Origin of the sequence: Luteimonas sp. TWI382 (genome assembly GCF_039674545.1) — a bacterium.
GTDB lineage: Bacteria > Pseudomonadota > Gammaproteobacteria > Xanthomonadales > Xanthomonadaceae > Luteimonas.
On sequence record NZ_JBDJNS010000031.1, the window covers coordinates 1 to 43,266 of the forward strand.

At 68.6% G+C, this 43,266-nt stretch carries 34 protein-coding genes; 18 read left to right on the forward strand and 16 right to left on the reverse strand.

Annotated features, from left to right (window positions below):
• Nucleotides 1-118 precede the first annotated feature (118 nt).
• Nucleotides 119-763 (reverse strand): OmpW family outer membrane protein, encoded by a 645-nt coding sequence (locus ABE505_RS15240; RefSeq protein WP_346445384.1) that lies wholly within the window; start codon nt 761-763, stop codon nt 119-121.
• A gap of 401 nt (nt 764-1,164) precedes the next feature.
• Between ABE505_RS15240 and ABE505_RS15245 the strand changes: the two genes are divergently transcribed.
• From ABE505_RS15245 to ABE505_RS15275, 7 genes are all read left to right on the forward strand, one after another.
• Complete coding sequence (locus tag ABE505_RS15245) at nt 1,165-2,970, forward strand: dihydrolipoyllysine-residue acetyltransferase (protein ID WP_346445385.1); 1,806 nt, start codon at nt 1,165-1,167, stop codon at nt 2,968-2,970.
• A 163-nt stretch (nt 2,971-3,133) separates the two neighbouring features.
• Complete coding sequence (locus ABE505_RS15250) at nt 3,134-4,750, forward strand: GNAT family N-acetyltransferase (protein ID WP_346445386.1); 1,617 nt, start codon at nt 3,134-3,136, stop codon at nt 4,748-4,750.
• Nucleotides 4,750-6,594 (forward strand): dihydrolipoyl dehydrogenase, encoded by a 1,845-nt coding sequence (lpdA, locus tag ABE505_RS15255; RefSeq protein ID WP_346445387.1) that lies wholly within the window; start codon nt 4,750-4,752, stop codon nt 6,592-6,594. The genes ABE505_RS15250 and lpdA overlap by 1 nt, the downstream gene beginning before the upstream one ends.
• Before the next feature lie 750 nt (nt 6,595-7,344).
• Nucleotides 7,345-10,488: a TonB-dependent receptor gene (locus ABE505_RS15260; RefSeq protein WP_346445388.1), complete on the forward strand. Its 3,144-nt coding sequence runs from the start codon at nt 7,345-7,347 to the stop codon at nt 10,486-10,488.
• A gap of 129 nt (nt 10,489-10,617) precedes the next feature.
• A complete protein-coding gene (locus tag ABE505_RS15265; protein ID WP_346445389.1) occupies nt 10,618-11,373 on the forward strand; it encodes a SapC family protein in 756 nt (251 codons plus the stop codon).
• Between the two features lie 5 nt (nt 11,374-11,378).
• Nucleotides 11,379-12,392 (forward strand): cupin-like domain-containing protein, encoded by a 1,014-nt coding sequence (locus ABE505_RS15270; RefSeq protein ID WP_346445390.1) that lies wholly within the window; start codon nt 11,379-11,381, stop codon nt 12,390-12,392.
• 20 nt (nt 12,393-12,412) lie between these two features.
• Entirely contained in the window at nt 12,413-13,942 is a 1,530-nt protein-coding gene (locus ABE505_RS15275; protein WP_346445391.1) for a tryptophan halogenase family protein, read from the forward strand.
• 77 nt (nt 13,943-14,019) lie between these two features.
• Here ABE505_RS15275 and ABE505_RS15280 read toward each other — a convergent pair whose 3' ends face one another.
• Nucleotides 14,020-14,940, reverse strand: a complete 921-nt coding sequence (locus ABE505_RS15280; protein ID WP_346445392.1) for a hypothetical protein — start codon at nt 14,938-14,940, stop codon at nt 14,020-14,022.
• 642 nt (nt 14,941-15,582) lie between these two features.
• Between ABE505_RS15280 and ABE505_RS15285 the strand changes: the two genes are divergently transcribed.
• The 9 genes from ABE505_RS15285 to ABE505_RS15325 all read left to right on the forward strand — a co-directional run bounded on the left by ABE505_RS15285 (nt 15,583) and on the right by ABE505_RS15325 (nt 22,990).
• Nucleotides 15,583-15,960, forward strand: a complete 378-nt coding sequence (locus ABE505_RS15285; protein ID WP_346445393.1) for a hypothetical protein — start codon at nt 15,583-15,585, stop codon at nt 15,958-15,960.
• Between the two features lie 43 nt (nt 15,961-16,003).
• Nucleotides 16,004-16,801 (forward strand): F0F1 ATP synthase subunit A, encoded by a 798-nt coding sequence (gene atpB / locus ABE505_RS15290; RefSeq protein ID WP_183427995.1) that lies wholly within the window; start codon nt 16,004-16,006, stop codon nt 16,799-16,801.
• Between the two features lie 84 nt (nt 16,802-16,885).
• Entirely contained in the window at nt 16,886-17,176 is a 291-nt protein-coding gene (gene atpE, locus ABE505_RS15295; RefSeq protein WP_183427994.1) for a F0F1 ATP synthase subunit C, read from the forward strand.
• A 107-nt stretch (nt 17,177-17,283) separates the two neighbouring features.
• Complete coding sequence (locus ABE505_RS15300; RefSeq protein WP_346445394.1) at nt 17,284-17,754, forward strand: F0F1 ATP synthase subunit B; 471 nt, start codon at nt 17,284-17,286, stop codon at nt 17,752-17,754.
• A gap of 10 nt (nt 17,755-17,764) precedes the next feature.
• On the forward strand, nt 17,765-18,286 hold the full coding sequence (locus tag ABE505_RS15305) for a F0F1 ATP synthase subunit delta (protein ID WP_346445395.1): 522 nt from the start codon (nt 17,765-17,767) through the stop codon (nt 18,284-18,286).
• Nucleotides 18,287-18,428: 142 nt separating this feature from the next.
• Nucleotides 18,429-19,979 carry a F0F1 ATP synthase subunit alpha gene (gene atpA, locus ABE505_RS15310; RefSeq protein WP_346445396.1) on the forward strand — a complete coding sequence of 517 codons (1,551 nt, stop codon included), beginning with the start codon at nt 18,429-18,431 and terminating at the stop codon, nt 19,977-19,979.
• A gap of 123 nt (nt 19,980-20,102) precedes the next feature.
• The gene (gene atpG, locus ABE505_RS15315) at nt 20,103-20,963 is read left to right on the forward strand and encodes a F0F1 ATP synthase subunit gamma (RefSeq protein ID WP_183427990.1); all 861 of its coding nucleotides are present in this window, start codon (nt 20,103-20,105) and stop codon (nt 20,961-20,963) included.
• Between the two features lie 99 nt (nt 20,964-21,062).
• Entirely contained in the window at nt 21,063-22,463 is a 1,401-nt protein-coding gene (gene atpD / locus ABE505_RS15320; RefSeq protein WP_346445397.1) for a F0F1 ATP synthase subunit beta, read from the forward strand.
• A 104-nt stretch (nt 22,464-22,567) separates the two neighbouring features.
• Nucleotides 22,568-22,990 carry a F0F1 ATP synthase subunit epsilon gene (locus ABE505_RS15325; RefSeq protein ID WP_047137719.1) on the forward strand — a complete coding sequence of 141 codons (423 nt, stop codon included), beginning with the start codon at nt 22,568-22,570 and terminating at the stop codon, nt 22,988-22,990.
• 82 nt (nt 22,991-23,072) lie between these two features.
• Here the strand turns inward: ABE505_RS15325 and ABE505_RS15330 are convergent, their stop codons facing one another.
• Together ABE505_RS15330 and ABE505_RS15335 are read right to left on the reverse strand one after the other, a co-directional pair.
• Entirely contained in the window at nt 23,073-23,456 is a 384-nt protein-coding gene (locus ABE505_RS15330) for a GtrA family protein (RefSeq protein WP_346445398.1), read from the reverse strand.
• Nucleotides 23,457-23,463: 7 nt separating this feature from the next.
• A complete protein-coding gene (locus ABE505_RS15335) occupies nt 23,464-25,476 on the reverse strand; it encodes a hypothetical protein (protein ID WP_346445399.1) in 2,013 nt (670 codons plus the stop codon).
• A 60-nt stretch (nt 25,477-25,536) separates the two neighbouring features.
• On the opposite strand from ABE505_RS15335, the gene glmU reads away from it, so the two are divergent.
• Entirely contained in the window at nt 25,537-26,907 is a 1,371-nt protein-coding gene (glmU, locus tag ABE505_RS15340; RefSeq protein WP_346445400.1) for a bifunctional UDP-N-acetylglucosamine diphosphorylase/glucosamine-1-phosphate N-acetyltransferase GlmU, read from the forward strand.
• 76 nt (nt 26,908-26,983) lie between these two features.
• Here glmU and ABE505_RS15345 read toward each other — a convergent pair whose 3' ends face one another.
• The 12 genes from ABE505_RS15345 to ABE505_RS15400 all read right to left on the reverse strand — a co-directional run bounded on the left by ABE505_RS15345 (nt 26,984) and on the right by ABE505_RS15400 (nt 42,115).
• Complete coding sequence (locus tag ABE505_RS15345) at nt 26,984-28,288, reverse strand: HAMP domain-containing sensor histidine kinase (protein WP_346445401.1); 1,305 nt, start codon at nt 28,286-28,288, stop codon at nt 26,984-26,986.
• On the reverse strand, nt 28,288-29,622 hold the full coding sequence (locus tag ABE505_RS15350) for a sigma-54 dependent transcriptional regulator (RefSeq protein ID WP_346445402.1): 1,335 nt from the start codon (nt 29,620-29,622) through the stop codon (nt 28,288-28,290). Before ABE505_RS15350 ends, ABE505_RS15345 begins: the two co-directional genes overlap by 1 nt.
• 93 nt (nt 29,623-29,715) lie before the next feature.
• A complete protein-coding gene (locus ABE505_RS15355) occupies nt 29,716-30,972 on the reverse strand; it encodes an FtsX-like permease family protein (RefSeq protein ID WP_346445403.1) in 1,257 nt (418 codons plus the stop codon).
• Nucleotides 30,973-30,983: 11 nt separating this feature from the next.
• A complete protein-coding gene (locus tag ABE505_RS15360; protein WP_346445404.1) occupies nt 30,984-32,312 on the reverse strand; it encodes an ABC transporter permease in 1,329 nt (442 codons plus the stop codon).
• A 20-nt stretch (nt 32,313-32,332) separates the two neighbouring features.
• Nucleotides 32,333-33,556, reverse strand: a complete 1,224-nt coding sequence (locus ABE505_RS15365) for an FtsX-like permease family protein (RefSeq protein ID WP_346445405.1) — start codon at nt 33,554-33,556, stop codon at nt 32,333-32,335.
• Nucleotides 33,557-33,582: 26 nt separating this feature from the next.
• Entirely contained in the window at nt 33,583-34,881 is a 1,299-nt protein-coding gene (locus tag ABE505_RS15370) for an ABC transporter permease (RefSeq protein WP_346445406.1), read from the reverse strand.
• Between the two features lie 11 nt (nt 34,882-34,892).
• Nucleotides 34,893-36,119, reverse strand: coding sequence for an FtsX-like permease family protein (locus tag ABE505_RS15375; protein WP_346445407.1), 1,227 nt, complete (start codon nt 36,117-36,119; stop codon nt 34,893-34,895).
• Between the two features lie 47 nt (nt 36,120-36,166).
• Nucleotides 36,167-37,471 (reverse strand): ABC transporter permease, encoded by a 1,305-nt coding sequence (locus ABE505_RS15380; protein WP_346445408.1) that lies wholly within the window; start codon nt 37,469-37,471, stop codon nt 36,167-36,169.
• A gap of 19 nt (nt 37,472-37,490) precedes the next feature.
• Nucleotides 37,491-38,708, reverse strand: a complete 1,218-nt coding sequence (locus ABE505_RS15385; protein ID WP_346445409.1) for an FtsX-like permease family protein — start codon at nt 38,706-38,708, stop codon at nt 37,491-37,493.
• Between the two features lie 11 nt (nt 38,709-38,719).
• On the reverse strand, nt 38,720-40,042 hold the full coding sequence (locus ABE505_RS15390) for an ABC transporter permease (RefSeq protein ID WP_346445410.1): 1,323 nt from the start codon (nt 40,040-40,042) through the stop codon (nt 38,720-38,722).
• A 20-nt stretch (nt 40,043-40,062) separates the two neighbouring features.
• Nucleotides 40,063-40,755 (reverse strand): ABC transporter ATP-binding protein, encoded by a 693-nt coding sequence (locus ABE505_RS15395; protein WP_346445411.1) that lies wholly within the window; start codon nt 40,753-40,755, stop codon nt 40,063-40,065.
• Between the two features lie 58 nt (nt 40,756-40,813).
• Nucleotides 40,814-42,115 carry an efflux RND transporter periplasmic adaptor subunit gene (locus ABE505_RS15400; protein ID WP_346445412.1) on the reverse strand — a complete coding sequence of 434 codons (1,302 nt, stop codon included), beginning with the start codon at nt 42,113-42,115 and terminating at the stop codon, nt 40,814-40,816.
• A 313-nt stretch (nt 42,116-42,428) separates the two neighbouring features.
• Here ABE505_RS15400 and ABE505_RS15405 point away from each other — a divergent pair, with 313 nt between their 5' ends.
• Nucleotides 42,429-43,079 carry a TonB family protein gene (locus ABE505_RS15405; protein ID WP_346445413.1) on the forward strand — a complete coding sequence of 217 codons (651 nt, stop codon included), beginning with the start codon at nt 42,429-42,431 and terminating at the stop codon, nt 43,077-43,079.
• Nucleotides 43,080-43,266: the final 187 nt, after the last annotated feature.

Here is a 43,266-nt window from a genome sequence, read left to right on the forward strand (position 1 = left end):
TCCGGGGTTTTTTTGTTATTTCGCCCCCCCCTATTTCCCCCTCCCCCCCCGGTTCTAGGCGCAAAAAAACGGCCCCGCACAAGGCGGGGCCGCTGGGCACGCTCTGGGAGAGAGAGGATCAGAAGCGTGCGCCGATACCCACACCCACGGTCCACGGGTCGAGCTTGAGGTCGCGCTGCACCGTCTGGCCGGCCTGCTTGACGTCCGCACGGCTGCGCAGGTAGCGCGCATCGGCACGGGCGAACCAGGTGGAGTTGATGTTCATATCGACACCGACCGTGCCGATCGCGCCCTTGGGCGTGGTCAGGCTGACATGGTCACCACCGCCGCCGAGGTCTTCCTTGCTGATGTTGGACTGGTGGTAGCCCAAACCGACGAACGGACGGAAGGTGTTGTCGACGTCACCGAAGTGGTACTGGCCGCTCAGCGCGATGGGCTGCTGCTCGACGGTGCCGATCTTGCCGCCGTCCTGCTTGACGCGATGATCGAACGAATCGAGCGCGCCCCACAGCTCGGCGCTGATGTTGTCGGTGAAGTTGTACGACACCGAGGCGGTCGGCGCCGGGCCGCCATCGACCTTCAGCCCGTTGTTCCGCTCGCTGTCGTTGGTCGGCTGCAGCAGCGTGACGCCGCCGACGACCGAGAAACGCTTGCCGGCCGCGGTGTCGGTGTCCTGGGCGAAGGCCGCGGACGAGACCGCGAGCGAGGCCAGGGTGGCGAGGATGAGGCTGCGCTTGTTGAGGATGGACGCGTTCGGCTTCATGGGGGAGTTCTCCTTATGCTTGTTGCCTTTGGCGCCGGCAGCGCGAACGCGCCGGCGGGATTCTCGCGGTCGGGACCGGAAGTCCTGTCGCGACCCTCCTCTTCGGGAAGGCGCGGCCATGCTGTCTGGGTCATCCTGAATCGGCGATTTGCGCTATCTGAAGCGTTCCTGACGCTTCACGCCGGCTTCGGAAATCTGCGCAGCGCGTTCATCGCAAGGCCCGTTGCCAAGCGGGTTCGTTGGGCGCGGGCCACAACCACCGTGGCTGTACCCCAGACGAACGCCATGGACGCGACGCAACGTTCCGCGATCGACTTGGGTGCCTGATGCGGCATCACGGCAGTTGGCGCCGGACCTGCGGGGCGCCACAATAGTGGGTCACGAGATGCCCGGAGGGCCGCATGGCCGACCTGAAAGAAGCGCGCGTTCCCGACATTGGCGGGTATGACGATGTCCCGGTGATCGAGGTGCTGGTCGCCGTCGGCGATACGGTGTCGGTCGACCAGGGCCTGGTCACGCTGGAATCGGACAAGGCCACGATGGAAGTGCCCTCGACCGTCGCCGGTGTGGTCCGGGAACTGAAGGTCAAGGTCGGCGACAGCCTGTCGGAAGGCAGCGTGGTCGCGCTCATCGAGGCCCAGGGTGACGCGGCTGATGCATCTCCCCCGCAAGCGGAGGAGGTCGACGCGCGCAGCGCGTCGGGTGGGGGCACGGCGCAGGACAAAGGCGGTACGGCACCTGCCCCAGCCTCCGCTGCCAGCGGGACCGCGCGTGAAGAAGCGCCCCAGGCGCCGGCCGGCGGCGGTGGCACGCAGGAATCGAAGGTGCCCGACATCGGTGGCTACGACGACGTGCCGGTGATCGAGGTGCTGGTCGCCGTCGGCGACACCGTGGCCAAGGACCAGGGCCTGGTCACGCTGGAATCGGACAAGGCCACGATGGAAGTGCCGGCCGCGGTCGCCGGCGTGATCAAGGAGTTGAAGATCAAGGTCGGCGACACCCTGTCGGAAGGCAGCGTGGTCGCGGTCATCGAGGCCCAGGGCGATACGGCGCAGGAGCGCGCGGCCGATTCACCTCCCCCGCGAGCGGGGGAGGTCGATGCACGGAGCGCGTCGGGTGGGGGCGGGGCCGGCGCGCCCGCCAAGTCCAAGGACGACAGCGCGGTCGAGCCGGTCGCGCCGCAGGCCAAGGCCGATCCGATCGCGCAGGCCTCGATGGACCATCGGCCGGCCGGCAGCGGCCAACCGCCGGTCCGTTTCGATGCCGAGGCGATCCTGCCGGGCAACGTGCCCTACGCCAGCCCCGCGGTGCGGCTGTTCGCACGCGAGCTCGGCGTCGATCTGGCCCAGGTGCGCGGGACTGCACGCGCCGGGCGCATCACGCGCGAGGACGTGCAGCAGTTCGTCAAGGGCGTGCTGGCCGGCGGTGGCGCCTCGAAGGCCGGTGCACCGGCCGCGGCCGGCGGCGGCCTGAACCTGCTGCCGTGGCCGAAGGTCGACTTCGCCAAGTTCGGCGAGGTCGAGGTCCAGGAACTGGGCCGCATCCAGAAGATCTCGGCCGCCAACCTCGCGCGCAACTGGGCGATGATCCCGCACGTCACGCAGCACGACGATGCCGACATCACCGATCTGGAAGCGCTGCGCGTGCAGCTCAACAAGGAGAATGAGAAGGCCGGCATCAAGCTGACCATGCTCGCGTTCCTGATCAAGGCTTCGGTCGCGGTGCTCAAGCAGTACCCGCGCTTCAACAGCTCGCTCGACGCGGCCGGCGAGACGCTGACGCTCAAGAAGTACTTCCATATCGGCTTCGCCGCCGACACGCCCAACGGGCTGGTCGTGCCGGTGATCCGCGACGCCGACAAGAAGGGTGTGCTGGAGATCTCCCAGGAGATGTCGGCGCTGGCCAAGAAGGCGCGCGACGGCAAGCTCGGCCCGGCGGACATGCAGGGCGGGTGTTTTTCGATCAGTTCGCTGGGCGGCATCGGCGGCACCAGCTTCACCCCGATCGTCAACGCGCCGGAAGTGGCGATCCTGGGCGTGTCGAAGTCGGCGATCAAGCCGGTCTGGGACGGCAAGCAGTTCCAGCCGCGCCTGATCCTGCCGCTGTCGCTGTCCTACGATCACCGGGTCATCGACGGCGCCGCGGCCGCGCGCTTCACCGCGACGCTGGCGCAGTTGCTCGGCGATATGCGCCGGGTGCTGCTGTAAGAACCCGCTCAATGTCCTGCTGCGCTTGCCATCCGACGCGCGTGCGGTGCTCGGCATGCTCACGTACCCCACGTACGCTGCGCTTCCTGCCCGCCGCCACGCGCCACTTGGCGGCGCTCGCGACGGACCTTGACCGGGTGCAACGCAAGCACTGGTTGCCGGCATGAGCGATCCGTCCACGCGCGAGCGGGCGCGATTGACGTTGCGCCATGCCGGCATCGCCGATATTCCGGCGATCGTCGCACTGAGCGAGCGCGTCTACGGACGCGACAACGGCTACACGGCCGAGATGCTCAACGGCCAGATCGCACAGTTTCCGCAGGGCGTGTTCGTGGCGTTCTACGACGGCGTTGCGGTCGGCTACTGCGGCACGTTCCGCATCGACGAGCGCACCGCGATGGCGCCGCACCGCTGGCTGGAGATTTCCGGCGGCGGCTATGCCTCGCGGCATCTGTCGACCGGCGACTGGCTCTACGGCATGGAGGTCTGCGTCGACCCCGACCATCGCGGGTTGCGCATCGGCCGCCGGCTCTACGAGCTGCGCAAGCGGCTGTGCCAGGAGCTGCGGCTCAAAGGCATCGTGTTCGGCGGACGGCTGCCGGGCTTTTCGCGCCGCGCCCGTACCTATCGCGGCGACGTGCGCGCGTATGTCGCCGACGTGTGCGCCGGGCGCATCCGCGACCGCGCGCTGAGCTTCCAGCTGCGCAACGGCTTCGAGCTGATCGGCGTGTTGCCCGGCTACCTGCCGCAGGACACCGAATCGGCCGGCTACGCCGCGCACCTGGTCTGGCGCAATCCCAAGATCGACCCGGACGCCGACCCGCGCGGCACCGCGCGCCCGTTGCCCGATTCGGTCCGCGTGGCGACCGTGCAGTACCAGCAGCGCCGCGTGGCATCGTTCGAAGAGTTCGCCACCCAGGTCGAGTATTTCGTCGACATCGCGGCCGACTACCGCGCCGACTTCGTGGTCTTCCCCGAGCTGTTCACGCTGCAGCTGCTGTCGGTGGAGAACAAGCCGCTGTCGCCGGTCGACTCGCTGCTGGCGCTGACCGGTTACACCGAGCGTTTCGCCCAACTGCTGTGCGAGTTGGCGGTTCGCCACAACATCAACATCATCGGCGGCTCGCATCCGACCCGGACCAGCGACGACGACGACGGCAAGGTGCGCAACATCTGCTACGTCGCGCTGCGCGACGGCTCGCTGCATACCCGCGACAAGCTGCACCCCACGCCCAACGAGCGCACCTGGTGGGGGATCGGCGGCGGCGACAGCGCCCAGGCGATCATGACCGACTGCGGCCCGATCGGAGTGATGATCTGCTACGACAGCGAATTCCCCGAGCTTGGCCGGCACCTGGTCGACCAGGGCGCGATGATCCTGTTCGTGCCGTTCTGCACCGACACCCGCGAAGGCTACCTGCGGGTGCGCTACTGCTCGCAGGCGCGCGCGGTGGAGAACCAGTGCTACGTGGTGCTGTCGGGCAACGTCGGCAACCTGCCGGGCGTGAACAACTTCGATATCCAGTACGCGCAGAGCTGCATCCTCACACCCTGCGATTTCCCGTTCGCGCGCGACGGCGTCGCCGCCGACACCACGCCCAATGTCGAGCAGGTGGCGTTCGCCGACCTGCGCCTCAACGATCTGACGGTTGCGCGCAACGACGGCACCGTGCAGAACCTCAACGACCGCCGCCATGACCTGTATACGCTGAGCTGGGCCCGGCGCCCGGCATCGCGCGTGGCGGTGCCAGAACAGACGCAACCCCCGGAGAACGCGTGATGGCCAAGACCCTCGAAGTGACAGTCCCCGACATCGGCGGCTACGACGACGTGCCGGTGATCGAGGTGCTGGTCGCCGTCGGCGACACCGTCGCCAAGGACCAGGGCCTGGTCACGCTGGAATCGGACAAGGCGACGATGGAAGTGCCGTCCTCGCACGCGGGCGTGATCAAGGCGCTGAAGGTCAAGGTCGGCGACACGTTGTCGGAAGGCAGCGTGGTTGCGGTGATTGAAGCCGAGGGCGACACCGACGGCGACGCCAAGCCGGCTGCGGGATCTGCCAGCAAGGCGCCGCCACCCCAGCCCGCCCCCGCGAACGGGGGCGGCAGCAAGCGCGAGGCACCTGGCAGCCATCCGCCGGTCGCGCGCTCGCATCGCGCGCCGGCCGAGCCAGACGCGGTGAAGGCCGCCCCGTCGTCGGGCCGCAAGGCTGACGTGGAGTGCCGCATCGTCGTGCTCGGCTCCGGCCCCGGCGGCTATACCGCCGCGTTCCGCGCCGCCGATCTCGACCTGGACACTGTGCTGATCGAGCGTTACGACACGCTCGGCGGTGTCTGCCTCAACGTCGGCTGCATCCCCTCGAAGGCCCTGCTGCACGCGGCCGACGTCATCGACCAGGCACAGCACGCCAGCGACTACGGCGTGGCGTTCGGTGCCCCGGAGATCTCGCTCGACAAGCTGCGCAGCTACAAGGACAAGGTCGTCGGCCAGCTGACCAAGGGCCTGGCCGGGATGGCCAAGCAGCGCAAGGTACGGGTGGTCGCCGGCACCGGCACCTTCGTGTCGCCGAACGAAATCGAGGTGGTCGCCCAGGACGGCAAGACCACGCTGGTGCGATTCGAGCAGTGCATCATCGCCGCCGGCTCGCAGGCGCTCAAACTCCCGGGCTTTCCCTGGGACGACCCGCGCGTGATGGATTCGACCGATGCGTTGGAGCTGGCCGAGGTGCCCAAGCAGTTGCTGGTCGTGGGCGGCGGCATCATCGGTCTGGAGATGGCCACCGTGTACCGCGCGCTCGGCGCGCAGGTCACCGTGGTCGAACTCGCCGACCAGCTGATGCCCGGCGCCGACAAGGATCTGGTCAAGCCGTTGGCCGACCGGCTCAAGAAGCAGGGCGTATCGGTGCACTTGAAGACCAAGGTCGTCGAGGCCAAGCCGGAGAAAACCGGCATCGTCGTCGCGTTCGATGGCGAGAGCATTCCCGACACGACGCTGTACGACCGCGTGCTGGTCGCCGTCGGCCGCTCGCCCAACGGCGCCAAGATCGGCGCCGACAAGGCCGGCGTGCGGGTGGGCGAACGCGGCTTCATCCAGGTCGACGCGCAGATGCGCACCAACGTGCCGCACATCTTCGCGATCGGCGATCTGGTCGGCCAGCCGATGCTCGCCCACAAGGCCACGCACGAGGGCAAGCTCGCGGCCGAGGTCGCGGCGGGCGAAAAGAAGGAATGGGTCGCGCGGGTGATTCCGTCGGTGGCCTACACCGACCCGGAGATCGCCTGGGTCGGCATCACCGAGACCGAAGCCAAGGCCAAGGGGCTCAAGGTGGGCGTGGGCAAGTTCCCGTGGGCGGCCAGCGGCCGTGCGATCGGCCTGGGTCGCACCGAGGGTTTCACCAAGCTGGTGTTCGACGAGGCCACGCATCGGATCGTCGGTGCCGGCATCGTCGGCGTGCATGCCGGCGATCTGATCGCCGAAGCTGCGCTGGCGATCGAAATGGGGGCCGAAGTCGCCGACATCGGCCACACGATCCATCCCCATCCCACGCTCAGCGAATCGGTGGCGATGGCCGCCGAGGTCTACGACGGCACGATCACCGATCTCTACCTGCCCAAGCGCAAGTAGTCCTCCAGCGCGGCGGATGCCGCGCATGCCGGTGCGTGCGTGCCGATGAACCGGGCAAGCCGCCGGCGCCATCGATCGACGGTGCCGCGCGGCCGGAGCGGGGCCTGTGTACGGCGTGCACGGGCCAGTGGCGGCGTCGACGCGATGCGTGCGGACAGCGCGCAGATCCGGCTTGCGGGCAAGTGCCCGACAGGCCGTGGAAGCGCGGAACCGAAAGACGCCTGTCAGGACACGAGTGCCGGCCGGGATGTTTGAATTGCTGTGCGATCGGCGCCGGCATCTCCAGGCCCGGTCGCGACAGGAACAAGCTCGCAGTCGCGCTCGCATGCCCGCAACTGTTCCGGCCGCGCGCGGCCAACGGGCGATACGCGACGGCGCCGTTTTGTTGCAGTGCATGGTGACAACGCCGTCCGTCCGCTATACACCTGCGTCCGAATGGTAGCGCTATCAGTCGGCTGCCTTTCGTGACACGTGGGTGAGCTGGGGGGCAGTGCGCCAGGCAGGGGGCCTGGATGCGGTGCGGGGTGACGAAGGCTGTTTCGCCAGGATCGTTTGCACGACACAGCAAACGGGTGCTGCCGTGTTGGGGCGCCCGTTGCGGTGGGAAACGGACGCTTCGTCGAGCCCGAGCGCGCACGCGAGGTACAGAGGTCGGTAGTGCCGGATCCGCTGCCTGCGGAGACGGATCGTGACGTACGCCGGGAGCCGCCAGCTCGCGGTTGTTTCCATTCCGATGCTGAGGACCCGTCAATGAGCATGAAGTTCAGGCGTTTGAAGTCGACGGCAATGTTCACCTTCGTGGGGGGTGTGCTGATCATCAACCCCGCGTTCGCACAACAACCGCCGACGCCGCCCAATCCGAGTGCGGACACACGTGCCGCCTCCGAGCCGCAGGACGCCACGACGCTCGATGCGGTCGTGGTCAGTGGCATCCGCAACAGTCTCAGCCAGGCGATGGACACCAAGCGCGACGCGGCGGGCGTGATCGATGTGATCAGTGCCGAGGACATCGGCAAGTTCCCCGACACCAATCTCGCCGAGTCGCTGCAGCGCATCACCGGCATCTCGATCGAGCGCCGTGACGGCGAAGGCGCGCAGGTCACGGCCCGCGGCTTCGGGCCGCAGTTCAACATGGTCACCCTCAACGGTCGCCAGGTGCCCGGCGCGGACGCCTTCGGCGCCGCCGGTCAGGTGGCGATCGGTGGCGTGGACGGCGGGACGCGCGCCTTCAACTTCGCGCAGTTGGCGGCCGAATCGATCAGCGGCATCGAGGTGTACAAGACCAGCCAGGCGCACGTGCCGAGCGGCGGCATGGGCGCGACCATCAACATCCTCACCGACAGGCCCTTCAACCACACGGGCATCGTCGCCAGCGCAGGGGCCAAGGCGGTATCGGATCGCAGCCAACTGTTCGACGACGACTTGACCCCCGAACTGTCGGGGATCTTCAGCTACACCAACGCCGACCGGACCTTCGGCGTGGGCTTGAGCGGCAGCTACCAGAAGCGCAAGGGCGGCTCGGTGCAGGCCACCGAGAACTATTGGAACGTCCAGCCGTGGACGGGCACGATGCCGGGCAATCCGCAGGTGACCAACGCGCCGGGCGTCGGCGACCTCTACGCGCGCCCCAACGACCTGCGCTACGCGTTTTCCGAGTTCGACCGCGAGCGCATCAACGGTCAGGCGGTGCTGCAGTTCGCGCCTACCGACAGCCTGACCCTGACCCTCGACTACACCTACTCCACCAACGAGATCACCGAAAATCGCGGCGAGCAGGGCATGTGGCTGCAGAACAGCGACTACACCCATGTCGAGTTCGACACCTCCGGTGCGGTGGCCACGCCGATCTACATCCGCGAGATCGCCGGCACCAAGGATTTCGGCCTCGAGCAACAGCGCAGCATGCAGAAGTATCGGCTGGGCTCGCTGGGCTTCAACGCGGTCTGGGACGTCAACAGTGATTTCCGGCTGAGCTTCGACGCGCACAACTCCAAGACCGAGAGCCTGCCCAACGATCCGCTCACCGGTGGCGGCTCGATCTTCATGAGCGTGGCGGGCACCAACAACTGCACAACCGGGCCCCATTGCGGCGGCTCGTGGGTGCAGGAGTTGGTCTTCAACAACGGCCTGCCGGTCGGCACCCAGACCTGGTATCCCACCACAGCCGACGCGATCGCCGGAACCAACGGGGTCGTCAATCCCGGCTTTGTCGCTGGCGAGATCGGCTCCCAGGTGCTGCGCGTCAATGCGCAGACCCAGGTCAGCGAGATCGAGCAGGCCCGACTCGATGGCGAATGGGTGTTCGATCAGGGCCGCTTCCAGTTCGGCGTGGATTCCAGCACCGCGAAGACCCATCGCCTGCAGGCGGCGGAGGCGTATTCGACGCTGGGCGACTGGGGCGTGGCCAACGTCGATGGGGATGTGGCAGGCGGCTTGATGGATCTGCTGCAGCCGCTCGACCTGGTGGGCCTGTTCCACGGGCGCAGCATCAGCAGTTGGCCGGCCTGGCGGGGCGATGCCGGTGCGCTGGCCCAATGGGCACGGGGGCAGTACGGCGTCGGCCTGGGCGTGAGCCCGCAGAATGCGGCGGACAACCGGGTGGAGGAGAAGACCCGCTCGGCCTACATGCAGGTCTCGCTGGACGGCGAACTGGGCGGCTTCACCACCAATACCCGCATCGGTGTGCGCTACGAGACCACCGATGTCGTCTCCACGTCGGTCATCGCCACCCCCGAGGCGATCGAGTGGCAATCCAACAACGATTTCCGCATCGTGCTGTCCGATCAACTCGAACCCTTCAGCGAGTCGAGCAGTTACAGCTACATCCTGCCGAACCTGGATTTCAGCATCGACTTCACCGACCAGCTCAAGGGCCGGGCCTCGTTCGGCAAGAGCATCGCGCGCGCGCCCTACGGCAATCTCTATGCAGGCCCCGGCGCGCAGCAGCCCTTCGGCTCGGTCCTGCTGGACCCGTCAAGCCGGGCCAGCGGCAACGCGCAGAATCCTTCGCTCAAGCCGCTGGAGTCGGACAACCTCGACTTCGCGCTGGAATGGTACTTCGCCGAATCGAGCTACGTCTCGCTGACCTACTGGAACAAGTCGGTCAGCAACTTCGTCGGCAATACCGTGAGCCAGGAGTCCCTTTACGGCTTGACCGACCCGACCTCCGGGCCCGACGCCCAGGCCGCGCTGGCGTTCTTGCAGAGCGCGCAGTGCCGCGAGCAGGTGGGGCCGGCCAACGCGGCGGCGTGCTCGGGCAATGACACCTCGCTGTTCACCGCGCTGGCGCTGCTGCGCAACGATCCCGCGGGTCTGGGCGCGTTCAACGGCACCGGTGCCCAGGCGCTGGCGACCGAGGCCGCCTACGACCTGTACGGCACGCCGGACGATCCGCTGTACCTGTTCAACGTCAACCGGCCGATCAACCAGAACCAGTCCAAGCTGCACGGATGGGAGCTTGGAGGCCAGTACTTCTTCGGCGACAGCGGGTTCGGGATCCTGGCCAACTACACCATCGTGCAGGGCGATGTGGGCTACGACGATGGCGGCGATCCGGGCATCGACCAGTTCTCGCTCACCGGGCTGAGCGATACCGCCAACGTCATGTTCATGTACGAGAAGTACGGCTGGTCGGTCCGCCTGGCGTGGAACTGGCGCGATGAGTACCTGATCCTCGCCAACCAGGGCGCCAGCCGGAATCCCTATTACGTGGAGGCCTACCAGCAGTGGGATCTGAGCGTGAACTACGCGCTCGATGCGCACTGGTCGTTCGGGCTGGAAGCGATCAACCTGACCAGTGAGGAGGTGCGTTGGCACGCGCGTACCGATCAGCAGATCATGAAGCTGGCCGATCAGCGTCCGCGCTACATGCTGGGAGTCCGCTACAAGTTCTAGAGAGGGGGGCGCGCGGGCCGCCGGCCCCGTCGCTGGACTCGGCGTCGGTCGTAGACCGGCCGATCCGGCGGCGGGGGCCGCTGTGGATGGCCGGCGTCACAGGTGGGAAACCGGCACGACGGAGAGGTGATGGCGCGTTACGAACTGCTCAACAACGTGGCGCACAAGGACTTGCGCGTCGCGACCGGCTTCGGCGCGCAGTTCGGCGACGACGTGGGCATGGTGCCGGCGTTCCCCAGCGAGTACGCCGAACTGCAGCGCGAGTACCCGATCTTCTTCCGGAAGGACTCGGACGGTCAGTGGGGCTCGGTGGCGTTGCTGGGATTCGAACAACGGGAAAACCTGTACCTGCGCGACGGCCGCTGGAATGCCGCCTACCTGCCCGGTGCCGCGGCGAAGGGGCCGTTCCTCATCGGCTTCCAGGAGCAGCGCATCGATGGCGAGCTCCGCCGCGAGCCGGTGATCCATGTCGATCTCGATCACCCGCGGGTCCGCACGGACGAGGGCGAGCCGGTGTTTCTGCCGCAGGGCGGCAACAGCCCGTACCTCGATCATGTCGCCGGCGTGCTGCGCGGTATCCGCGACGGCGTCGAGTTCGGCGCAGCCATGCTCGCGGCCTTCGATGCCCTGGGGCTGATCCAGCCGGTCACGCTGGCGGTGGACCTGGACGATCGCCATCGGGTGGATGTCGGGGGGCTGCACAGCATCGACCGCGAGGCCTTGGCAGCGCTGGACGGACCGGCGCTGGCGCGGTTGAACCGGGCGGGTTACCTGGAAGGGGCGTACCTGGTGCTGGCCTCGCTGCACAACGTGCGTCGGCTGATGGCCGAGAAGCAGCGCCGCCTGCGCGAGCAGGACGCGGCGACGCCGCTCCCGGACGCCTGAGCGCCATGCCGGCGGTCATGCGCTCGATCGAGGTCCGCGACGCGGACGCACTGCCGCTCGATGCACTGGTGTCCGAGGGGCAGCCGGTGCTGCTCAAAGGCGTGGCGCGCGACTGGGGACTGGTACATGCGGGGCAGGTCTCCACCGCCTCGGCCATGGCGTATCTGCGCGGCTTCGACACCGGCCGGCCGGTCACCTATTCGTTTGGCGATCCCGCGATCCAGGGACGCCCGTTCTACAACGAGGATTTCACCGCTCTGAATGTCGAGGTCCGTCGCGGCGGGCTCGGCGAGGTCCTGGATGCGATCGCAGCCCATCTCGACGACGCCCAGCCGCCGACCTACTACGTCGCCTCGCTGCCGGTGGCGGGCGCCTTGCCGGGGTTCGGCCAGGAGAACGACTTGCGCCTGGCCGACCGTGGCGTCCCTGCGGTGCCGGGTATCTGGATCGGCAACCGGGTCGTGGCCTCCTGCCATTACGACGTGCCCGACAACCTGGCCGTCTGCGCGGTGGGGCAACGGGCGTTCACCGTGTTCCCGCCCGAGCAGATCGACAACCTCTACCCGGGGCCGCTCGATCCCACGCCTGGCGGGCAAGTCGTGAGCCTGGTCGACTTCGACCGGCCCGACCCTGCGCGCCATCCGCGCTTTCACAAGGCGCTGGCCCATGCGCAGACCGCGCTGCTGGCGCCGGGCGATGCCATCTTCATTCCCGGCATGTGGTGGCATCACGTGCGCAGCCTCGCGCCGTTCAACGTGCTGGTCAATTACTGGTGGCGCAACGCGCCGGCATTCCTGCCATCGCCGGTGTCGGCGCTCCACCACGCGCTGTGGGCGATCCGCGACCTGCCCGAGCGGGACAAGGCGGCCTGGCGGCACGTCTTCGACTACTACGTGTTCGGGCCGAGCGCGCGCGCGGGCGAGCACATCCCCGAGCAGGCGCGCGATGTGCTGGGCACGATCGACGAGACCCGGGCGCGACGCATCCGCGCCCTGCTGCTGGGCCAATTGAACCGGTGAACGGACACGGAGGCGAGGCGATGGACGAGCACCAGGCAGCGCCTGGCCGGATACGCAAGGTGGTGATCGCCGGCGGCGGCACGGCGGGCTGGCTGGCCGCGTGCGCGCTCGCCCACCAGTTCCGCGATCGGCTGGACATCACGCTGGTGGAGTCGGAACAGATCGGTACGGTGGGCGTGGGGGAATCCACCGTGCCGCCGATCCGGACCTTCCACCGCTTCGTCCAGATCGACGAGCAGGCGTTTCTGCGCGCGGTGTCCGGTACATTCAAGCTCTCGATTTCGTTCGAGCACTGGCGGCGCCCCGGCGATCGCTACATCCACCCGTTCGGGGTCACCGGACAGGGGACGCGGGCGGCGGCCTTCCATCATTTCTGGCTCGACAGCCAACGACGCGGCATGCCGTCGGCGCTGGGCGACTTCTGCCTGGAGACGCTCGCCTCGCGCGCCGACCGGTTCTCGCTCGACACCGACCCGCAGGTCAACTACGCCTATCATCTCGACGCCGGCCTCTATGCGAAGTTCCTGCGCGCGCAGGCCGAGCGCCATGGCCTGGTACGGGTCGAGGGCCGGATCGAAACGGTCGTGCGCCATGCGATCAGCGGCCATGTCGAGGCCCTGGTGCTGGATGGCGAGCGGCGGATCGACGGCGACCTGTTCATCGATTGCACCGGCTTTCGCGGTCTGCTGATCGAGCAGACCCTGCAGACCGGGTACGAGGACTGGAGCCAGTGGCTGCCCTGCGACCGGGCGGTCGCGGTCCAGACCGAGCCGGTGGGTCCGCCAGTGCCGTACACGCGCGCGATCGCACACGAGGCGGGCTGGCGCTGGCACATCCCGCTGCAGCATCGGGTCGGCTGCGGCCTGGTGTTCTCCAGCCGGTATATGTCCGACGATCAGGCCCGGGCCAAATTGCTGCGCGATGTCGGCGCGCGGCCGCTGCGCGATCCCTGGGTGGTGCCGTTCCGCACTGGCCGCAGGCGCAAGGCGTGGAACGGCAACGTGGTCTCGCTGGGCCTGGCCAGCGGCTTCATCGAACCCCTGGAATCGACCAGCTTGCACTTGACCATCAGTGCCGTCATGCGGCTGATCCAGCTGTTCCCGTTCGAAGGCATCTCGCCGACGCTGGTGGATCTGTTCAACACGGTCAGCCGCGCGGAGATGGAGCACGTGCGGGATTTCATCATCCTGCATTACCACGCCACCCACCGCGACGAGCCGATGTGGGCGGCGTGCCGGGACATGGCGCTGCCGCCGTCGCTGGAGCTCCGCCTGCGGGCCTGGCGCGAGCGCGCCCATGCCTGGCAGGGCGCCGATGAACTCTTCCGGGTCGATTCGTGGACACATGTGCTGCTGGGGCAGGGCATCGTGCCCCGGCAGCATCACCCCCTGGCGCGCGCGCTGCGCGACGAGGATCTGGGTCATCTGCTGCGTGCGCTCCGCGAGCCGGTCGAACGCGCACTCGAGCAGATGCCCTCCCAGCAGGCCTTCATCGATCGCTACTGCAAGGCGGATGCCGCGATCTGGGGTGCGCGGTCCGCTGCGCAGTAGCCGGCTCGCCCGCAAAAAAGAGCGAAGCCGCGGCTCGGGCCGCGGCTTCGTCGTCCACTCGTTGCCGGCAGATCGGCTTAGAAGCGGAAGGTCACACCCGCCATCGGGCCGTGCACCTTCAGGTCGCCGGTCAGCTTGCCGCCGTAGGGGTAAGGGCCGGCGTCGATGCCCTCGGGCGCGCGCGCGGTGCCCTTGTAATCATCGGAGAGCTTGAGGCGGAACCAGTCGTAGCCGGCGTGGATGCCGAAGCGCTCGCTGACCATGTACTCGACGATCAGGCCACCGCGTTCGAAGTGACCCCGCTCGTCGAGGAAGTCGCCCCAGCGGGTGTCGAGGTACTGGGCTTCCAGGCCGACGGTCCAGCGTTCGGCGGGCGTCCAGGTCAGGCGGGTATGCAGGCCCGGCGAAAAACCGTCGCGCTTCCAGCGGACAGTTTCGAACTGCGGATCGACCAGGTCGGTGCCTTCGGAAGCGCCGTTGGCGAATGCCTCCAGTTCTGCATAGGTCACGCCCAGGCCCAGGCCCCACTGGAAGCTGTCGCTCTTCATCACGCTGTACTCGTAGTTGAGGCTGGCGAGGCTGAAGGACAGGCGGCCGTCGATGCGGGCAGCGGGGATGTCGATCGGCTCACCGCTGCCGCCGATCGTGCCGGTATCGAGCACGGTGCCGCCATAGTTCCAGGTCTCGTCGCGGCGGTAGTCGTAGTAATTGCCGACCAGGGCCTGGCGGTCGCTGATGCGGAAGCCGAACGCGCCGCGCGGACGCCACTCGCGGCCGGTGTCGAAGCTCTCGTTGAAACCGAACGTCGCCTCGTCAGTGCCGTCGGTGACGGTGCCGTTGCCCGAGAACCCCAACTCGGCCTCGGGATTGAAGGCGCTCAGGCGCAGGACGAAGCGATCGTCGCGGCTCTGGGCGTGGGCCGGCATCGCGAGCGTGGCCAGGACCAATGCGACCGGGAGGGCGGCCAGGGCGAGGGAGCGGAAGGGGGTCGAGGACATCGGCGTGCCAGAGTCGTGGGAGAGGAGGCGATGGTCGGTAAGTGAAGGTCTTGCTCGCGTGAAGTGATGGCGCGGATAACGAATGGCCTACTCACTGATGTCCCGGCCGGGCGGGGGATCTGGCGGTGGACGGGCGATCGGCGCGCCGTGCCGGACCGGACCGATTCGTGCATCGGAAGCGGGCAAGCGCCCCAGTCGAGGCGGGGTGAGCCTGGGTGGCCTGCGCGGCAGTGGCGCGCATCCACGCGAGCGCCACGCGTGCTTCGCGTGGTCGGACCGCGTCGCGGCCTTGCCGAGGGAAGAGCGACGACCGGGCGGCAGGCCGCTGCCCCTTCGGGGCAGAGGCAGAGCCAAAAAAGAGCCCCGGCGGCGGGCCAGGGCTCGGGTGACGATCTGCGGACACGACCGACGAGGAAAGTACGGCAGATCGGGCACGGTAGATCGGACCCTGCCGATGGGCACAAGTTCCGCATTGCACCGAAGAAAATTATGAATGGGGCGCGCGTTTTGCCCGTACCGGTGCCCGGCGCGGTAACGGGACCTTCGCCGGTTGTGGGTCAAATGGCTCCGCTGCTATACTTTTGCGGCTCGACGGGGCCGTTTCGACGCGTTCCGTGTCCCTCAGATGCCCAGGATCCTGATGTGTTGACATCCGTCGCTGTCGGTCGGCGGCTGGCACAGCGCGCACTCGTCTGGCAGGCGGTGGCGATCGCGGTGACGGCCCTGGCCTTCCTTGCAAAGGATGGCGCCTGGGCGCTGGCGGCCGTACTCGGCGGCGCGGCGATCGCGATCGGCGGCTGGCTGTCGAGCGCGATTGCGCTGGGGGGCGGGGTCAATCCTTCGGCAGGCGCGCTTGCGCGGCTGCTGGCGGGAATGGCGCTGAAGTGGGTCGTGGTGGTGGCCGTGTTGCTGCTGGGCACAGGGATGGCGGGCTTACCGCCGGTTCCGATGCTCGCCGGGGTCATCGTCGCGCTCTTCGCGCAGTTGCTTGCGATGGCCAGGCCTCCGGCCGGCTCCTGACACTTCGGCACTGAATTTCAAACACAGGCAGGTCTTCGATCTTATGGCGGCTGATTCGGAACTGACCCCAACCAGCTACATCCAGCATCACCTGCAGAACCTCACGGTTTCGACCGGTGAGGGCGGTTTCTGGACGTTGCACCTGGACACGCTGATCACCGCGCTGCTGATGGGCGGGCTGATGGTGCTGATGTTCTGGATGGCGACGCGCAAGGCCACGTCCGGTGTGCCGGGCAAGTGGCAGGCGTTCGTCGAGATCTGCCTGGAGTTCGTCGACAAGCAGGCGCGCGATACGTATCACGGCACCAGCAAGCTGGTGACGCCGATCGCGATCACGCTGTTCTTCTGGATCCTGCTGATGAACCTGCTGAAGATGATTCCGGCAGACTTCATCGCCAAGCCGCTCGAACTGGCCGGCGTGCATTATTGGAAGCCGGTGCCGACCGCCGACGTCAATGCGACGCTGGGCCTGTCGATCAGCGTGTTCTTCCTGACGGTCTTCTTTGCGCTGCGGTCCAAGGGCCTGGGCGGGTTGACCAAGGAATTTCTGACCGCGCCGTTCGGCAAGTGGATGGTGCCGTTCAACCTGATCCTCAACATCGTCGAGTGGCTGAGCAAGCCGATCTCGCTGGCGATGCGACTGTTCGGCAACATGTTCGGCGGCGAAATCGTGTTCCTGCTGATCTGGGTGCTGGGCGGTGCCGGCCTGCTGGGCATGCTCGGCGGCGGCGTGCTGGGCCTGGGCTGGATGCTGTTCCACCTGCTGGTCATCCCGCTGCAGGCCTTCATCTTCATGATGCTGTCGATCGTCTACCTCAGCCTCGCCGAGGACAGCCACTGATCGGCGGGCGGCACCCGGTTTCGTTCCACCTTTTGTCTCAATCCCAGTTCCACCCTTAACAAGCAATCCGTTCCGGAGAAAACAATGGAAATCGCACTGACCTCGTTCGCCCAGATCCAGGCTTCGACCGTTCTGGCCGTCGGCATCATGATCGGCCTGGCCGCGCTGGGCGCAGGTCTGGGCCTGGCCATCATGGCCGGCAAGTTCCTCGAGTCGGCCGCGCGTCAGCCTGAGCTGATCCCGGTGCTGCAGGTCCGCATGTTCATCACCGCCGGCCTGATCGACGCCGCGTTCATCATCTCGGTCGCCGTCGGCCTGCTGTTCGCGTTCGCTTCGCCGTTCGTCGGCCCGATCGCCGCCCAGATCGCCGGCTGATCCAGACGAGCGCAGGCGCTTCCGATGCGGCCGGCCTACGGCCGCATCGGCGGTGACAGCGGGCATGTACACATGCCCGGCCCTTCACGACAGGCAGCCACAAGCCCATGAATATCGGTCTGACCCTAATTGCACAGGCGATTGCGTTCGCCGCCCTGATCTGGCTCATCGCGACCAAGATCTGGCCGCCGTTGCTCAATGCCATCGAAGAGCGCCAGAAGAAGATCGCCGAAGGCCTGGCCGCCGCCGACAACAGCCAGCGCGCGCTCGCGCAGGCGCAGGAAACCGCCAACGAGGAACTCAAGGCCGCGCGTGCGAAGGCCAATGAGATCATCGAGCAGGCGCACCAGCGCGCCAACCAGATCGTCGATGCCGCCAAGACGGAGGCGGTGACCGAGGGCCTGCGCCAGAAGGCGCTGTTCGACGCCGAACTCCAGGCGTCGGCCACGCGGGCCCGCGAGGATCTGCGTCGCCAGGTCTCGCTGCTGGCGGTGACCGGCGCCGAGCGTCTGCTCAAGCGCGAGATCGACGCCGACGCCCACAAGGCGCTGCTCGACGAACTCGCTGCCGAGATCTGAGGCCGACACGATGACGCTGACGATCGCCCGTCCCTATGCCCGCGCCGCGTTCGCGATTGCGCGCGATGCCGGCCGGTTCGCGCCGTGGTCGGACGCGCTGGCGTTCTCGGCGCGCGTCGCCGCCGATCCGCAGGCCGCCCCGGTGCTGGGGCATCCGGCGCTGGCGCATGCCGATGCCGTCGCGCTGCTCGCTCCCGAGGGCGCGGACGAGGCGTTTGCCTCGTTCCTGGCGTTGCTGGCCGAGAACGGCCGGCTGCCGCAGCTGCCCGAGATCGCCGGACTCTACGAGCAGCTGCGCGCCGAGGCCGAACACGTGGTGCTGGCCAAGATCACCTCGGCCACCGCGTTGCCCGACACCGAGGTCGAGCAGATCCGGGCTGCGCTCAAGCGCCGTTTCGGTCGCGAGGTCCAGGTGGAGACCGCGGTCGACGACACACTGATCGGCGGCGCGGTGATCGCGGCGGGCGACGTGGTGATCGACGGCTCGCTGAAGGGCAAGCTGGCGCGCCTGCAGTCCGCGCTGGCGCATTGAAGCGGTGATGCATGATGGGGCGTTCGTGATTCGAAACAGCAGGCGCTGAGCCGCTCTTCCAATCGCCCATCACGAATCACCCGTCACGAACATACAGAAATCCGAATGCCGCACGTCGCGGCATGCGACCAGGAAACCAGACATGGCTACCACGCACCTCAATCCCTCCGAGATCAGCGAGCTGATCAAGTCCCGCATCGAGAAGGTCAAGCTGTCCGCCGAGTCGCGCAACGAAGGCACGGTCACCAGCGTGTCCGACGGTATCGTGCGTCTGCACGGCCTGGCCGACGTGATGCAGGGCGAGATGATCGAACTGCCCAACGACACCTTCGCGCTGGCGCTCAACCTCGAGCGTGATTCGGTCGGTGCGGTGGTGCTGGGCGACTACGAGCATCTGCGCGAAGGCGACGTGGCCAAGACCACCGGTCGCATCCTCGAAGTGCCGGTCGGTCCCGAGCTGCTGGGTCGCGTGGTCAATGCGCTCGGCGAGCCGATCGACGGCAAGGGCCCGATCGATGCCAAGCTCAGCGCGCCGGTCGAGCGCGTGGCGCCGGGCGTGATCTGGCGCAAGTCGGTCGACCAGCCGGTGCAGACCGGCTACAAGTCGGTCGACGCGATGATTCCGATCGGCCGCGGCCAGCGCGAGCTGGTCATCGGCGACCGCCAGACCGGCAAGACCGCGATGGCGATCGACGCGGTGATCAACCAGAAGAACACCGGCATCAAGTGCGTGTACGTGGCGATCGGCCAGAAGGCCTCGACCGTCGCCAACATCGTGCGTCGCCTCGAAGAGAACGGCGCGCTGGCGCACACGATCGTGGTCGCCGCGACCGCGTCCGAGTCGGCCGCGATGCAGTACATCAGCGCCTACTCGGGCTGCACGATGGGCGAATACTTCATGGACCGCGGCCAGGACGCGCTGATCGTCTATGACGATCTGTCCAAGCAGGCGGTGGCCTATCGCCAGATCTCGCTGCTGCTCAAGCGTCCGCCGGGCCGCGAAGCGTATCCGGGCGACGTGTTCTACCTGCATTCGCGTCTGCTCGAGCGCGCCGCGCGCGTGTCCGAGGAGTACGTCGAGAAGTTCACCAATGGCGAGGTCAAGGGCCAGACCGGCTCGCTGACCGCGCTGCCGATCATCGAGACCCAGGCCGGCGACGTCTCCGCATTCGTGCCGACCAACGTGATCTCGATCACCGACGGCCAGATCTTCCTGGAGACCGACCTGTTCAACGCCGGCATTCGCCCGGCGGTCAACGCCGGTATCTCGGTCTCGCGCGTCGGCGGCTCGGCGCAGACCAAGATCATCAAGAAGCTCTCGGGCGGTATCCGCATCTCGCTGGCGCAGTACCGTGAGTTGGCTGCGTTCGCGCAGTTCGCCTCCGACCTCGACGAGGCGACCCGCAAGCAGCTCGAGCGCGGCCAGCGCGTGACCGAGCTGATGAAGCAGAAGCAGTACAAGCCGATGTCGATCGCCCATCAGGCGCTGTCGATCTATGCAGTCAACGAGGGCTACCTCGACGATGTGCCGGTCTCCAAGATCCTGGCGTTCGAAGAAGGCCTGCATGCCCACTTCGACAACACCGACGGCGCGCTGATCGAGAAGATCAACGCCTCTGGTGGCTGGAACGACGAGATCGAGGCGGCGTTCAAGAAGGGCATCAGCGAGTTCAAGGCCACCGGCTCCTTCTGAGCCGGCGGTGGTGATGCGTGATGGGTGAGGCGTAACAGCAACAACAGGTGCGTGACGGCACGCGATTCGCTTCTACGAATCGCGACGCCCCGATCACGAATCGCCGCAAGCGGAGCGAGCTAAATGGCTGGTGGACGGGAAATCAAGACCAAGATCAAGAGCGTGCAGAACACCCGCAAGGTGACGCGCGCGCTGGAGATGGTCTCCGCATCGAAGATCCGCAAGGCACAGGACCGGATGCGGTCCTCGCGCCCGTACGCCAACGCCATGCGGCAGCTGATCGGACACCTGGCGCAGGCCAGCTCCGAGTTCCAGCATCCCTACCTGGTCGAGCGTGAGATCAAGCGGGTCGGCTACATCGTCGTCTCCTCGGACCGCGGCCTGGCCGGCGGCCTGAACAACAACCTGTTCCGCAAGCTGCTCGGCGAGATCCGCCAGTGGCAGGACAAGGGCGTGCAGGTCGACGTGGTGACGATCGGGCAGAAGGCGACAGTGTTCTTCCGTCGGCTGAAGGTCGACATGCTCGCCAGCGTGACCCACATCGGCGATACCCCGGAAGTCGAACAGCTGGTCGGCATCATCAAGGTCATGCTGGACGGCTACACCGACGGCCGCCTGGATCGGGTGTTCCTGGCCTACAACCACTTCGTCAACACGATGACCCAGAAGGCCAGCTTCGATCAGCTGCTGCCGCTGCCGGCCTCGGAAACGAAGGTCGTCAAGCACGACTGGGACTACATCTACGAGCCGGACGCCGAGTCGGTGCTCGGTCACGTGCTCACCCGTTACATCGAATCGCTGGTCTACCAGGCGGTGATGGAGAACGTGGCCTCCGAGCACGCGGCGCGCATGGTGGCGATGAAGGCCGCCAGCGACAACGCGACCAAACTGATCGATACGCTGAACCTGGTCTACAACAAGGCCCGGCAGGCGGCGATCACGCAGGAAATCTCCGAGATCGTCGGCGGTGCGGCGGCGGTGTAACGCGAGTCCCTTCGCAACAGCCCGCACATCGTTGTGCGGACTTTCCAAACAAGCAGCGACGCGTTCGCTCAGAAAATTTCAGAGCTAGAGGTTCTCACCATGAGTCAGGGCAAGATCGTTCAGATCATCGGCGCCGTTGTCGACGTCGAGTTCGCGCGCAACGAGGTACCGAAGGTCTACGACGCACTGAAGGTCGACGGGACGCAGATCACGCTGGAAGTGCAGCAGCAGCTCGGCGACGGCATCGTGCGCGCGATCGCGCTCGGCTCCACCGACGGCTTGAAGCGCAACCTGGTCGCCGTCAACACCGGGCGCGGCATTTCGGTGCCGGTCGGCACCGGCACGCTGGGCCGGATCATGGACGTGCTGGGTCGCCCGATCGACGAAGCCGGCGACGTGCAGGCGTCCGACCATTGGGAAATCCACCGTGCGGCGCCGTCGTACGAGGACCAGGCCTCGACCACCGAGCTGCTCGAGACCGGCATCAAGGTCATCGACCTGATGTGCCCGTTCGCCAAGGGCGGCAAGGTCGGCCTGTTCGGCGGCGCCGGCGTGGGCAAGACCGTCAACATGATGGAGCTGATCAACAACATCGCCAAGGCGCACGAAGGCCTGTCGGTGTTCGCCGGCGTCGGCGAGCGGACTCGTGAGGGCAACGACTTCTACCACGAGATGAAGGACTCCAACGTCCTCGACAAGGTGGCGATGGTCTACGGCCAGATGAACGAGCCGCCGGGCAACCGCCTGCGCGTCGCACTGACCGGCCTGACGATGGCCGAGTACTTCCGCGACGAAAAGGACGAGAGCGGCAAGGGCAAGGACGTGCTGCTGTTCGTCGACAACATCTACCGCTACACGCTGGCCGGTACCGAAGTGTCGGCGCTGCTGGGCCGCATGCCGTCGGCCGTGGGCTACCAGCCCACGCTCGCCGAGGAAATGGGCGTGCTGCAGGAGCGCATCACCTCGACCAAGTCCGGTTCGATCACCTCGATCCAGGCCGTCTACGTGCCTGCGGACGACCTGACCGACCCGTCGCCGGCGACGACGTTCGCCCACCTCGATTCGACGGTGACGCTGAGCCGCAACATCGCATCGCTGGGCATCTACCCGGCGGTCGATCCGCTGGACTCGACCAGCCGCCAGATGGACCCCAACGTCATCGGCAACGAGCACTACGAGACTGCGCAGCGCGTGCAGTCCACGCTGCAGAAGTACAAGGAGCTCAAGGACATCATCGCGATCCTGGGCATGGACGAGCTGTCGGAAGAAGACAAGCAGGCCGTGTCGCGCGCGCGCAAGATCGAGCGCTTCTTCTCGCAGCCGTTCCACGTGGCCGAAGTGTTCACCGGTTCGCCGGGCAAGTACGTGCCGCTCAAGGAGACGATCCGCGGCTTCAAGGGCATCGTCGACGGCGAGTACGACCACCTGCCCGAGCAGGCGTTCTATATGGTCGGCAGCATCGACGAGGCGGTCGAGAAGGCGAAGAAGATCGCCGCCTAAGCGGCGATCCTCGGTGAATCGTGGTGCGTGCTAGGCGAGCGACGTCCGTCTTCATCGATCACGCACCACGAATGTAAGTTGAGCGAGCAAAGCGAGCCAAGTCCATGAGCACCATCCGTTGCGACATCGTCAGTGCAGAGGCTGAGATCTTCCACGGCGAGGCGACCCTGGTCGTCGCGACCGGCGAACTGGGCGAGCTCGGCATCGCGCCGCGCCACGCGCCGCTGATCACCCGCCTCAAGCCCGGCAAGGTCGTGGTCACCCAGCCCAACGGCGAGGTGCTCGACTTCGCGATCGGCGGCGGCATCCTCGAGGTGCAGCCCCAGGTCGTGACGATCCTGGCCGATACGGCGATCCGCGCCGACGACATCGACGAGGCTGCGGTCAAGGCGGCCAAGGACGAGGCCGAGCGGGTGCTCGCCGGCCGCGGTGAGGCGATGGACGTGGCCGAGGCGCAGCAGAAGCTCGCCGAAGCGGTCGTCCAGTTGCAGGCGCTCGAGCGCCTGCGCAAGACGCTCAAGCACTGAGCCGCTTCGCAGTTCGTTCGTTCGAAGACGCCGGCCTCGTGCCGGCGTTCTTGTTGGGGGGCATTGGCGCGGCAGCACGCGGCTAGCGCCTGTACACCCACTGCCGCGAGATCACGAAGCCGAGCGCGCCCAGCGCGACCTCGACCAGTGGCTTGGCCAGCCATGCCCAGTGCCGGCCGAGGTAGTCGTCGATGTGGCCGATCGCCCAGGTGCTGAGCACCGTCATCATTCCCCACATCACCACGAAGCGCAGCAGCTGGCTCCGATTCGGCCCTTGGCCATCGGCACCGAAGGTGAAACGCCCGTTCAACCAGAAGCCCATCAAGGCGCCGCAGACCCGGCCGACCACGTTGGCCTGGCGGACCGGCAGGCCGGCGTGGCTGAGGGCGACCATCACCGCCCAGTCGAGCAGCCACTGCAAGCCACCGATCAGCAGGTAGCTGCCGCCTTGTCGCTTCAATCCCATCGCGCGCTCACTCCTGCCCGCGCCGCCACAGCGCGATGCCGTTGAGGCTGCGGACATGGACCGCGTTGCTCGCGTCCAAGCCGGCGCGCAATGCCGGGGATGCCTCGGCCTCGGTGATCAGAATCCAGCGCGCATCGGTGTCGGCGAGCACCCGGCGCCACGCGTCGCCGGACGGATCGGCGTCGGCAGCCAGCCGCGCGGCAGAGAGTGCCGGTGCGTGGAGCGACATCAGTCGTCCGCGACCGCCGAGTTCGGCGATGTGTCCGCGCTTGGGATCGGTGGCCAGCACGATGCCGCCATCGTCCGGAAGCCCGGCGATCAGTGTCCGCTCGGCGACGTAATGGGGCAGCACTACCGAGGCGTCGCCCGTTGCGCGCAGCGTGCGCTTGAGCGCGGCGCTGTGATGGGTCCAGCCCGCGTTCGCCTGAAACGCAAGGTTCAGCGCACACAACGCCACGATGCCCCAGCGCCAGGCCCGATCGCCGACCTGTGCACGACTGCCGGGCAGGCAGGCGACGATCAGCAGCGCAATCCCCGGATAGGCATAGCGCGCATACTGCATCGGCAGCAATGGCAGCAGGGCGACGCCGGTGGCCGCGAGCGCGAACCCGCGTGTGGCACCCCGTCCAAGCGCGAGCAGCCAGGCACCGGCCAATCCGATCAGCACAAAGCCGGTGCCACCGTCCCAGGCCTCGACATAGCGACTGCTTGCGAAGGTGAGTTGCCAGGGCAGGTCGAGCCCCAGTCCCGCGTGCCAGCGTCCGTCGCTCATGTTCTCCGGCGGATGGAACGGGGATTGAAACACCGCATTGAACAGCGGCAGGACTGGATTGCCGGTGTACCACCAGGCATTGGCGTAACTCGAGCCGGCGATCAGCAGGCCGGCCGCGAGCGCCGCCAGTCCGTGGCGCGTGCCTGGCCACTGCAGGCCGCGTGCGCCGGCCCACGCCAGCAACGGCAGTGCCGAGAGTGCATGGACCGGCTTGAGCGCGGCGAGGGCCGCCAGCAGCAGCGTGGCGGCCATCAGCCGCGGGCCATCGCCGTCGCGATAGGCCAGTACCGCGCACAACGCGAACAGCACCGCCATGGCCGGCAGCTCGGTCTGCATGCCGGCGGTCAGCCAGACCAAGGGCGGGAAGCTCGCGAACAGCGCGATCGCCGCGTTGCGCTCCAATGGCGTCGCCCCCAGTGCCCGCGCGCAACTGCCCAGGGCGCAGGCCGCGCCGATGAGCCAAAACGCGTTGAGCGCGCCGCGCGCTTCCTGGCCGGCGATCAGCCATGCGATTCCCTGGCCGATATCGCCCAACCACGGTGCGAACGCCCAGATGCCATGTTGGGGGGCGGCCTCGTAGTGCGCGTGCAGCGCCAGCTGTGCGGGCAGGTTGAGATGGTAGGTGAGGTCGTCCATCTGCATCGTCGGTAACCACGCCCCGGTCGATGCCAGGCCCAGCAGCATCACGCCCCACGCCAGGGCGCGTGGGTGCTCGGCGGCGGCCACGCGCCACGCGCCTGCGGATGCGCGCAGTTCGGCGACGAGCGCCTTGCGGCCGATCGCGACAAGCGCGGCCAGCGCAATCAGCCACATCGGCGCGTGGTGGATCGGCAGCCGGAGCAGCCAGCCGGTGACGCCGGCGATCGCTGCATAGCCGACAATGGCCGCGATCGCCGCACGTCCCGGAAGCCCCGCTGGCACCCAGCGCAGCCCGGTCGCCATCGCCGCGATCGCCAGCAGCGCCACTGCCAACACCGGCCGCGGTCCGGCGAACAGCAGCAACGCACCGCTCCAGACCGCGACCAGTGCCGATGCCCAGCGCCAGTGAAGCCAGCGCACGGCCGGCCAGGCCAGGGCGGCGGATGTGAGCGCCAGTCCCAGCGCGAGTGCGACGCGTTCCCAGGGCGCCTGCGCCCACAGCCCGTGGGTCGTGATGCCGATCACGACGAGGGCAGGGCCGGCCGCCCAGATCAGTGCCGGCCAACGTTGCGGCGCTTCGGCAATCGCGAGCGCTCGTGAACGGAACATCGCAGGTCCTGAGAGCACGGGCGTCGATTATCATCGAACCTCCGCCAAGTTTCGAACGCCATGAGCCCTCCGTTGCACGTCGTCATCCTCGCCGCTGGCGAGGGCAAGCGCATGAAGTCCTCGCTGCCCAAGGTGCTGCAGAAGATCGCGGGCCGGCCGATGCTCTGGCACGTGGTCGCGGCGGCGCGCGAGCTTGCGCCGGCGGGCATCCACGTCGTGTACGGCCATCGCGGCGAGCAGGTGCGGGCGGCATTCGCCGACCAGACCGACCTGCAGTGGGCCGAGCAGCGCGAGCAACTGGGGACCGGGCATGCGGTCGGCCAGGCGATGGATGCCGTGCCCGACGGCGCCCAGGTTCTCGTGCTCTATGGCGACGTGCCGCTGCTGCGCGCGCAGACCCTGCGCCGGCTGGTGGAGGTCGACGGCCGGCTGGCGGTGCTGGCCGCCGAACTGGAGGATCCGACCGGCTACGGCCGCATCGTGCGCGATCCCGAAGGCCATGTCGGTGCGATCGTCGAGCACAAGGACGCCGATGAGGCGCAGCGCCGGATTGGCCTGGTCAACACCGGCATCCTCGCCGCCGAGGCGACCGCACTCAAGTCCTGGCTGGCGCGCCTGTCGTCGGACAACGCGCAGGGCGAGTACTACCTCACCGATGTGTTCGCGATGGCCGCCGACGAGTACAGCGCCGCGCAGATCGTCATGGTCGACGATCCGCTCGAAGCCGAGGGCGCCAACGACCCGTGGCAGCTGGCCCAGCTCGAGCGCGCCTGGCAGCTGCGCGCGGTGCGGGCGTTGTGCCTGCAGGGCGCGCGGTTCGCCGACCCTGCGCGCGTGGATATCCGCGGTGAGGTGATCGTCGCGCCCGACGTCGAGATCGATGTCGATGTGGTGTTCGAGGGCCGCGTCGAGCTGGGCGAAGGCGTGCACATCGGCCCGTTCTGCCGGCTGCGCGATGTGGACCTGGGCGAAGGCACCGAGGTCCGCGCACATTGCGACCTGGACGGCGTGCGCGCCGAGGGCGCGGTGACGATCGGCCCGTTCGCAAGGCTTCGTCCGGGCACGGTGCTGGCCGACGGCGTGCATGTGGGCAACTTCGTGGAGACCAAGAACACGACCCTCGGCGTCGGCAGTAAGGCCAACCATCTGACCTATCTGGGCGATGCCGAGGTCGGCGCCGGCAGCAACATCGGCGCCGGCACGATCACCTGCAATTACGACGGCGTGAACAAGTCCAGGACCGTCATCGGCGACCGGGCCTTCATCGGCTCCAACGCCGCGCTGGTCGCGCCGGTGCGCATCGGCCACGACGCCACGACGGCCGCCGGCTCGGTGATCACCGCCGACGTGCCCGACGGCAAACTCGCCGTTGCGCGGGCGCGGCAGACTCTGGTCGAAGGCTGGACGCGGCCGGTCAAGCGCCCACGCTAAGCTGACGGTTGCCGGGCGCGTCCGCACCTGCCGCTTCCGGCCCGGCGAGTCGTGACGTCGGCACGGCCGCCGCGCGTCAGGCCGGCAATTGCAAGCTCACCCGCAGCCCGCCCCCGTCGCGGTTCTGCAGGGCGATCCGCCCGCCGTGGGCTTCGGCGATCTCGCGTGCCAGCGCCAGCCCAAGGCCGGTGCCGTTGCGCTTGGTCGAGTAGAACGGCAGCAGCGCGTTGGCGAGCACGGCCTCGTTCATGCCGTCGCCGCGATCGAGGACGTCGATGCGCCAGCCATCGGGCAGCCGGCGCAGCCGCAGCCGCACCTGGTCGGCAGGAGATCCGGATTCGTGCGCGTTGCGCAGCAGGTTGATCAGGCATTGCGCCATCTGCGCGGCGTCGATCCGCACCTGGCCGCCGTCGTCGCCTTCGAACGTGAACGGCACCTGCTCGCGCAGACGCGCGAGGAATGTGTGCCAGGGCACCGACTCGGTCCGCGGCGCAGGCAACTTCGCGAAGCGCGCGTAGTCGCGGATGAACCCCTCGAGATGGCGCGCGCGCTCCTCGATGGTCGCCAAGGCGTCGGGCAAACGCGCAAGCTGGCCGCGCCGCAGCAACTCGGCGCCCGAATGCGCGAGCGAGGCGATCGGCGCCAGCGAATTGTTGAGCTCGTGGCTGATGACGCGGATCACCTTCTTCCACGTCTGCACTTCCTGTCGGCGCAGTTCGGTCGTCAGCCGGCGCAACAGCACCAGTTCGTGGCGCCGGCCGTTGAGCCGGAATGAACGCCGCGACAGGTGGTAGATGTCCTCCTGGTCTTCCTCGCCGACGCTCAACAGACCGTCGCCGCCGCGCAGCAATGCCTCGCGCAGCGCCGCAGGCGCCTGCGCCGCCAGCGCGTCGAAGCCCTGGCCCTCCAGGCGTCGTCCCTCGCCGAGCAACTGGCGCGCGGCGACGTTGCCGAGCACCACCCGCTGCTGCGGATCGAACAGCACCATCGCCACCGGCGTGTTCTGCACCATCGTGTCGAGCAGCAGTTCGCGCTGGACCAGCGCATGGCGCTGCTCGCGCAGCACGTCGCCCAGCCGGTTGTGTGCGTCCACCAGTTCGCCAAGTTCGCCGCCGCCGTCCCAGCGGATGCCGAAGCCATAGTCGCCGTCCCGGTAGGACGTCACCGCCCCGGCCAGCGCACGAAACAGCGCGCGGACCGGGCCGAGGGTGCGTTGCGCCGCCCACAGCAGACCCGGCAGGCACAGCGCGGCCGCAGTCAGCACCGCCGACCAGGCCGGCAGCCAGCGTGTGAGCCAGGCGGCCAGCAGCGCGACGGCGATCGCGAACAGCGAGGCCAGGGCGCCCAGACGGAGCGTGAGCGGCAGCTGGCGCGCAGGCATCAGTCGCGCCGCAGACCCAGGCGGTCCATGCGCCGATACAGCGCTTGGCGCGAGAGGCCGAGCTCGGTGGCCGCCTGGGCCAGCACGCCGCCGGCCCGCGCCAACGCGGCCTCGATCGCCGCGCGGTCCGGCTCGGACGCACCGGATGCCGGCATGGGGGCTTGCGGCAGGCCGAGCGCGTCGGCGCCGATCGCCGCCTCCGGCGACAACAGGGCGGCGCGCTGGACTGCATTGCGCAGCTCGCGCACGTTGCCCGGCCAGCGGTGCGCCAGCAGGGCGCGCTCGGCGGTGCGCGACAGCGATCGGCCGGCAGGCAGGAAGTGCCGTGCCAGCGGCAGGATGTCGTCCGGGCGATCGGTCAGCGCCGGCACTTTGAGTTCGATCGCGTTGAGCCGGTAGTAGAGATCCTCGCGGAAGCGGCCGTCGGCGATCGCGGCAGGCAGATCGGCGTTGGTCGCGCTGACCACGCGCACGCGCACCTGACGCTCGCGATTGGAACCCAGCCGCTCGAAGCGTCCGGTCTCGAGCACGCGCAGCAGCTTCATCTGCCCGGCCAACGGCAGGTTGCCGATTTCGTCGAGGAACAGCGTGCCGCCATCGGCGGCCTCGAACTTGCCCTCGCGCGCCCGGTTGGCGCCGGTGTAGGCGCCGGCATCGGCGCCGAACAGCTCGGCCTCGATCAGGTCGGCCGGCAGCGCACCGCAGTTGAGCGCGACGAACGGACCGTCGCGGACCGCGGAGTTGGCGTGGATGATCTCGGCGATCTTCTCTTTGCCTGCGCCGTTGGGCCCGGTGACCAGCACCGGCAGCTCGGAGCGCGCGACCTGGACCGCCAGGTTGAGCACGCGCTCGCTCGCGGCGTCGTCGAAAACCGTACCGCGCAGATCGTAGGCGTCTTCGAGCGCGTGCCGGTCACGCTGCTCGCGGCTGCGCCGGCGCTCGAGTTCGCGTCGGCTGGCCGAGAGCTCCAGCAGGTTGGCGACCGTCGCCATCAGTTTGTGATCGTCCCAGGGCTTGGCCAGATAGTCGGCCGCGCCGGCCTTCACCAGCCCGACCGCCGACTCGAGATGCGTCCACGCGGTCAGCAGCACCACCGGCAGGTCGGGGTAGCGCGCGTGGATCGCCTCGAACAACGCCGCGCCCTCATCGCCGGACGTGGTGTCGGCGCGGAAGTTCATGTCCTGGATCACCAGGTCCACCGGTTCGCGCGCGAGCGCGTCCAGGCCCGCCTCGGGCGACTCGGCGTACACCGTGTCGATGTCGTGCAGCGAGAACAGCACGTCGAGCGCGGTGGCGACCGCGGGATTGTCGTCGATGATCAGGACGGTGGGCATGGAGGAGCGTTGGGGCCTGTTCGCAAGGGACGCGTCCGGGGGGCCATTCTGGCACCGCCCGGCGCGGTGTAGGTCGGTTCGGGTGCGTCCGCCTCAGGCACTGCGGGTGGCGACTGCCGGCGGCACCGCCGCTGCGCGTCGCGCCGGACCGAGCACGGCGAGCTGGCCCAGCAGCCACAGCAGCGCCGCGCCGATCGGCAGGTAGGCCAGCGGCAGACGTGCCATCGCGTAATGCTGCATCAGCCACTGATTGATCGCGTATGCGGCGAGCATGCCCGGGACCAGGCCCGCCGCGACGATGAGTGCGTTCTCGGCCAGGAAGTGCCGCAGCACATCGCCGCGGGTCGCGCCAAGTGCGCGGCGAATGCCGATCTGGCGGATCCGCTGCTCGATCCAGTAGCCGGTCAGGCTGGCGATGCCGATCAACGTGATCAGCGTGACGACCAGGCAGACGGTGCCCAGCAGCCACACTGCCGCGCGCCGGGTCTTGAACGCATCCAGGCGCTGGGACTCGTAGTCGACGACGATCGGCGCGATGCCGGCCATCAGCTGCGGGCCATCCTTGCGTGCGAGCACTGCCTGGATCTCAGCGCGTACCGCCTCGCGCGCGTCCGGCTCGGTGCGGACCGCGAATGCCAGGATCGGCAGGTCCTCGAACACCCGGTTGGGGATCAGCATCGAGTATTCGGCCCGGCCATCGTCGAGCTCGGAGAGTTGATAGCGCAGCAGGCGGCGCACGGTGCCGACCACGACATAGCGCGGGCTGCCGGCATCGCTGAGCACGCTGCCGATCACCTCGCCGTCCGGGAACAACGTGCGTGCCAGCGCCTCGGTCAGGATCACCGGCACGATGCCACGGTGCGCGTCGTCACCGAACAGGGGGCCGTTGCTGGCGTAGTCGCCGTCCTCGAAGTCGCGGCCGCGCACCACGTCCAGCCCGAGCGCCGGTACCAGACCTTCGCCGGCGAAGCCGGTCGCGGTGACGCTGACACCCGACGGGCTGTCGAGGGTGATGGTGAAGGTCATTGTCTGGCGCATCGGGATGCCCAGGGTCGGTGCCACCGCACGCACGCCCGGAATCGCCTGCAGCGCCCGTTGCAGCGACTGGACCTCCGCGGTGCTCCAGCGCCCCTGCGCCTGGATCAACTGATCGACCAGCAGCAGCTGTCCACGCGCGATGCCGTCGGGAATCAGCATCGGGGCCAGCTGGCGCTGCAGCAGAAACAGCGCATTGGTCAGGATCGCGCAGGCCAGGGCGATCTGCGCGATGACCAGCACCGGCATCAGCCGCTGCCGGTGCAACACGGAGAGAATCGGCCGCAGCGGCGGCAGGGGTGCCGATCGGATCATCGAAGGCTCCATCAAAGGCTCTTGACCTGCAGTGCGGGTTCGATCCGCGCCGCGCGCCAGGCGGGCAGCAGCCCGACCAGCAGGCCGACCGCAACGGCGAGGCTGAGCAGCACGACGAACAGCCCCGGGTGCAGCACGGCCTGTTCGGTGTAGCCACGGTCCTGCAGCCGCACCACCCATAGCCCGAACAGCGTCAGCGGCAGCGCCAGCAGGCCACCGGCCAGGCCCGCCGCACCGGCCTCGACCAGACACTGGACGACGACCGTCCGGCGGCTTGCCCCCAGCACCCGGCGCACGCCCAGTTCGCCGCCGCGACGCAGGAAGCGTGCGGCCAGCAGCCCGGCGACGTTGACCATGCACAGGCTGAGCAGCCCCAGCGACAGCCAGAGGTTCAGGCGCACGCTGTCGGGCACCACGCGGTTGGCCGTCAACCACGCCCGCACGCTGTACACCTGCGCCTGCGGTGGGCGCTCGAACGCGCCGGTGTCGTGGCGCTGCCGGGCATACCGATCGAGCGCGGCGCGGAATCCATCGACCGCCTGCGATGTCGGCAACTCGGCCCAGAGCTGCAGGAAGCGGCAGGCGCCGAGGTCGAGCTCGTTGAAGCGGAAGCCCCCGGTGCCGCCGCGATCGCAGTCCTGCGCGCTGATCGGGGTCACGCCGAGCGCGAGCGCGCTGTCCAGCGGCAGGAACGCGCGGACCGTCAGCGCCTCGCCCCAACCCGAATCCGACTCCTGCAACGCGTAGAAGCCCGGCTGCGGGTTCCATTCGGCGCTGACGCCCACGACCCGTACCTGCCCCTGGCCAACGCGGAACAGTTGGCCGGTGCCATCGGCGCGGCCGAACAGCCGCAGGCTGGTGCGTGCGTCGATGATCGCGACCGGCGCGCGATCGCGCGCTTCCTGCTCGGTCCAACTGCGCCCGTGCAGCAGCGGCACGCCGAACATCGAGGGCAGAGGGCCGGTCGCGAGCAACGCACGCACCGATTCGCGTCGCGCGTCCTCGCCTTCCAGGGTCAGCGAGGTCGGCACCAGCGCGGTCTGCCGGACGCCGGGCTGGGCATCGGCGATGGCCTGGACGTCGGCCAGCTTCAACAGCCGGGGCGGGGCGCCGACGTCGTCGGTCGCACGTGCCCCCGCGGCCGGAGCCTGGCGCGAATCGACCCAACCCAGGTAGAGGTGCTGACTCAGGCCGGGCAAGGGATCGGCCGACAGCATCGACAGCAAGGTCAGCATCGTCATCGTCGCCGCCAGCCCCATCGCCAGCGTCGCGATGGCCAATCCCATCGTGCGCGGATGCCGCAGCAGGCCACGCAGTCCCAGCTCGAACGCATACCGCATTCCCATCCTCCTCGAGCGCGTCAGGTGCTGCGCGTGGCGACCGCCGGCGGCACCGAAGCGGCGCGCCGTGCCGGCCAGTACACGGCGATCTGCCCGAGTGCCCACAACACCAGGGCGCCGACCGGTAGATACATCAGCGGCAGCCGGCCCAGCTCGTAGCGCGCCATCAGCAACTGGTTCAGGCCGTAGGCCAGCAGCATCCCCAGCGCGATGCCCATCGTTGCCAGCAGGAAGTTCTCTACCTGGAAGTAGCGCAGGATCTGGCCGCGGGTCGCACCGAGCGCGCGACGGATACCGATCTGCTTGGCGCGCTGCTGCACCCAGAAGCTGGCCAGGCCGATGATGCCCAGCGCGGTGACCACCAGCAGGGCGATGCACACCACGACCAGCAGCGCCGCCATCGCCCGGTCCTGCCGGTAGTACTTGTCTCGCAGTTCGCTGATGAGGTGCTTGTTGACCGTCACCCGGTTGGGATCGATCCGCTTGAGCGCGGCCTCGGCCGCCTCCAGTACCTCGCGGCGCTGCGCGGGATCGGTCCGGATCAGGTAGTTGAGATTGGGCGAGGCCACGCGGACTGGCAGCAGCATCGTCGCATCGCCGGGACCGCTGTTGTCGTTCGGACGCGCCAGCGTCTCGACCACCCCTACGATCGGCATCGGCGCGCTGCCCCAGCTGTAGATGTGCTTGCCGACCGCGTCTTCGCCCGGAAACAGCGCCTGCGCCATCGCACGGTTGACGATGACCGCGGGCACCTTCGCGTCCTCGCCGCCGGCATCGATGCGCGCCATGTCCACGTAGTCCTCGGCATTGAAGCCGCGGCCGGCGATCAGGCGCAGCCCGAGCGTATCGAGCAGGTCCTCGCTGCCCAGGTACGGCGAGGCGATCAGCGTGTTGTTCACCTGGTCGTCGCTGAGCCGCACGCCGCTGCTCGAGCTGCTGTTGCCGTACGGGATCTGGGTGGCGGCCGCCACGTGCCGGACCCCCGGCACTGCGCGCAGCGCAGCGAGGTCGCGCGCGACGTAGGCATTGAGATCGAGTGTGTCGTCGCGACTCACGCGCGGCATCTGCAATTGGACCAGCTCGTTCTCCACCGCCCCGCTGGGGCGCGCCATGCGGTCGATGCGACGGTCGATCAGGTAGATGGCGTTACAGATGATCGCGCAGGCGAGCGCGATCTCCATCACGATCAGGGCGGCCGCGGTCTTGTGGCGGCGCAGGGTGGAGAAAATGGGGCGGATGTCCATGCGGGGTGTCCGTCGGGTGGCCGGGGTCAGTTGGATTTGAGCTGGATCGCGGGCGTGACCTGGGTCGCCCGCCACGCGGGCAGCAGGCCGGCCAGCAGGGTCGCGACGATCGACAGCACGAACGTGGTCAGCAGCATGGTCGGGTCGAGCCGGGCGAGCTCGGCGTAGGTGCTTGGCGCCTGACGCACGGCCCACAGGCCGCAGAGCGCGACCGCGAGCCCGGCGATGCCGCCGGCCACCCCGATCGTGCCGGCCTCGACCAGGAACTGCGCGAAGATCGCCTTGCGCGAGGCGCCCAGCGAGCGTCGCACCCCGATCTCCGACGCGCGGCGCAGGCTCTTGGCCAGCAGCAGGCCCACCGTGTTGACCAGGCACACCAGCAGGAAGCCGAACGCCAGCCAGACCTGCAGGCGCACGTCGCCGGGCACGATCTGGGCGTAGTCGAGATGCGCGCGCACATCGCGCAGGCGTACGTTCGCAGGCCGCACGAAGCGCCCGGCCTGGCGTTGCTGTTCGGAGTACGCGAGCAGGTAGTCGCGATACGCCGCGGCATCGCCGGGCGTATCGAGCTCCACCCAGTACTGCAGCCAGGCGCACGGCGCGTTGCGGGCATTGGAATCGATGCCGCTCGAATCGCCCCAGCAGCTCATGCTGCCCATACGCGAGAGCTTGGCGTCCATCGCGGCCGAGAACGGTACGAACACCGATTCCAAGGGCTCGAACCCGTCGAGATTGAGGTCCCAGAACCGCGGCGTCGGCCGCCAGGGTGCCAGCACGCCGATGACCTGGAACGCGTTGCCGTCGATGCGCAGCGTCTTGCCGGTGCTGTCGCCGCCGCCGAACACCTTCTGGTTGGTCTCGGCCGAGATCACCGCCACGCGCGCAGCGTCCGCATCGTCCTGTGCGCTCCAGCCACGCCCGAACGCCATCGGCGCATCGAACATCGGGAAGAACTCGCCGGTGGTGTAGCGCGCGTCGGTGAAGTAGGGCGACGCGCCTTCGGGCTCCAGCGCCACGAATCCGCCGGTCATGAAGGCCTGGCGCTTGCCCCGGGCTTCGTGCAGCAGCGTCTCGGAGTCGAAACGGGTCATATTCCGCGCCGGTTCGCCGCCGGCCATGTAGCCGGTCATCGGTTCGGGATCGAGCTGGACATGGAACAGCCGGTCGCTCTTGTCCGGGATCGGGTCGCCCGACAGCACGTGGAACACGGTCAGCGTGGTCATGCTGGCGCCGATGCCCAGCGCGATCGCCAGCACCATCAGCGCGGTCAGCATGCGATTGCGCCGGAAGCTGCGCACCGCGAGATTGCAGTAGTAACCCAACATGGCGGAAGTCCTCAGGCGGCGCGGGTGGCGATGGCGGGAGAGATGGCGGCGGCACGCAGCGCTGGCCACAGCACGGCGGCCTGTCCGAGCGCCCACAGCAGCAGCGCGCTGATCGGCAGATAGGTCAGCGGCAGCCGCGGCAGTTCGTAGCGCCCCATCATCAGCTGGTTGAGCGCATAGGCCAGGGCCATGCCCAGGACAATGCCGGCGCTGGTGAGCAGGAAGTTCTCGGTCTGGAAATGGCGCAGGATCTGCGCACGCGTCGCCCCCAATGCGCGGCGCACGCCGATCTGGCGCGTGCGCTGCTGCACCCAGAAGCTCGCCAGACCGACGATGCCGAAGGCGGTGACCACCAGCAGCGCGATCAAGACGGTCGACAGCAGGCCGATCATCTCGCGGTCGTTGCGGAAGTAGTCTGCGCGGATGGCTTCGTAGGTGCGGTGGGTGAGGATCAGCCGATTGGGATCGACCGCTTCGAGCGCATCGGTCGCGGCCGCGAGCACCGCGTCGCGGCGCGCCGGATCGGTCACGCGGACGAGATACGAGCCGCCGTTGTTGTAGTGCATGCGGATCGGCACGAGGAAAGAGAAGGTACCCTCACCGTCGCTCGGCGAAGGCCGGGCCAGGGATTCGGCGACGCCGACGATGCGCAGGGGCATCGGCCCGAGGTAGATCGTGCGTCCGACCGCCTGCGCGCCAGGAAACATCCGCTCGGCCATCGAGGCGGTGACGATGGTCGCACCGCGCAGGCCTTCGCTGCCGTCGAGCGCTTCCACCTCGGCGACGTCCATGTACTCGTCGGGCAGGAAGTCGCGACCCGCGACCAGGCGGATGCCCAGCGTCGCGACAGTGGTCTCGTCGGCGGAGTAGCGCGCCGCGTGCAACGTGGGCTGCGCCTGGTCGGCGCTCAGCGATACCCCGGAGTTGCTGGACGAGAACCGGTAGAACGGCAACTGGTTGGTGACTGTGACGCCGGCGACGCCGGGGACTGCGCGCAGCGCCGCCAGGTCTTCGCGCGTCCTGGCGCCGGCATCGGTCTGCGGCCCGATGCCGCTGAGTCGGATCTGCAGCAGTTCGCGTTCTGCGATGCCGCTGGGCCGCCGCACCGCGTCGATGCGTTCGCCGATCAGGAACAAGGCGTTGCAGACGATCGCGCAGGTGAGCGCGATCTCCAGCACGATCAGCAACGCGGCGGTCCGGTGGCGGCGCATGGACGAGACGATGGGGTGGACGTGCATGGTGGGGGCCTGTGGAAAGCGCGATAAGGGAGCAGGGCGAGCGCGTGTCATTGGGACTTGAGCTGGAGGGCCGGTGCGATCTGCATCGAGCGCCAGGCCGGCAGCAGGCCGGCGGCGATGCTGGCGCCGAGTGCGAGCACGAAGGTGAGCAGCAGCATCGCGCCGTCGAGATGGGCGAGCGCGGCGTAGTCGGTCGGGCGCTGGCGCACCGCCCACAGGCCGGCCTGCGCGAGCCCCAGCCCGAGCACGCCGCCGGCGACCCCGACCGTGCCACTTTCGACGAGGGCCTGTACGAACACGTCGCGGCGCGAGGCGCCGAGCGCGCGACGCACGCCGATCTCGCCGCCGCGACGCAGGAACTTGGCCAGCAGCAGGCCCACGGTGTTGACCAGACAGACCAGCAGAAAGCCCAGCGCCAGCCACAACTGCAGGCGCACGTCGCCTGGCACGACCTTGCGGTGGTCGAGCCAGTCCATCACGCTGCGCAGCCGCACGTTGGCCGGCCGCTCGAACCGCCCCGCCGCCTTCTGCTGCGCGGAATAGTTGGCCAGGTACGCCCGGAAGCCATCGGCCTGCGCCGGGTCCTCGAGTTCCACCCAGTATTGGATCCACGTGCAGGGCGCGTTGATCGCCCGGCTGTCGTTGGTCGGTGCGTTACCGAAACAGTTGCTGCTGCCCGAGGTGCCCATCCCGAGTTCGACCGCCGTCGAGAACGGCAGGAACAGATGCTCCTGGCCATCGAAGCGGCCGGTGTTGAGGTCGTAGAACTTGGGCCGCGGCAACCAGTCGTCGATCACGCCGACGATCCGCAGCGCATTGCCGTCGACGCGGATCTGCCGACCGACGCTGTCGGCGCCGCCGAACAGCTTGTCGTTGAGCGCGCGGCCGATCACCGCGACGCGGCCGCGTCCGGCGTCGTCCTGCGCGCTCCAGCCCTGGCCGTAGAGGAAGGGCACATCGAACATCGCGAAGAAGTCGGCCGAGGTGTAGCGCATGGACGCGAGAAACGGACGTACCGCGCTTTCTTCGGCCTCGATGATGCCGCCACCCCCGGTCATCATCGCCTGCCGCGTGGCGTGCTTGTCGGCCAGCAAGGCCTCGGCATCGAAGCGGGTCAACTGGCGATCGGGTTCGGCGCCCGGCACGTAGGTCGCCAGCGGCTCGGGATCGAGCTGGACGTGGAACAGCCGCGCGCTCTTGCCTGGGATCGGGTCGCCCGACAGCACGTGGAACACCGTCAACGTGGTCATGCAGGCACCGATGCCCAGTGCGAGCGTGATCACCATCAGCGCGGTCAGCACGCGGTTGCGGCGGAAGCTGCGCAGAGCGAGGTTGAGGTAGTAGCCGAGCATGAGGGGTTCCGGTAATGGATCAGGCGCTGCGGGTGGCGATGGCGGGGGAAATGGCGGCGGCGCGCAGGGCCGGGCCGAGCACGGCCAGCTGACCGAGCAGCCACAGCAGCGCCGCGCCCAGCGGCAGGTACGACAGCGGCAGGCGCGCAAGTTCGAAATGGCGCATCAGCAGCAGGTTGCCGCCGTAAGCCAGGGCCATGCCCAATGCGATGCCCAGGCCGGCGAGCAGGAAGTTCTCGAGTTGGAAGTAGCGCAGGATGTCGCCGCGGGTCGCCCCGAGCGCGCGGCGAATGCCGATCTGCCGGGTGCGTTGCTGGACCCAGAAGCTGGCGAGTCCGACGATCCCCAAGGCCGTCACCAGCAGCATCGCGGCGATCACGCCAAGCAGCAGCCAGGCCATCGCACGGTCGCGTTCGAAGTAGCGCGCGCGCAGGTCCGACAGCGGGCGGCTCTGGTCCAGGTCGATCACCGCCTCGGGCACGGCTGCGGCCACCGCGTCGCGCGCGGCGATCGCCAGGCGCGGCAGGTCGAGCGGATCGGCGCGCAGCGCGTAGACGCCCGACTGGGCCTCGTCGCGCACCGGCACGATCACCGACCATTGCGCGCCGGCGACGCCGTTCTCGCTGCGTCCCGGATTGGGGCGGGCGAAGTGCGGCAGCAGACCGGCGACGCGGAAGTGGTAGTCGCCCATCCAGAACTCGCGGCCGACCGCCGGTTCGCCGGGCCACAGGTGGGCGGCGAAGGCCTCGGTGATCCAGACCTCGGCGTCGGTCGGCAGGAAGTTCTCGATGGGCTGGAAGTCCGCCGCCTCGAAGCCGCGCCCCTGCGATGGCCGCAGGCCGAGCGTCTGGATTGCGTCGGGACCGAAGGTATAGAAATGCGGCACGCCGCCGAAATGCCGGCCCTCGGCGTCCAGCGTCACCCCGGCGTCGGCGTCGCGGATGCCGAACGGCGTGGCATTGAGCACGCCGGCCGCCTGTACGCCCGGCAGGCCGCGAATGGCCGCCAGCACCCGGGCGTTGATGTCGGCGTTGACGCAGCCGTCGCAGCCGCGCAGCGCCACGACCGCCAGCGACGGCGCATCGAGGCCGCTGTCGATGCGCATCAGCGCCAGGCGGCCGGCGATCAGGAAGCAGGCATTGCACAGCACCGCGCAGGCGAGCGCGATCTCGAGCACGATCAGGCTCGTGGCGACGCGGTGCCGGCTCAGCGCGGCGACGATCGGTCGGATGTCCATCACCAGCGTCCTCACAGCGATTTGAGTTGCAGGGCCGGTGCGATCCGACTGGCGCGCAGGGCAGGGAACAGGCCGGCGAGCAGGCTGGCAGCGAGTGCCAGCGCAAAGGTCGCCGCAAACATCGACAGGTCCAGGCGCGCCAGATCGGCGTACTCGACCGGCTGGCGGCGGATCGCCCACAGCCCCAGCAGCGTCAGTCCCCAGCCCAGAACGCCACCGGCCAGCCCGACCATGCCCGCTTCGACCAGGCACTGCACGAAGATCGCCCGGCGCGAGGCGCCGAGTGCGCGGCGCACACCGATCTCGCCGCCGCGGCGCAGGAACTTGGCCAGCAACAACCCGACCGTGTTGAACAGGCAGATCGCCAGGAATGCCAGCGCCAGCCAGGTCTGCAGCCGGACATCGCGCGGAACCACATGGTTGTAGTCCAGCCAGTCCATTAGCCCGAGCACGCGCGCGTTGTCCGCGTGCTGGATCCGGCCCTGCGCCTGCTGTTGCCGTGCGTACGTGGCGACGAAGTCGCGATAGCGGGCGACCTTGTCCGGGGTGTCGAGCTGCACCCACAACTGCAGCCACACGCAGTCGCTGCCCTGCAGATGGCCCGGGACCTTGGGCAACTGCCAGCAGGTGAACTGCTGGAAATGACCGTCGTTGAGCTCAAGGCCCGTGGGAAACGGCACGAAGACGTCCTGCGGCGCGGCGTAGAAGCTCGCGGTATCGCCCTGCGCGAAGTTGCCGCCGGCCAGGCGGTAGTACAGCGGCGAGGGCCGCCAGGGCGCGAGCACGCCGACGATGCGCACATCGGCGTCGCGGATGCGCAGCGTCCGGCCGACGCTGTCGCCGCCGCCGAACAGCGTGCGGTTGAGGTCGGAGGAGATCACCGCCACGCGGGCGTGGCCGGTGTCGTCGGCGGCGCTCCAGCCGGCGCCGTAGGCGAACGGCACATCGAACATCGGAAAGAAGTCGGCATGCGTGGACAGCATCTGGGTCATCAGCGGCGGGCGCCCGGTCTCGGGCGCCTGCAGCCGGATCTCGCTCTCGACCACCAGCGCCTGCCGGTCCGCACGGCCGGCGCGCCACAGATCCATCGCCGTGGTGTAATCAAGCATGTCCGGGGGGTTGGGGCGCATGGGTTCGCCTGGCCTCGGGTCGACCTGCGGGTAGAAGAGCGTGCCGCTGCGGCCGGGCAGCGGATCGCCCGACAGCAGGTGCATCACGGTCAGCGTGGTCATCGCCGCGCCGATGCCGACCGCGACCGACAGCACCATCAAGGCCGTCAGTACCTGGTTGCGGCCGAAGCTGCGCAGCGCGAGCCGGGCGTAGTAGGCGAACATCGCGGGGTGCATTCCTGAGGTCAGGCCGCGGCGGTCGCGGATTCGCGGCGCAGATCGGTCGCCAGGCCGTCGACGATGTGCACATTGCGCTGGGCGCGCGCGGCGAGCTCGGGATCGTGGGTGACCATGACGATCGTCGTGCCCTGCGCGTGGATCTCCTCGAGCAGTTCCAGCACGCTGCGCGCCATCTGCGAGTCGAGGTTGCCGGTCGGTTCGTCGGCCAGCAGCAGGCGCGGACTGCCGGCCAGCGCACGGGCGATCGCCACGCGCTGTTGCTGGCCGCCCGACAGCTCGGCCGGGTAATGCTTCATGCGCGAGGCCAGGCCGACCAGGCCCAGCGCTTCCTCGATCCGCAGACGGCGTTCGGAGGCCGGCATGCCGCGATAGCGCAACGGCACGTCGACGTTGTCGAACAGGTTGAGGTCGGGGATCAGGTTGAAGCCCTGGAAGATGAAGCCGATCTTCTCGTTGCGCAGGCGCGAGCGCTGGTTGTCGTTGAGCCCCTGCACATCGACGCCGTCGAGCTTGTAGGTCCCGCTGGTGAAGGTTTCCAGCAGGCCTGCAATGTTGAGGAACGTCGTCTTGCCCGAACCCGACGGACCGGTGACGGCGACGAACTCGCCTTCGCGGACGTGCAAGTCGAGCGCGCGCAGCGCATGGGTTTCGACGAGCTCGGTGCGGTAGACCTTGCCGACCTGGTTCATCTGCAACATGGGGCGATCCTTATTTTGGACATGGAAGGAGCGGACCCGCGTGGGTCCGGGGGAAATCTCAACGGCTGATGCGCACCCGTTCGGCCTCGCCGAACAGGTCGCTGCCCGACACGACGATGCGCTCGCCGGCCTGCAGGCCCGACACGATCTCGACCGCGCCCAGGCTGCTGGCGCCGGCCTGGATCGGACGGCGCACCGCGCTGTTGCCATCGACGACATAGGCGTAGCGGCCACCGGACTGCTCGACGAACGGGCCGCGCTCGACCATCAGCACATCGCGCCGGGTGTCGAGCAGGATGCGCGCCGACAAGCGCTGGTTCTGGCGCAGGCCGGCCGGCTGGCGCTGCGAGAAGCGCACGCGCGCGGCGACTTCGCCGGCGACGACTTCGGGCGAGACCGCCGAGACCTCGGCCGGGAACATTTCGTTGGCGCTGCGGATCTCGGCCGGCATCCCGATCGCCAGGTCGCGCGCGAAGCTTTCGGGCACCTTGATCTCGACCTCGAACACCGACAGATCGACCACGCCCAGCACCGGTGCGTTGGCAGCGACGTTGGTGAACTGGGCCACCTGCACCTGGCCGACCTGGCCATCGAAGGGCGCGCGCAAGGTCAGCGCCTGGACCTGGCGGCGGGCCTCGGCGACGACGGCGCCCTGGCGGTCGGCGAGCAACTGCTTGTTGCGCGCGTCCAGGCCGGCGCCCTGGCCCTGCAGATTCGCATCTTCGCGCGCAGAGGCCAGACCGATGTCGGTCTTCTTCAGCGCATCCTCGGACTTGGCCAGGTCGACCTGGGCGACGACACCGGCTTCGAACGCGCGCTGGTAGCGCTGCAGATCGCGCTCGGCCGCGGTACGTTCGATCTGCGCCTGGTCGAGCAGCTTGCGCGCCTCGGCGCGGGCGATCCGTGCATCGAGCGTCGCGCGTTCGGCCTCGGCCTGGAGGCTTGCGAAGGTGGACTCCTCCTGGACCAGCTTGCTACGCAGCTCCGGACTGTCGATCTCGGCCAGCACCTGGCCCTTCTCGACGCGGTCGCCAGCGACCACTTTCAATGTCACCGTGCCCGGCGCGATCGCGTACAGCGTGGGGCTGTTGGCCGAGATCACGCGCCCCTCGGCGGCGATGTCGCGCACCAGGTCGCCCCGGGTGACCTCGGCGATCCGCAGCCGGGCCGCGTCGATCGACGTGGCGCCCGACGCCCAGCCGGCGACCAGCCAAGCGAGCGCTGCGATCACCGCGATCGCGGCCGCGGCGATCGCCAGCCAGCGACGCCGGCGCACTGGGCGCGCAGTATGGACCGTGTCCTGCGCAGAGGTGTCGCGGATACCGCGGCGGACAGGAGGCAACGAGGTGGGTGCGGACATGGGACGGGCACGTTCGGGATCTGCCAGTCACAAAGCAGGGATCGTGCCAAAATCAAGCCATTGATTGTATTGAGAATTTCCGGGGTGTTCGGGTGTCCGCGGCGGCGTCCGGACGTCCGCGGCGCGGACAACCGCGCGCCATATCCTCCCGAGGATGTGAGAAAATGCGAATCATTCGCATCATGGAGCCGCCAGCGTCATGCCGACGTGCCTGGGACCGGCCGCAGCCGGAACGGCCCGATCCCGACCGTTGCGCTGTACGGACCGTGCCGCACGCATCCAGCGCGCATGCGCCGCACTGGGCGCCATCGCTGTGCACGCCGTGGTCGTGCTGCTGGTGTTGGGGCCGGGCGAGGACCCGCACTCGCCGCCGAGAGCTGATGCGGTGATCGAGGTGAGTTTCCTGCCCGCCGCCGCGCCGCCGGTCCCGGTCGAGTCGAGGGACGCGCCCGCACCGGTGCCCGAGACGCGTCGGAGGCCAGCGCCGCGAACGCCGCAGCCACAGCCGCACACGGCGCCGTCCGACCCGCTGCCGGTGCTGGCAGACATTGCGCGTCCGGAGCACGCCGCTGCCTCGACCGCCACGGAGGTGTCTATGGACCCACCGGCGCCGCATGACCAACAGGCCGCGGCCCCGCCGAGTCCACCCGCACCGTCCACCGATGCCCTGGGCGGTCGCCGCGACGATCGCTGGGAAGCGCGGGTGATGGCGCGACTGGCCCGGTATCGACATTACCCGAGCGCGGCGCGGACACGCGGCGAGGAAGGGGTGGCGATCGTGCGCCTGCGCATGGACCGGGCCGGTCGTGTGCTGTCGGCGGCGCTCGCGCGCTCGTCGGGATCGACCCGGCTCGATGCCGCCGCGATCGAGACGTTTCATCGCGCCGCGCCGCTGCCGGCGATTCCGGCCGATCTGCCGGCCCCGATCGAGATCGCGGTGCCGGTCGAGTTCTTCATGCACTGAACGGTGGCGTGTGGCGCCACGGCGCCCGGCCCCGGCCGGCCGCTAGAATGGCGCATTGACTTGCAGGAGCGGGCGGCATGTGCGGAATCGTCGGTGCGATCGCGGATCGCGATGTGGTCCCGGTCCTGGTCGAGGGCCTCAAGCGGCTGGAGTATCGCGGCTACGATTCGGCCGGCATCGCGGTGCT

Bases quoted from the DNA above. Each gene is read 5' to 3' on its own strand.
- ABE505_RS15395 (WP_346445411.1), bottom strand. From the start codon at position 40,755: ATGTTGCAGATGAACCAGGTCGGCAAGGTCTACCGCACCGAGCTCGTC.
- lpdA (WP_346445387.1), top strand. From the start codon at position 4,750: ATGGCCAAGACCCTCGAAGTGACAGTCCCCGACATCGGCGGCTACGAC.
- ABE505_RS15350 (WP_346445402.1), bottom strand. From the start codon at position 29,622: ATGCCCACCGTCCTGATCATCGACGACAATCCCGCGGTCGCCACCGCG.
- ABE505_RS15370 (WP_346445406.1), bottom strand. From the start codon at position 34,881: ATGTTGGGTTACTACTGCAATCTCGCGGTGCGCAGCTTCCGGCGCAAT.
- atpB (WP_183427995.1), top strand. From the start codon at position 16,004: ATGGCGGCTGATTCGGAACTGACCCCAACCAGCTACATCCAGCATCAC.
- ABE505_RS15250 (WP_346445386.1), top strand. From the start codon at position 3,134: ATGAGCGATCCGTCCACGCGCGAGCGGGCGCGATTGACGTTGCGCCAT.
- ABE505_RS15335 (WP_346445399.1), bottom strand. From the start codon at position 25,476: ATGTTCCGTTCACGAGCGCTCGCGATTGCCGAAGCGCCGCAACGTTGG.
- ABE505_RS15360 (WP_346445404.1), bottom strand. From the start codon at position 32,312: ATGCGGTATGCGTTCGAGCTGGGACTGCGTGGCCTGCTGCGGCATCCG.
- ABE505_RS15305 (WP_346445395.1), top strand. From the start codon at position 17,765: ATGACGCTGACGATCGCCCGTCCCTATGCCCGCGCCGCGTTCGCGATT.
- ABE505_RS15385 (WP_346445409.1), bottom strand. From the start codon at position 38,708: ATGGACATCCGACCGATCGTCGCCGCGCTGAGCCGGCACCGCGTCGCC.
- ABE505_RS15245 (WP_346445385.1), top strand. From the start codon at position 1,165: ATGGCCGACCTGAAAGAAGCGCGCGTTCCCGACATTGGCGGGTATGAC.
- atpE (WP_183427994.1), top strand. From the start codon at position 16,886: ATGGAAATCGCACTGACCTCGTTCGCCCAGATCCAGGCTTCGACCGTT.
- ABE505_RS15260 (WP_346445388.1), top strand. From the start codon at position 7,345: ATGAGCATGAAGTTCAGGCGTTTGAAGTCGACGGCAATGTTCACCTTC.
- ABE505_RS15330 (WP_346445398.1), bottom strand. From the start codon at position 23,456: ATGGGATTGAAGCGACAAGGCGGCAGCTACCTGCTGATCGGTGGCTTG.
- ABE505_RS15240 (WP_346445384.1), bottom strand. From the start codon at position 763: ATGAAGCCGAACGCGTCCATCCTCAACAAGCGCAGCCTCATCCTCGCC.
- ABE505_RS15300 (WP_346445394.1), top strand. From the start codon at position 17,284: ATGAATATCGGTCTGACCCTAATTGCACAGGCGATTGCGTTCGCCGCC.
- ABE505_RS15275 (WP_346445391.1), top strand. From the start codon at position 12,413: ATGGACGAGCACCAGGCAGCGCCTGGCCGGATACGCAAGGTGGTGATC.
- ABE505_RS15365 (WP_346445405.1), bottom strand. From the start codon at position 33,556: ATGGACATCCGCCCCATTTTCTCCACCCTGCGCCGCCACAAGACCGCG.
- ABE505_RS15325 (WP_047137719.1), top strand. From the start codon at position 22,568: ATGAGCACCATCCGTTGCGACATCGTCAGTGCAGAGGCTGAGATCTTC.
- ABE505_RS15270 (WP_346445390.1), top strand. From the start codon at position 11,379: ATGCCGGCGGTCATGCGCTCGATCGAGGTCCGCGACGCGGACGCACTG.
- ABE505_RS15375 (WP_346445407.1), bottom strand. From the start codon at position 36,119: ATGCACGTCCACCCCATCGTCTCGTCCATGCGCCGCCACCGGACCGCC.
- ABE505_RS15400 (WP_346445412.1), bottom strand. From the start codon at position 42,115: ATGTCCGCACCCACCTCGTTGCCTCCTGTCCGCCGCGGTATCCGCGAC.
- atpA (WP_346445396.1), top strand. From the start codon at position 18,429: ATGGCTACCACGCACCTCAATCCCTCCGAGATCAGCGAGCTGATCAAG.
- ABE505_RS15380 (WP_346445408.1), bottom strand. From the start codon at position 37,471: ATGCTCGGCTACTACCTCAACCTCGCTCTGCGCAGCTTCCGCCGCAAC.
- ABE505_RS15265 (WP_346445389.1), top strand. From the start codon at position 10,618: ATGGCGCGTTACGAACTGCTCAACAACGTGGCGCACAAGGACTTGCGC.
- atpG (WP_183427990.1), top strand. From the start codon at position 20,103: ATGGCTGGTGGACGGGAAATCAAGACCAAGATCAAGAGCGTGCAGAAC.
- ABE505_RS15280 (WP_346445392.1), bottom strand. From the start codon at position 14,940: ATGTCCTCGACCCCCTTCCGCTCCCTCGCCCTGGCCGCCCTCCCGGTC.
- atpD (WP_346445397.1), top strand. From the start codon at position 21,063: ATGAGTCAGGGCAAGATCGTTCAGATCATCGGCGCCGTTGTCGACGTC.
- glmU (WP_346445400.1), top strand. From the start codon at position 25,537: ATGAGCCCTCCGTTGCACGTCGTCATCCTCGCCGCTGGCGAGGGCAAG.
- ABE505_RS15390 (WP_346445410.1), bottom strand. From the start codon at position 40,042: ATGTTCGCCTACTACGCCCGGCTCGCGCTGCGCAGCTTCGGCCGCAAC.
- ABE505_RS15355 (WP_346445403.1), bottom strand. From the start codon at position 30,972: ATGATCCGATCGGCACCCCTGCCGCCGCTGCGGCCGATTCTCTCCGTG.
- ABE505_RS15345 (WP_346445401.1), bottom strand. From the start codon at position 28,288: ATGCCTGCGCGCCAGCTGCCGCTCACGCTCCGTCTGGGCGCCCTGGCC.